Origin of the sequence: Mesorhizobium sp. WSM4308 (assembly GCF_002294905.1) — a bacterium.
In the GTDB taxonomy this organism is placed as follows: Bacteria; Pseudomonadota; Alphaproteobacteria; order Rhizobiales; family Rhizobiaceae; genus Mesorhizobium.
The window spans coordinates 1-54882 of record NZ_NSFW01000010.1; the positions used below are offsets into that span (position 1 = coordinate 1).

61 protein-coding genes (1 of these 61 only partly in view) are annotated in these 54882 nt (G+C 63.1%); 30 read left to right on the forward strand and 31 right to left on the reverse strand.

Annotation, left to right across the window (positions count from 1 at the left end; genetic code table 11):
• Nucleotides 1–68: 68 nt before the first annotated feature.
• Nucleotides 69–977: a DMT family transporter gene (locus tag CK227_RS19145; RefSeq protein WP_095770687.1), complete on the reverse strand. Its 909-nt coding sequence runs from the start codon at nt 975–977 to the stop codon at nt 69–71.
• Between the two features lie 60 nt (nt 978–1037).
• Nucleotides 1038–1925, reverse strand: coding sequence for a DMT family transporter (locus tag CK227_RS19150; RefSeq protein WP_095770686.1), 888 nt, complete (start codon nt 1923–1925; stop codon nt 1038–1040).
• A gap of 226 nt (nt 1926–2151) precedes the next feature.
• Between CK227_RS19150 and CK227_RS19155 the strand changes: the two genes are divergently transcribed.
• Entirely contained in the window at nt 2152–2658 is a 507-nt protein-coding gene (locus tag CK227_RS19155) for an OsmC family protein (protein WP_095770931.1), read from the forward strand.
• 49 nt (nt 2659–2707) lie between these two features.
• Here the strand turns inward: CK227_RS19155 and CK227_RS19160 are convergent, their stop codons facing one another.
• The 15 genes from CK227_RS19160 to rpsF all read right to left on the reverse strand — a co-directional run bounded on the left by CK227_RS19160 (nt 2708) and on the right by rpsF (nt 15012).
• Nucleotides 2708–2926, reverse strand: a complete 219-nt coding sequence (locus tag CK227_RS19160) for a hypothetical protein (protein ID WP_015318519.1) — start codon at nt 2924–2926, stop codon at nt 2708–2710.
• A gap of 172 nt (nt 2927–3098) precedes the next feature.
• A complete protein-coding gene (locus tag CK227_RS19165) occupies nt 3099–3740 on the reverse strand; it encodes a hypothetical protein (protein ID WP_095770685.1) in 642 nt (213 codons plus the stop codon).
• 112 nt (nt 3741–3852) lie between these two features.
• Nucleotides 3853–4593 (reverse strand): SDR family NAD(P)-dependent oxidoreductase, encoded by a 741-nt coding sequence (locus CK227_RS19170; protein ID WP_010915156.1) that lies wholly within the window; start codon nt 4591–4593, stop codon nt 3853–3855.
• Nucleotides 4594–4617: 24 nt separating this feature from the next.
• Entirely contained in the window at nt 4618–6087 is a 1470-nt protein-coding gene (purF, locus tag CK227_RS19175) for an amidophosphoribosyltransferase (protein ID WP_019857255.1), read from the reverse strand.
• A gap of 103 nt (nt 6088–6190) precedes the next feature.
• On the reverse strand, nt 6191–6850 hold the full coding sequence (locus CK227_RS19180; protein ID WP_095770684.1) for a CvpA family protein: 660 nt from the start codon (nt 6848–6850) through the stop codon (nt 6191–6193).
• Between the two features lie 47 nt (nt 6851–6897).
• A complete protein-coding gene (radA, locus tag CK227_RS19185; protein ID WP_095770683.1) occupies nt 6898–8301 on the reverse strand; it encodes a DNA repair protein RadA in 1404 nt (467 codons plus the stop codon).
• A gap of 66 nt (nt 8302–8367) precedes the next feature.
• Nucleotides 8368–9858 (reverse strand): replicative DNA helicase, encoded by a 1491-nt coding sequence (locus tag CK227_RS19190; RefSeq protein WP_019857258.1) that lies wholly within the window; start codon nt 9856–9858, stop codon nt 8368–8370.
• Between the two features lie 23 nt (nt 9859–9881).
• Nucleotides 9882–10247: a hypothetical protein gene (locus CK227_RS37335; protein ID WP_245318000.1), complete on the reverse strand. Its 366-nt coding sequence runs from the start codon at nt 10245–10247 to the stop codon at nt 9882–9884.
• A gap of 100 nt (nt 10248–10347) precedes the next feature.
• Entirely contained in the window at nt 10348–10473 is a 126-nt protein-coding gene (locus tag CK227_RS19200) for a DUF1428 family protein (protein ID WP_245317998.1), read from the reverse strand.
• A gap of 142 nt (nt 10474–10615) precedes the next feature.
• Nucleotides 10616–11587, reverse strand: coding sequence for a small ribosomal subunit Rsm22 family protein (locus CK227_RS19205; protein WP_095770682.1), 972 nt, complete (start codon nt 11585–11587; stop codon nt 10616–10618).
• A gap of 2 nt (nt 11588–11589) precedes the next feature.
• Nucleotides 11590–11913, reverse strand: a complete 324-nt coding sequence (locus tag CK227_RS19210) for a YnfA family protein (protein WP_095770681.1) — start codon at nt 11911–11913, stop codon at nt 11590–11592.
• Nucleotides 11914–11993: 80 nt separating this feature from the next.
• Entirely contained in the window at nt 11994–13286 is a 1293-nt protein-coding gene (locus CK227_RS19215; RefSeq protein WP_095770680.1) for a cyclopropane-fatty-acyl-phospholipid synthase family protein, read from the reverse strand.
• A gap of 175 nt (nt 13287–13461) precedes the next feature.
• Nucleotides 13462–14046 carry a 50S ribosomal protein L9 gene (rplI, locus tag CK227_RS19220; RefSeq protein WP_010915167.1) on the reverse strand — a complete coding sequence of 195 codons (585 nt, stop codon included), beginning with the start codon at nt 14044–14046 and terminating at the stop codon, nt 13462–13464.
• 217 nt (nt 14047–14263) lie between these two features.
• The gene (gene rpsR, locus CK227_RS19225) at nt 14264–14512 is read right to left on the reverse strand and encodes a 30S ribosomal protein S18 (protein ID WP_006203718.1); all 249 of its coding nucleotides are present in this window, start codon (nt 14510–14512) and stop codon (nt 14264–14266) included.
• The gene (gene rpsF, locus CK227_RS19230; protein WP_010915168.1) at nt 14512–15012 is read right to left on the reverse strand and encodes a 30S ribosomal protein S6; all 501 of its coding nucleotides are present in this window, start codon (nt 15010–15012) and stop codon (nt 14512–14514) included. The genes rpsR and rpsF overlap by 1 nt, the downstream gene beginning before the upstream one ends.
• Nucleotides 15013–15475: 463 nt before the next feature.
• On the opposite strand from rpsF, the gene CK227_RS19235 reads away from it, so the two are divergent.
• Complete coding sequence (locus tag CK227_RS19235; protein ID WP_095770679.1) at nt 15476–17122, forward strand: pilus assembly protein; 1647 nt, start codon at nt 15476–15478, stop codon at nt 17120–17122.
• Nucleotides 17123–17167: 45 nt separating this feature from the next.
• On the opposite strand, the gene CK227_RS19240 is transcribed toward CK227_RS19235, so the two are convergent.
• Nucleotides 17168–19096, reverse strand: coding sequence for an LTA synthase family protein (locus CK227_RS19240; protein ID WP_245317996.1), 1929 nt, complete (start codon nt 19094–19096; stop codon nt 17168–17170).
• A 278-nt stretch (nt 19097–19374) separates the two neighbouring features.
• Between CK227_RS19240 and fabD the strand changes: the two genes are divergently transcribed.
• The 7 genes from fabD (at nt 19375) to gmk (ending at nt 25974) form a co-directional block, all read left to right on the forward strand.
• The gene (gene fabD, locus CK227_RS19245; RefSeq protein ID WP_095788284.1) at nt 19375–20322 is read left to right on the forward strand and encodes an ACP S-malonyltransferase; all 948 of its coding nucleotides are present in this window, start codon (nt 19375–19377) and stop codon (nt 20320–20322) included.
• A gap of 59 nt (nt 20323–20381) precedes the next feature.
• On the forward strand, nt 20382–21119 hold the full coding sequence (fabG, locus tag CK227_RS19250; protein ID WP_095770676.1) for a 3-oxoacyl-[acyl-carrier-protein] reductase: 738 nt from the start codon (nt 20382–20384) through the stop codon (nt 21117–21119).
• 199 nt (nt 21120–21318) lie between these two features.
• Complete coding sequence (locus CK227_RS19255; protein WP_006203723.1) at nt 21319–21555, forward strand: acyl carrier protein; 237 nt, start codon at nt 21319–21321, stop codon at nt 21553–21555.
• A 34-nt stretch (nt 21556–21589) separates the two neighbouring features.
• Nucleotides 21590–22852, forward strand: coding sequence for a beta-ketoacyl-ACP synthase II (gene fabF / locus CK227_RS19260; protein WP_095770675.1), 1263 nt, complete (start codon nt 21590–21592; stop codon nt 22850–22852).
• A 102-nt stretch (nt 22853–22954) separates the two neighbouring features.
• Nucleotides 22955–24250, forward strand: coding sequence for an endolytic transglycosylase MltG (mltG, locus tag CK227_RS19265; RefSeq protein ID WP_095770674.1), 1296 nt, complete (start codon nt 22955–22957; stop codon nt 24248–24250).
• Nucleotides 24251–24405: 155 nt separating this feature from the next.
• On the forward strand, nt 24406–25296 hold the full coding sequence (locus CK227_RS19270; protein WP_095770673.1) for a YicC/YloC family endoribonuclease: 891 nt from the start codon (nt 24406–24408) through the stop codon (nt 25294–25296).
• A 21-nt stretch (nt 25297–25317) separates the two neighbouring features.
• A complete protein-coding gene (gmk, locus tag CK227_RS19275) occupies nt 25318–25974 on the forward strand; it encodes a guanylate kinase (protein WP_027053294.1) in 657 nt (218 codons plus the stop codon).
• Nucleotides 25975–25980: 6 nt separating this feature from the next.
• Here the strand turns inward: gmk and CK227_RS19280 are convergent, their stop codons facing one another.
• The 7 genes from CK227_RS19280 to lptF form a co-directional block, all read right to left on the reverse strand.
• Nucleotides 25981–26274 carry a DUF1330 domain-containing protein gene (locus tag CK227_RS19280; RefSeq protein WP_095770672.1) on the reverse strand — a complete coding sequence of 98 codons (294 nt, stop codon included), beginning with the start codon at nt 26272–26274 and terminating at the stop codon, nt 25981–25983.
• Between the two features lie 67 nt (nt 26275–26341).
• A complete protein-coding gene (gene rsmA, locus CK227_RS19285) occupies nt 26342–27181 on the reverse strand; it encodes a 16S rRNA (adenine(1518)-N(6)/adenine(1519)-N(6))-dimethyltransferase RsmA (RefSeq protein ID WP_095770671.1) in 840 nt (279 codons plus the stop codon).
• Nucleotides 27182–27206: 25 nt separating this feature from the next.
• Nucleotides 27207–28223: a 4-hydroxythreonine-4-phosphate dehydrogenase PdxA gene (gene pdxA / locus CK227_RS19290; protein ID WP_179296326.1), complete on the reverse strand. Its 1017-nt coding sequence runs from the start codon at nt 28221–28223 to the stop codon at nt 27207–27209.
• A gap of 13 nt (nt 28224–28236) precedes the next feature.
• Nucleotides 28237–29169 (reverse strand): peptidylprolyl isomerase, encoded by a 933-nt coding sequence (locus CK227_RS19295; protein WP_179296325.1) that lies wholly within the window; start codon nt 29167–29169, stop codon nt 28237–28239.
• Between the two features lie 89 nt (nt 29170–29258).
• Nucleotides 29259–31703 carry an LPS-assembly protein LptD gene (locus tag CK227_RS19300; RefSeq protein WP_179296324.1) on the reverse strand — a complete coding sequence of 815 codons (2445 nt, stop codon included), beginning with the start codon at nt 31701–31703 and terminating at the stop codon, nt 29259–29261.
• Nucleotides 31703–32788 (reverse strand): LPS export ABC transporter permease LptG, encoded by a 1086-nt coding sequence (lptG, locus tag CK227_RS19305; protein WP_179295932.1) that lies wholly within the window; start codon nt 32786–32788, stop codon nt 31703–31705. The genes CK227_RS19300 and lptG overlap by 1 nt, the downstream gene beginning before the upstream one ends.
• On the reverse strand, nt 32785–33987 hold the full coding sequence (lptF, locus tag CK227_RS19310; protein WP_095770668.1) for an LPS export ABC transporter permease LptF: 1203 nt from the start codon (nt 33985–33987) through the stop codon (nt 32785–32787). Before lptF ends, lptG begins: the two co-directional genes overlap by 4 nt.
• Before the next feature lie 354 nt (nt 33988–34341).
• Between lptF and CK227_RS19315 the strand changes: the two genes are divergently transcribed.
• The gene (locus tag CK227_RS19315; protein WP_095770928.1) at nt 34342–35853 is read left to right on the forward strand and encodes a leucyl aminopeptidase; all 1512 of its coding nucleotides are present in this window, start codon (nt 34342–34344) and stop codon (nt 35851–35853) included.
• 9 nt (nt 35854–35862) lie between these two features.
• Nucleotides 35863–36312: a DNA polymerase III subunit chi gene (locus CK227_RS19320; RefSeq protein WP_095770667.1), complete on the forward strand. Its 450-nt coding sequence runs from the start codon at nt 35863–35865 to the stop codon at nt 36310–36312.
• A gap of 293 nt (nt 36313–36605) precedes the next feature.
• Here CK227_RS19320 and CK227_RS19325 read toward each other — a convergent pair whose 3' ends face one another.
• Nucleotides 36606–37076 (reverse strand): carboxymuconolactone decarboxylase family protein, encoded by a 471-nt coding sequence (locus CK227_RS19325; protein ID WP_095770666.1) that lies wholly within the window; start codon nt 37074–37076, stop codon nt 36606–36608.
• Nucleotides 37077–37188: 112 nt separating this feature from the next.
• Between CK227_RS19325 and CK227_RS19330 the strand changes: the two genes are divergently transcribed.
• The 3 genes from CK227_RS19330 (at nt 37189) to CK227_RS19340 (ending at nt 39375) form a co-directional block, all read left to right on the forward strand.
• Complete coding sequence (locus CK227_RS19330; protein ID WP_245317994.1) at nt 37189–37839, forward strand: TetR/AcrR family transcriptional regulator; 651 nt, start codon at nt 37189–37191, stop codon at nt 37837–37839.
• 19 nt (nt 37840–37858) lie between these two features.
• On the forward strand, nt 37859–38464 hold the full coding sequence (locus tag CK227_RS19335) for a hypothetical protein (RefSeq protein ID WP_095770664.1): 606 nt from the start codon (nt 37859–37861) through the stop codon (nt 38462–38464).
• A gap of 62 nt (nt 38465–38526) precedes the next feature.
• Nucleotides 38527–39375: a 23S rRNA (adenine(2030)-N(6))-methyltransferase RlmJ gene (locus CK227_RS19340; RefSeq protein WP_095770663.1), complete on the forward strand. Its 849-nt coding sequence runs from the start codon at nt 38527–38529 to the stop codon at nt 39373–39375.
• A gap of 35 nt (nt 39376–39410) precedes the next feature.
• Here the strand turns inward: CK227_RS19340 and CK227_RS19345 are convergent, their stop codons facing one another.
• Nucleotides 39411–40259, reverse strand: coding sequence for an AraC family transcriptional regulator (locus CK227_RS19345; RefSeq protein WP_245317992.1), 849 nt, complete (start codon nt 40257–40259; stop codon nt 39411–39413).
• 129 nt (nt 40260–40388) lie between these two features.
• On the opposite strand from CK227_RS19345, the gene CK227_RS19350 reads away from it, so the two are divergent.
• From CK227_RS19350 to CK227_RS19375, 6 genes are all read left to right on the forward strand, one after another.
• The gene (locus CK227_RS19350) at nt 40389–40811 is read left to right on the forward strand and encodes a VOC family protein (protein ID WP_095770662.1); all 423 of its coding nucleotides are present in this window, start codon (nt 40389–40391) and stop codon (nt 40809–40811) included.
• A 30-nt stretch (nt 40812–40841) separates the two neighbouring features.
• On the forward strand, nt 40842–41204 hold the full coding sequence (locus tag CK227_RS19355; RefSeq protein WP_095770661.1) for a DoxX family protein: 363 nt from the start codon (nt 40842–40844) through the stop codon (nt 41202–41204).
• An 89-nt stretch (nt 41205–41293) separates the two neighbouring features.
• Nucleotides 41294–41746: a hypothetical protein gene (locus CK227_RS19360; protein WP_095770660.1), complete on the forward strand. Its 453-nt coding sequence runs from the start codon at nt 41294–41296 to the stop codon at nt 41744–41746.
• 130 nt (nt 41747–41876) lie between these two features.
• Entirely contained in the window at nt 41877–42458 is a 582-nt protein-coding gene (locus CK227_RS19365; RefSeq protein WP_095770659.1) for a TetR/AcrR family transcriptional regulator, read from the forward strand.
• On the forward strand, nt 42455–43291 hold the full coding sequence (locus tag CK227_RS19370; protein ID WP_095770658.1) for a DMT family transporter: 837 nt from the start codon (nt 42455–42457) through the stop codon (nt 43289–43291). The genes CK227_RS19365 and CK227_RS19370 overlap by 4 nt, the downstream gene beginning before the upstream one ends.
• Before the next feature lie 88 nt (nt 43292–43379).
• A complete protein-coding gene (locus CK227_RS19375; protein WP_095770657.1) occupies nt 43380–43994 on the forward strand; it encodes a LysE family translocator in 615 nt (204 codons plus the stop codon).
• A 107-nt stretch (nt 43995–44101) separates the two neighbouring features.
• Here the strand turns inward: CK227_RS19375 and CK227_RS19380 are convergent, their stop codons facing one another.
• Nucleotides 44102–44413, reverse strand: coding sequence for a transcriptional regulator (locus CK227_RS19380; RefSeq protein WP_095770656.1), 312 nt, complete (start codon nt 44411–44413; stop codon nt 44102–44104).
• A 643-nt stretch (nt 44414–45056) separates the two neighbouring features.
• Between CK227_RS19380 and CK227_RS19385 the strand changes: the two genes are divergently transcribed.
• Together CK227_RS19385 and CK227_RS19390 are read left to right on the forward strand one after the other, a co-directional pair.
• Nucleotides 45057–45443 carry a hypothetical protein gene (locus tag CK227_RS19385; RefSeq protein ID WP_179296323.1) on the forward strand — a complete coding sequence of 129 codons (387 nt, stop codon included), beginning with the start codon at nt 45057–45059 and terminating at the stop codon, nt 45441–45443.
• Between the two features lie 415 nt (nt 45444–45858).
• On the forward strand, nt 45859–46455 hold the full coding sequence (locus tag CK227_RS19390) for a glutathione S-transferase (RefSeq protein WP_095770926.1): 597 nt from the start codon (nt 45859–45861) through the stop codon (nt 46453–46455).
• Nucleotides 46456–46517: 62 nt separating this feature from the next.
• Here CK227_RS19390 and CK227_RS19395 read toward each other — a convergent pair whose 3' ends face one another.
• A complete protein-coding gene (locus CK227_RS19395) occupies nt 46518–47174 on the reverse strand; it encodes an outer membrane protein (RefSeq protein ID WP_095770654.1) in 657 nt (218 codons plus the stop codon).
• A 413-nt stretch (nt 47175–47587) separates the two neighbouring features.
• Here CK227_RS19395 and CK227_RS19400 point away from each other — a divergent pair, with 413 nt between their 5' ends.
• The 7 genes from CK227_RS19400 to CK227_RS19430 all read left to right on the forward strand — a co-directional run bounded on the left by CK227_RS19400 (nt 47588) and on the right by CK227_RS19430 (nt 53146).
• Nucleotides 47588–48352, forward strand: coding sequence for an SDR family oxidoreductase (locus tag CK227_RS19400; RefSeq protein ID WP_095770653.1), 765 nt, complete (start codon nt 47588–47590; stop codon nt 48350–48352).
• A complete protein-coding gene (gene uvrC, locus CK227_RS19405; protein WP_095770652.1) occupies nt 48349–50415 on the forward strand; it encodes an excinuclease ABC subunit UvrC in 2067 nt (688 codons plus the stop codon). The genes CK227_RS19400 and uvrC overlap by 4 nt, the downstream gene beginning before the upstream one ends.
• 97 nt (nt 50416–50512) lie before the next feature.
• Nucleotides 50513–51109: a CDP-diacylglycerol--glycerol-3-phosphate 3-phosphatidyltransferase gene (gene pgsA / locus CK227_RS19410; protein WP_010915213.1), complete on the forward strand. Its 597-nt coding sequence runs from the start codon at nt 50513–50515 to the stop codon at nt 51107–51109.
• Nucleotide 51110: 1 nt separating this feature from the next.
• Complete coding sequence (gene moaD, locus CK227_RS19415) at nt 51111–51368, forward strand: molybdopterin converting factor subunit 1 (RefSeq protein WP_095770651.1); 258 nt, start codon at nt 51111–51113, stop codon at nt 51366–51368.
• 4 nt (nt 51369–51372) lie between these two features.
• Entirely contained in the window at nt 51373–51852 is a 480-nt protein-coding gene (locus tag CK227_RS19420; protein ID WP_095770650.1) for a molybdenum cofactor biosynthesis protein MoaE, read from the forward strand.
• A 95-nt stretch (nt 51853–51947) separates the two neighbouring features.
• Nucleotides 51948–52712, forward strand: a complete 765-nt coding sequence (locus CK227_RS19425) for a YbaY family lipoprotein (protein ID WP_095770649.1) — start codon at nt 51948–51950, stop codon at nt 52710–52712.
• 164 nt (nt 52713–52876) lie between these two features.
• Nucleotides 52877–53146: a hypothetical protein gene (locus tag CK227_RS19430; protein WP_095770648.1), complete on the forward strand. Its 270-nt coding sequence runs from the start codon at nt 52877–52879 to the stop codon at nt 53144–53146.
• Nucleotides 53147–53262: 116 nt separating this feature from the next.
• On the opposite strand, the gene ndk is transcribed toward CK227_RS19430, so the two are convergent.
• The gene (ndk, locus tag CK227_RS19435) at nt 53263–53685 is read right to left on the reverse strand and encodes a nucleoside-diphosphate kinase (protein ID WP_095770647.1); all 423 of its coding nucleotides are present in this window, start codon (nt 53683–53685) and stop codon (nt 53263–53265) included.
• 361 nt (nt 53686–54046) lie between these two features.
• On the opposite strand from ndk, the gene CK227_RS19440 reads away from it, so the two are divergent.
• The gene (locus tag CK227_RS19440) at nt 54047–54313 is read left to right on the forward strand and encodes a DUF2934 domain-containing protein (RefSeq protein ID WP_095770646.1); all 267 of its coding nucleotides are present in this window, start codon (nt 54047–54049) and stop codon (nt 54311–54313) included.
• An 82-nt stretch (nt 54314–54395) separates the two neighbouring features.
• Here the strand turns inward: CK227_RS19440 and CK227_RS19445 are convergent, their stop codons facing one another.
• Nucleotides 54396–54882: the 3' portion of a glutathione S-transferase family protein gene (locus CK227_RS19445; RefSeq protein ID WP_095770645.1), read on the reverse strand. 206 nt of this gene lie beyond the right edge of the window; the window shows 487 of its 693 coding nt (coding positions 207–693); the start codon falls outside the window, past its right edge — the gene reads right to left on this strand; the stop codon is at nt 54396–54398.

A 54882-nucleotide genomic window follows, 5' to 3' on the forward strand; every position in this document is an offset into this window, starting at 1 on the left:
CTCGGGGGGTGGCCCGTCGCACCAATAATGTCTGAGTCCGATGATGGTTCCGTGACTGCGTCACTTTTTTAAGAAATATTTGACGCTGCCTGCTGCGAGCGGGCTGTCAGCCAGTCGCGGCCTGCATGGGCGAACACCGCGCAGAGCACGATGGCGCCACCGACCATACTGGCGAGAGGCGGTATCTCGGCCAGGAAAAGAAAGGCAAACAGGATCGCGAACGGCACTTCCGCCGAGCCGAGCAAGCCGGATTCGGGCGCCGGGATGAGCCGTGCGCCTTCCGTCCAGAGGATCGACGACAATGCGAAGGATGCTCCGAAGGTGACGAGCAGAACGGCGTCCCTTGCCGAAACCGCCAGGGGATCGGTGACGAACCAGCCGAATATGAACAGCAGGAAGGCTGAAACCGCGCCGGCCCACACAACGGGCGTGTCACGGAAGGCGCGCACCATGATCATGTAGAGCGCGCTGCCGGCCGTCATCAGCAGCGCCAGGCCATCGCCGAACAGATTGCCGGTGCCGAAGCCCGACCAGACCATGATGGCCACGCCGCACAACGATACGGCGGCCGCAAGCATCGTTTGCAGGCGGAAAGGCTCGCGCACCAGCACCCAGGCCAGCAGGGCAGCAATGAAGGGCGACGTCGCATAGATGACCGCGACATTGGCGACATAGGTGAATTTGAACGCCGAGATGAAGGCGATACTGGCCAGCGCTCCTTCCACTGCCAGCAGCCAGCCGCGCCAGCCAAGCCGCAGCGTGCCGCGGTTGCCCGAGCGGTGACGGCGCCACAGCACATAGAGGCTGATCAGAATCGAGCCGACAAAGCCGCGCCAGCAGGTGATGGTCAGCGGATCGGCGTGGATCGACTTGGTCAAGACGCCGGTCAGGCCGAACACCGCGGCAGATGACGACACCAATATGATGCCAAGTGTACGTTCGGAGGCTTCGGGTTTGGCAGCTGCGACGTCAGTCATGCCGACAACCTACCCCGTCCGGTCCTGACATCGTAGGGTCAGCAGTGAGTGTCATCCCCATCACAGCCGCTTGCGGAAATGCTCGCCGCCGACGATCAGCAGCCCGGCGGCGATGATCAGGGAGGCACCCAGAAACACTTCGCGGCGCGGCACGTCGCCCCAGATCGCGAAGCCGAGCGCGAACGCCCATAACAGCGAACTATATTCGAGAGGCGCGAGGATCGATGCCGGCGTGCGCTTCATGCCTTCGAAGAGGAGATATTGCGCCAGACCGCCAAGCGCGCCGACGCTGGCGAGAAGCAGCAACTGGGCCAGATCAGGCGTATGCCACCACAACAGCGCCGGCACCGTCGAAAACACCAGGAAATAGAAATTGTTGAGGAGAAGCTGGATCATAGAGCGCTCGGCAAGCGCGGTCTTGCGCAGGAGCACGATGGCGATGGCCCACAATAGGGCGGCCGCCAGCACCAGCAGCACCGGCACGGACAGGCCGAGATGGGTCGGGTCGCAAGCGACGAAGACGCCGGCAAAACCGATCAAAACCGCCAGCCAGCGCGACATCGGCACCTTTTCCCCGAGCAGGAACACCGAAAACACGGTGACGATGATCGGCGCTGCGTAGTAGACGGTGGTCAGCTCGGCGAGTTGCAGGCTGCGCGCGGCGTTGTAGTAACAGAGCCAGGCGGCTAGCGTGAACGCGCTGCGCACCAGCATCGGCCGCACGATCTGCGAGCGCACCGTGTCGGCAAACAGCTGTGGCCCGCCGATCGCCGCGCAGGCGCCTAGAATGGTGATGCTGCGGAAGAACATGATCTGCCAGACCGTCATTCCGGTAACCAGCAGCTTGATCGAGGCGTCCTGCGTCGAAAATAGGAGATAGGCAGCACCGGTCAGCAGGATTCCGGCGAGAACCCTTTCGCGTGTTTCGAGAATGGCGACATCGGCCATAAGGCGCGGACCAAAGGTGCGGGAAGCGACAGGAATAGCTTGAGGAACTCTGCGAAATCAGGCCTCGGCTCCCAGCTATACGGGTGAAAGCCGACACAGCGCTACGCCAGCCCTGAGCTTGCATTGGGGCAGGGATTGCTTGCTTCCAGGACGCGATCGGCACTTATATCTGATATCTGACGAAGCCATGCTGCTCGCTGGCCGCAAAGCGAAAGAGGCAACGAAAATGGATGCAACCGCACTCAAGGCCATGCAGGCGCCGCTGAAGCAGGCTTACCGCGACGACGCCTCGCAGGCACTGATCACGCTGAGAGCGAAGGGCTCGATCGACGATCAGTCGGTGGCCTGCAAGGTCGAGACGGGCAGGGCGATCGCCATCGCCGGCCTGCATCCGGCAACCGGCGGCTCGGGGCTCGAACTCTGCTCCGGCGACATGCTGCTGGAAGCACTGGTGGCCTGCGCCGGGGTGACGTTGAAGGCAGTGGCGACGGCGCTCGAGTTCAAGCTCGGCGCCGCCACGGTGGAAGCCGAAGGCGATCTCGATTTTCGCGGCACGCTCGGTGTCGCCAAGGACGCGCCGGTCGGTTTTCGTGCCATCCGGCTCAATTTCGCTCTCGACACGGATGAACCGCAGGAGCGCATCGATGCACTGCTGAAGCTGACCGAGCGCTATTGCGTGGTGTTCCAGACCATCAGCCAGAAGCCGGAATTGACAGTGAGTGCCCGGCGCTGAAATCAGAAGGCCCGCGGCAAGCGGCCGCGGGCCCTATTGCATCAAATCCCTACTGCGCGGCCGGTTCCTCGGCATCGCCCTCGTCGGTGAAGGGCGAGGCGCTCGGCACGCACTGCACCGACCAGCCCGCCGGTGTCGGCTGCTTCTGATATTCGGTGATGGCGGCGGTGCACTGTTCGCGCTTGTCGAAGGTACTGGGCAGCACCACCATGCCGCCCTGTGGGCCGGCGATTACCAGATACCAGACCAATGCTGCGGTGGTAGCCATGGGAGTTTCCTTGTTCTGCCCAGTTTGGGCTCTCGCTGTTGTGGGAGTCGCTACGATCCTAACAACTCCGGGGAAATGACGAAAGGATGACCGCCGCGCAGCTTTTCCCCCTCAGATCACAGCCGTGTGATGATGTGGCGGATCTCTGAGTAGGGTTTGCGACCTACGCTGCTCAGTTGGTTGCAAAGCAGTAAAACAACCCGTCGCCGCCAGTACCCTTCAGGGCCTCCTGGCTGCAGCCGCCGCGTGAGGCATGCGAGGAATTCCACGACTTTGCCGCCGCCGAATCGTCGAGCCCGGTGCGGTCGTGGTGACCCATCATCGCCGCCCCTTCGGCGCCGCTCATCGTCCAGTCGCCGCAGGTCTGGTCGGCGATCCTGGTGCCGTCGGGCTTCGACCCGGTCAGCATGTCATGCCGGTTCGGCGTGTCGCCGCGGCCATTGACCACTTCGCCCTTTTCGTCGAGCGCCGTCTGTTTGGTGATGCCGTTGGCGTCGCTGTGCAACGAAGCGACATCGTCGGCGATCTTGACGCCCTCGGCGTTGAACCAAGGACCCTTGCCGATGCGGTCGCGGGCATCCTCGGCGCTGGTCGACAGATAGGCATGCCAGCTCTTGCCGGTGACGCCGGCGGCTTCGGCCAGCGAAGCACAATGCGCGTCGGCACCCTTCAGGCCGCCGAGATCGGTGCCCTTGCCGGAGCCGACACTGGTGATGAAGAAACTCATCTTGGCATCTTGCGAGACGGCCACACCTGATGTCGCGCCGAGAGCGGCCACAAAGGCAGTGGCGGCAACGAGAAGAAGTCTGCGCATATCGATCCTCCGGTTTCGAATGTCCTACGTTCGAAGAACGTAGCCGGAGGGTCTTTTAATCCCTGACATAGGCCACCAAGCGGTCCGGGAGCCGTCAAACCAAGGTGTGAATTTATTCGGGCTGCCTGTAAGCGACGAAGCGGTTGTGCTTGGCCTGGAAGATCAGCCCGGTCTCTTTCAGCTCCGGGCTGGCCAACGGCACGATGCGCTTGGCGATCTCTGAAGGATGCGGCAGCGTCTCCGGATCCTCGCCGGGCACGGCCTGGGCCCGCATGGCGGTGCGCGTGGCGCCCGGGTCGGCGGCATTGACGCGCAGCGGCAGGCTTTGCGTCTCATGCGCCCAGGAGCGCATCATGGTCTCGACCGCCGCCTTCGATGCCGCGTAGGGCGCCCAGAAGGCGCGCGCCGAATGCGCCGCGTTGGACGACAGGATGATGGCCCGGCCGGCATCGGAAAGCCTGAGCAGCGGGTCGACCGAGCGTATCAGCCGCCAGGTCGAGGTGACGTTGATGGTCATCACCTTTTCGAAGGTCTTGGCCTCGACATGGCCGATCGGCGAGATGACGCCGAGCACGCCGGCATTGGCGACGAGGATGTCGAGCTTGCCCCAGCGCTCATGGATGGCGCCGCCCAGCCGGTCGATGCCGGCCATGTCGGCGAGGTCGAGCGGCACCAGCGTCGCCTGGCCGCCGGCCGCCTTGATCTGGTCGTCGAGTTCCTCCAGCCCACCGACCGTGCGCGCAACCGCGATGACATGCGCACCGGCGGCGGCCAGTTCCCTGGCGATGAAATAGCCGATGCCGCGCGAGGCGCCGGTGACGACCGCGACGCGGCCGGTAAGGTCGAGGGTCATGCGAGAATTTCCGTAAGGTCTGGCCTACGCCCCACTGTTCGCCAGCAGCGACAGCGTGCGCACGTTGTCGTGGCCTTCGAAGTCGAGCAGGCGGGTCGGATACTGGCCGGTGAAGCAGGCGTCGCAGAACTGCGGTTGCTCATCGTTGCGGCTGGCCTCGCCGACGGCGCGGTAGAGGCCGTTGATGGAGAGGAAGCCGAGCGAATCGACACGGATGAATTCGGCCATCTCTTCCACCGACATGCGCGAAGCCAGGAGCTTCGATTTCTCCGGCGTGTCGACGCCGTAGAAGCAGGATGCGCTGGTCGGCGGCGAAGCGATGCGCATATGCACTTCCCGGGCGCCGGCGTCGCGCACCATCTGCACGATCTTCTGGCTGGTGGTGCCGCGCACGATCGAATCGTCGACCAGCACCACGCGCTTGCCCTCGATCATGCGGCGGTTGGCGTTGTGCTTCAGCTTGACGCCCATGTGGCGGATCGAATCACCGGGCTGGATGAAGGTACGGCCGACATAGTGGTTGCGGATGATGCCGAGCTCGAACGGAATACCGGCCGCCTGGCTGAAGCCGATCGCCGCCGGCGTGCCGGAATCCGGCACCGGCACGACGATGTCGGCCTCGACCGGGTTTTCCTGTGCTAGCTCGGCGCCGATGCGCTTGCGCACCTCGTAGACGTTGCGGCCTTCGACCGAAGAATCCGGCCGGGCGAAATAGACGTATTCGAAGATGCAGAAGCGGGTCTTCTGCGGCTCGAACGGGAACAGGCTTTCAATGCCCTTGGAGGTGACGACGACCATCTCGCCGGGTTTCAGGTCGCGCACGAAACGCGCGCCGATAATGTCGAGCGCGCAGGTCTCGGAAGCGAGGATCCAGGCGCCGTCGAGGTCGCCCAGCACCAGCGGGCGGATGCCGAGCGGATCGCGGCAGCCGATCATCTTCTTGGCCGTCATCGCCACCAGCGAGAAGGCGCCTTCGACCTGCCGTACGGCGTCGATGAAGCGCGAGTTGAGGTCGCGTTCCTTGCTGGTCGCAACCAGATGCAGAAGCGTCTCGGTGTCGGAGGTCGAGGAGAAGATCGCGCCCTGCTTCTGCAGCGCGCGCTGCACCGTCATGGCGTTGGTCAAATTGCCATTGTGGGCGACAGCGAAGCCGCCATCGGCCAACTCGGCGAAGAAGGGTTGGATGTTGCGCATGCCGGCGCCGCCTGTCGTGGCGTAGCGCGTATGGCCGATGGCGCGGTTACCTTGCAGGCTGTCGATGACGCGCTGTTTCGTGAAAGTGTCGCCGATCAGGCCGACATGGCGTTCGACATGGAACTGGCTGCCGTCATAGGAAACGATGCCTGCCGCTTCCTGGCCCCGATGCTGCAGCGCATGCAGGCCGAGAGTGACGATTGCCGCTGCGTCCTGCCGGCCGAAGATGCCGAACACACCGCATTCGTCGTGGAAATGGTCGTCGGCCTCGGCGGAAAGCACGTCGTCTGCGTCTGCCATCTTAAGCTCCGCTAAAATCGCCATATAATGCGGGTTCGCGTCGAAAGCAACGCGCGCCGTGCAGTCGTTCACACCATCGTCTGTTCAGGCGCCCTTTCGGGGGTCAGTTTGCCGGTGCTGCCGGTGCTGGCTTGGCTGCGTTGTCCGCGGGACCAGCGTCATTGTCGTCCGGGGCCGGCGCATTTGCATCGTCACCTGGTGCCGGCACATCCGCCGCTGGCGCATCCGGGGCGGCCGGAGTCTCGCCACCCGCTTTCGGGCTGAGCTTCTTGAGGATTGCGTTTTCGGTGTCGGCGGGCAGCAGGTTCTCGATCTTGGCGCCGATCGATTCCAGCAATGGCCGTGATTTGGCGTCGGTCACCCAGGCCGGGGCCTTGGCGCCGGCCAGCCAGTTGAAGAACAAAAGCGCCACCGCGACGACCAGGATGCCGCGCGCGGCGCCGTAGAGGAAACCGAGCGTGCGGTCGAGTGCGCCGATGCGCGAATCGATGATCCAGTCGGCGAGCTTCATGGTGATGACGGAGACGACGATCAGCGCGACGATGAAGACGACGCCGGCGGAGGCCGCCATGGCGATCTTCTCATTCTCGATGTAGGGCTTCAGATAGGGCAGGACCGGCTTGTAGAAGAAGAAAGCCGCCGCCGCTGCCGCCGCCCACGAGACGACCGATAGGACTTCGCGCGAAAAGCCGCGAACCATGGCGAGCATCGCCGAGACCAGGGTGAAGCCGACCAGGATTCCGTCAAGCAGCGTAATCGGCATGTCTTTCGCCCCGCTCCGATCTCTTTTTCACGGCTCGGCGAGCCGTGTCATTCTTCTTCGTCCACGCGGCTTCGACGTGAGCCGGCTATGCGCGCGACGAGGTCGGCAAGCTCGGTGGGCTGGAAAGCACCGGCCCCGATCCCTCCGGCAAGTTCCTCGCTGCCCAAGGGCAGAACCGCGCTACCAAAACCCAGCTTTTCGGCTTCCTTGAGGCGCTGCTGCGCATGCGCAACCGGCCTCACGGCACCCGACAGGCTGATTTCGCCGAAATAGACGCAATCGGCGGGAAGGGCAAGACCGGTGAGCGAGGAAACCAGTGCGGCGGCGACCGCCAGATCGGCCGCCGGCTCGCTGATGCGGTAGCCGCCGGCGACGTTGAGATAGACGTCGTGCTGGCCGAAGCGAACGCCGCAATGCGCCTCCAGCACCGCCAGCACCATCGACAGTCGCGCACCGTCCCAACCGACTACTGCCCGGCGCGGCGTGCCGAGCGAGGATTGTGCCACCAGCGCCTGGATCTCGACCAGAACCGGCCTTGTGCCTTCCATGCCGGCGAAAACGGCGGCACCCGGCGATTTGGCATGCCGCTCGCCGAGAAACAGCTCCGACGGGTTGGAGACTTCGCGCAGACCCTTGTCCGACATTTCGAAGACGCCGATCTCGTCGGTCGGCCCGAAGCGGTTCTTCACCGTGCGCAGGATGCGGTAATGGTGGCCGCCTTCGCCCTCGAAATAGAGCACACCGTCGACCATGTGCTCGACCACGCGCGGGCCAGCGATCTGGCCTTCCTTGGTGACATGGCCGACCAGCACGATCGCGGCACCCGTGGATTTCGCATAACGGATCATCGCCTGGGCGGCGGCGCGCACCTGGGTAACCGTGCCCGGCGCCGAATCGGCAAGGTCGGTCCACAGCGTCTGGATCGAATCGAGAATGACCAGGTCCGGCCGCTTGCCGTCGGCGATCGTGGCAAGGATGTCCTCGACATTGGTCTCGGCCGCCAGTTCCACCGGCGTGTCGGCGACGCCGAGCCGCTGCGCCCTCAGCCTGATCTGAGCGACGGCTTCTTCGCCCGAGACATAGACGATGCGGTGGCCTCGCGACGCCAGCGCAGCGGCAGCCTGGGTGAGCAGCGTCGACTTGCCGATGCCGGGATCGCCGCCGACCAGAAGTGCGGAGCCGCGCACGAAGCCGCCGCCGGTGGCACGATCCAACTCGCCAATACCTGAGATGATGCGCGGCGCGTCCTCGATGTCGCCGGAAAGGGTGGTCAGCACCACCGCGCGGCCCTTGCGGGCATTGCGCGTATTGGCGGGCCCCGAGCCGATGCCGCCGGAGGTTCCTTCCTCGACCAGCGTGTTCCATTCGCCGCAGGCATCGCATTTGCCGGCCCAGCGCTGATGCACCGATCCGCAATTCTGGCAGATGAACTGGACGCGCGATTTGGCCATCAGCTGTGGCCTGCCGTCGGATACGCGCACAAAGGTGCTGGAAGGGTCGAGGCCTGTCTCAAAAGGTCACTCAAACCTCTCCGCAATATGATGCTCTTCCGCAAGATCGGAGAAGCGGGTGAATTCGCCGTGGAAGGCGAGCGTCACCGAGCCTGTCGGGCCGTGGCGCTGCTTGGCGACGATCACCTCGGCCTTGCCGCGCATCTCGTTCATCTCGTTTTCCCACTTGACGTATTCCTCGGTGCCAAGCTTCGGCTCGCGGTTCTTGAGGTAATACTCCTCGCGGTAGACGAACATCACGACGTCCGCGTCCTGCTCGATCGAACCGGATTCACGCAAGTCGGAGAGCTGCGGGCGTTTGTCTTCGCGGCTTTCGACCTGACGCGACAGCTGCGACAGCGCGATGATTGGCACGGCCAGTTCCTTTGCCAGCGCCTTCAGGCCCGTGGTGATCTCGGTGATTTCCTGCACGCGGTTCTGCGAGGCCCTGGCGGATGAACCCTGCATCAGCTGGATATAGTCGATGACGATCAGGTCGAGGCCGCGCTGGCGCTTCAGGCGACGCGCGCGGGCAGACAGCTGCGCAATGGAAATACCACCGGTCTGGTCGATGAAAAGCGGGATCTTCTGCATGGTCTGCGAACAGGCGACCAGCTTTTCGAAGTCCATTTCGCTGATTTCGCCGCGACGGATCTTTGACGACGAGATTTCAGTCTGCTCGGAAATGATACGGGTCGCCAGCTGTTCGGACGACATTTCGAGCGAAAAGAAGCCGACCACGCCGCCATTGGCCGCCTTGAACGATCCGTCCGCCTGCTGCGCCGGCACATAGGCCTCGGCGATGTTGAAGGCGATGTTGGTGGCGAGCGACGTCTTGCCCATGCCCGGGCGTCCCGCAAGCACGATCAAATCGGACGATTGCAGGCCGCCCATGCGGCGATCGAGATCGCGCATGCCGGTGGCAAGACCCGACAGATGGCCGTCGCGCATATAGGCGGCATTGGCCATGTCGACGGCGGTCTTGACCGCGTCGGTGAAGCTCTCGAAGCCGCCATCGTAGCGGCCGGTTTCGGCCAGTTCGAACAGGCGGCGTTCGGCGTCCTCGATCTGCTCGGAAGGCGACATGTCGACCGGCGCATCATAAGCGATGTTGACCATGTCCTCGCCGACGGTGATCAGCGCGCGGCGCGTGGCAAGGTCGTAGATGGCGCGGCCATAGTCAGTGGCGTTGACGACGGTGACGGCTTCGACCGCCAGACGCACGATATATTGTGCCACCGTCATGTCGCCGACCTTCTCGTCGGCCGGCAGAAAGGTCTTCAAGGTGATCGGCGTCGCCACCTTGCCCATGCGGATGAGCTCGGCCGCGATCTCGAAGATCCTGCGATGCAGGGGTTCGTAGAAATGGCCCGGCTTCAGGAAGTCGGAGACGCGGTAGAAGGCATCGTTGTTGACGAGGATCGCGCCGAGCAGCGCCTGCTCGGCCTCGATATTGTTCGGTGCCTCGCGATAGAGCGGTTGCTCCGCCACGCCGAATTTCCGCGCTGCCTCTGCCATGATATCCCCGATTTCAAACCCGATCAGTCGCTAGCAGAGGCGATTGATGAGGCATAAACAAACTTTGACTTATCCCGCTTGTGCACACGATTCACAGCGTCGAAAAAATTTGTGCGCGCAGGGTACGAAATTCGATTGACGAATCGAGTGTCGAAGATACCGGCGCGGAAAGAACAAAACAAGAAAATTCCGATGCTTGTCCAACCGGAATCGCCGGACTGGAGCCGCCCAAGTCGCGACATGATGAATCGCTGTTCGGCCGGCTGGCGGGCGAGTTCGAGAGCCTGTCGATAGGAGGCTCTCGCTGCCTCTGTCAGGCCAAGCCGCCGCTGCATATCGGCCCGCGCCGCATGTGCCAGATGGTAGCCATCGAGGCTGCCTTGTGCCATCACGATCTTCGATCGCCGCCAGACCGGCTTGCGGCCCGTCGCGCATGCCAAGGGGCGGCGGCACGGTTCAGCGTGACCACCGGAGAGGGGGCGACGCGCCTCAGCACGTCGTAAACCGGGTCGTGCCGAATTCCTTCAGCACCGATGCCGCCTCGGTGACATGCCTGCGATAGGTTTCCTTGCTGGCGGCGGGCACGGCGGCGACAAATCCTGCGATATAGTTCACTGTCTTTCTCCTGTTGGGTAGTGCTGCTTGACGCTTTGGCTTCTCGGAAGCTCCGAGACCGCCAATGGTCGAACGGCCCAGCCTGGATTCGACATGGCTGCGAAATTTTTCTTGGGCGGCGTTGTCTGAATGCCGTGGCGCTCTATTCGGACGCCAGCCTGTCGCCCCAGTCCAGCCGCCGGGCCAGCTTGAAGTCCGCGCCGTCACGCTTGGTGAACAGTTGCTCCGTGGTCGTGCCGTCTTCCTGGCAAAGCTTGAGCAGAACCTTGCCCGAACCGGATTTCGGCGGTGCGATGATCCGCGCGGCGTGCGAGGCGGCCGGCTGGCGCGACGCGGCGACAAAGATGAATTTCTCGTCTTCCCACGGTACATCGGCGTCCTTGGCCAGCCGGTGCAAGCGCGAGCGGGCGACGCGACGGGAAAAGTGGCACCAGTCGGGCGGGGTAAGCGGGCAGGGCGCCTCGTGCGGACAAGGCGCCAGCAGATGTGCCCCGGCGGCGATCAACTGCGCGCGCACCGCCAGAATGCGCTGCCAGCCCGCCGGCGTGCCCGGCTCGACGATCAGCAATGTGTCTGTCGTCAACTGCCACAGCCGGTCGACCATTTTGGGCAACGATGCCGGCACGATCTCGTCCAGCACATAGGCGCAGGTCACGAGGTCCGCCGGCCGAAGGTCGGCAAGGTCCGTTGTGACGTCGCCGGCACGCCAGACGGTTCGGGTTGTGATGGCATCGGCGGCAAGCGTCTCGCCGACCTTGCGCACGGCCGCACTCGCCTCCAGCAAGACCGCCTGTTCGAGGTCGGGCCAGAGATCGTTGGTGGCCCAAAGCACCGTACCAGGGCCGGCGCCGGCATCGAGCAGGGTTTTCGGCTCGAAGTCCGGCCGGGTCGCGTTCAGTGCGTCGAGACTGGCGCGGACCGCGGCATAGGTCGCCGGCAGCCGCGTCGCCAGATAGGCTTTGACCGCCATGTCCTGCGCCATGTGCAGGCGGCCGTCGCGCAGTTCCGCACGGTAGCGCTCCGACAGGGTTTTCGCCGCTTGCTTCAGCTCAAGCAGAGGGATTTTTTCCAGGATGCGATCGACGGCTTGTCGAAGAGGGGCCGGCAGTTCCAACGCTATGCTCCTCGCGGTGCGAGCACGATGAGCGACGCGCCGGCTATGCAGAGTGCGGCGCCAGCAACATCCCAGCGGTCGGGCCGCACGCCTTCCACCAGCCACAGCCAGGCAAGCGAGGCAGCGATGTAGATGCCGCCATAAGCAGCATAGGCGCGGCCTGCGGCATTGGTGTCGACCAGCGCCAGAAGCCAGGCGAACAAAAGCAGCGAGACGAAGCCTGGCGCCAGCCACAAGGGCGATCTTTCCAGCCGCCACCAGGCCCATACCGAAAAGCAGCCGGCTATCTCGGCGAGCGCCGCGGCGGCATAGAGGAGGTAAGTCATGAAAAAGGCCTCGCGACGATCACAAGGCCTTTTTCAGGGCAGGGGCCGGGAATGGCAAGCGCCAATGGCGAACGGCGTGCCTACTCCGCAACCTTGCGGCGGCGGGCGGGCTTGACTGGCTTCTCGACGGGAGCCGCCTCGCGGCGGCCCAAGTCACGCATCTCCAAGGCCTTTTCGCATTTGGCCATGTAGTCGCGGGTCATCGGCAGCGTGTCGTTCTTCTTGGCGATCTGGAACTGGAAGATGACCAGGTCCTGCCAGCGGAAGGCGGCTTCCGAAGCGGCCAGATAGAATTCCCACATGCGGCAGAAGCGTTCGTCGTAGATGGCCTTGGCCTTGTCGCGGTTGGCGGCGAAGCGCTGGCCCCAGTGCTTCAGCGTGTCGGCATAGTGGAGGCGCAGGATTTCGATGTCGGTGACGACAAGGCCCGACTTCTCGATCGCCGGCATGACCTCCGAGAGCGCGGGGATATAGCCGCCGGGGAAGATGTATTTGCGGACGAAGGCGCTGGTCGCCCACGGAACACCCGACCGGCCGATCGTGTGCAGCAGCATGACGCCATCGGGCTTCAGCAGCGTTGCCGCCTTGTCGAAGAAGGTGCGGAAGTGGTTGACGCCGACATGTTCGAACATGCCGACCGAAACGATGCGGTCGAAGCGTTCGTTGAGTTCGCGATAATCCTTCAGCTCGAAATGGACGTGGCTTTCCAGGCCTTGCGCATGCGCCCGGTCGGTGGCTACGCCATGCTGTTCGGTCGACAGCGTCACGCCCTGGACGTCGACGTCGAACGCCTTGGCCAGATAGAGGCCGAGCCCGCCCCAGCCGGAGCCGATGTCGAGCACGGTCTGGCCGGCCTTCAGCCTGAGCTTGGCGGCGATATGGCGCTTCTTGGCGGCCTGCGCCTCTTCCAGCGTCATGTCAGGCTGTTCGAAATAGGCACAGGAATACTGCATGTCCTCATCGAGGAAGAGCCGGTAGAGATCGCCCGACAGATCGTAGTGGCGCTGCACGTTGCGGCGCGAACGCGAGGCGGTGTTGATCTGCTGCAGGCGGCGGAAGGCGTGGCGCAAGCCTTCGATGGCTTTCGACCAGGTCGCGTCGATGCCGCCGCTGCCCATGTTCTGGAAGGCGATGCGCATCAGCCCCAGCACGCCGCCTTCGAGGATGTCGAGTTCGCCCTCCATGTAGGATTCGGGCACCGCCAGCATCGGATCGAAGGTGATGGCGCGTTCGGCATGCCGGGTCTTGATATGCATGTGCACCGGCTCGCCGCTGCCGTCGCCGAAGATGACTGTCGAGCCTTTTGGCCCGGTTACCTTGAGATTGCCCGTGCGCACCAGGCGGTCGAGAACGCGCTTCAGCAGAATGTTCATAACCAAGTGTCCCCTCACGGTCAGACTGGCTGCCTTAATTCTGCAACAATATATGGGGGTTCGAAAAGTTCCTTTTGGCACAAAAATGCCCGGGCGAGAGGCCCGGGCATTGGTCCAGAACGGCTGGACTACGACAAAGTGATCGGAGCGCTGCTCCCTCGCTTGCCGTACGCGATCAGGCGTTGTCTTCGCCGCCGTCGAACTCGGCATTCGGATCGAAGAAGTTTTCCGGCCGTGCATTGTCGTTGATGTCGTCGCCATAGATGGCTTCGGCGGTGGTCAGCGTCTCGCCCTTGGCCTGGCGCTCGGCTTCGTCGGCCGTGCGGGCGATGTTGAGCGTGACGGTGACTTCGACTTCCGGATGCAGCGCGATCGCCACATTGGTGAGACCGATGGTCTTGATCGGCTGGTTGAGCAGGATCTGGTTGCGGTTGACCGAAAAACCTTCCGCCGTCAGCAGCTCGGCGATGTCGCGCGTCGACACCGAGCCGTAGAGCTGGCCGGTTTCACCGGCGGAGCGAACGGCGATGAAGCTCTTGCCGTCGAGCTTTTCGGCAACCTGGCTGGCTTCCGACTTGCGCTCGAGATTGCGGGCTTCGAGCTGGGCGCGCTGGCCTTCGAACTTCTTCTTGTTGGCTTCGTTGGCGCGCAGCGCCTTGCCCTGCGGCAGCAGGAAATTACGGGCAAAGCCGTCCTTGACCTTGACGGTATCGCCCATCTGGCCGAGGCGGGAAACGCGTTCGAGAAGAATGACTTCCATGGTTTTGTTCCTTTTGTTTGGGCGTCCCTCCATGAAGGCAGGCGCCGAATTCTCTGGAACAGGTCAGGAAGCTTGAGCGCCTTGAGCGCCGGTGTCGCTGTCCTGCCTGTCGCGGCAGTTAGAGGCCTTGACCTCAACTCGGGATTTGATGGCTGAACCGGTCATGCCCGTCATGGCCGGCGAAAGGAACGGGCGGCGAACCGCCCGTTCGGAAGAATTAGCGGACCACGTAGGGCAGCAGGCCGAGGAAGCGGGCGCGCTTGATCGCCTTGGCGAGCTCACGCTGCTTCTTCTGGCTGACGGCGGTGATGCGCGACGGCACGATCTTGCCGCGCTCGGAAATGTAGCGCTGCAGCAGACGCACGTCCTTGTAGTCGATCTTGGGCGCGTTGGCGCCGGAGAACGGGCAGGTCTTGCGGCGACGATGGAACGGGCGCCGGGTCGGGATCTGGTTGATGTCGACCATTATTCTGCACCCCCTTCAAAGCCTTCGCGCGGACGGCGCGGACCACGATCGCCACCGGCGTCGCCAAACGAACGCGGCGGACGATCGCCACGGTCGCCGCGATCACGGTCGCCGAACGAACGCGGGCCACGATCGCCACGGTCGCGGTCGCCGAAGCTGCCGCGCTCGGAGCGCTCTTCGCGCTTCTGCATCATGGCCGACGGACCTTCCTCGTGCGCCTCGACCTTGATGGTCAGGAAACGCAGGACGTCCTCGGACAGACCCATCTGGCGCTCCATTTCGTTGAGCGCTGCCGGCGGGCAGTTGAGGTCCATGAGCGTGTAGTAGGCCTTCCGGTTCTTGTTGACCCGGTAGGTGAGGGACTTCAGTCCCCAGTTCTCGACCCGGCCGACGGACCCGCCATTCGCGGAGATGACACCCTTGTACTGTTCGACAAGCGCATCGACCTGCTGCTGCGAGAGGTCCTGCCGGGCAAGAAACACATGTTCGTAAAGAGCCATTATGTCTTCGTGCCTTTCTTCGTTTCTCTCCCGGTTCCCGGCGGCAAAAGCCTCTGCAACTTCTCTGACCCGCCTGTCCCGGTTAAAGGGGCGGGGAAGAAAGGAGCATTACGAGACGGTCGAGAGCGGAGACACGGGAGGCGGAAGCACTTCTGGCTTCACACGAAGGCTTTGATAAAACCTCCGGCCCTCCGTTCAGCCCCCAGCTGGGACCGGCAGATTGGCGGCGTCTATATAGCAATCCACTGATAAGGCAAGGGCAAGCGGCGGTCCCGATGTCGCAGGGCGCCGGAAAATCAGGCGGCAGCGCCGGAATGGCGTGGTGATTCCGGCAACCGGCCCTTAACCACAGTGTCAGGTTGTGCAGGGTTGAGCCTCGCCGTCAACGGTCGATTCATCATGGAAGGCGCAAAAGCCCGGGCGATCCGCGCAGAACAAGCGGCAAGCATTTCCGGGGGTAAGGATGCTTCTCAACAGATTCTGGCGCTCGAAGAGCGGCAATTTCGCACTGCTGATGGGGCTCGGCCTGCCGGCCATCCTGTCGGCCGTGGCCTTCGCGGTCGACGTGTCCACCGTCATGCGAGCCAAGAGCAACCTGCAGAATGCTCTCGACGCCGCCAATCTTGCCTCCTCGCATCTCGGCGACCTCGACATTACCCGCACCGATGCCTTCGACCGCTATTTTCAGGCCAACATCGCCGGGCATGGCGAACTCGCCAACGCGCAGGCGACGCTGACCGTCGACAGGGGCGTCAACTTCATCAAGACCAAGGCGGCTGCGTCGGCCGACGTCAATTTGAACTTCGGTTTCCTGTTCGGCCGGAACAGACACATCGCCGTCGATGCCTCGGCGGTCGAATCGAACAATCAGCTCGAAGTCGTGCTGGTTCTGGACAATACCGGCTCGATGGCCGGTGCCCGCATGACGGCGTTGAGGACGGCAACGAAGTCCCTGCTGGACACACTCGAGGCGACGAAATCGCCGACGCGCCAGATTCGCGCCTCCCTGGTTCCGTTCGTCACGGCCGTCAACGTCAATGGCGATGAATTCGACCCGTCCTGGATCGACATGGACGGCAAGTCTTCCACCAATGGCGTCAATTTCCCCGTCATCGACGGCAAGCGTCCCAATCATATGGCGCTTTTCAAGCAGCTCAAGGACACCGGATGGACCGCGGCCGGATGGAACGGCACCGGATGGAAGGGCTGTGTCGAGGCGCGGCCGGGCGCTTATAACATTTCCGATACCCCACCTGACCCGGACAAGCCCGACACGCTGTTCGTTCCGTATTTTGCGCCGGACGATCCGGAAGGTGCCCAAAAGCTGTCTAGCTCCTATGGCAATGCGGCCAAATATTACAACAATTCCTATCTCGACGACGCCAGCGACAACACCAAGGTCGCCAAGCTGAAAGGCAACCGCCTCGGTATCGATCTCAGCAGTCTGGCCGACCCTGTGCCACCGGCCGACAAGGCTGCCAAGGAAAAGGTGGCTAAATATGTTGTGCCGACCAACGAGCTCATCACCGAGACGGGTTCCCCCATCACCGTCGGCCCGAACCGCGCTTGCCCGACACCCATCGTCCCCCTGACCGACGATTTCGACAAGCTGCGCAAGGCAGCAAGCGAGATGACCGAGTGGAACGGTTCGGGCACCAATGTCTCCGAAGGCCTGTCGTGGGGCATGCGGGTGCTGTCGCCCGCCGCGCCCTACACCGATGGAGCGCCGTGGAAGACGCGCGGCATCAGCAAGATCGTGCTGTTGCTCACCGACGGCGAGAACGTTGTCTATGGCGCCAGCGAACAGCCGACAAAGTCCGACTACACATCCTATGGCTATCTGGCGGGTGGCCGTTTCGGATCGGACGATCAGACCGCCGCGGCGCGCAATGTCGACGGCTGGACCAAAAGCGTTTGCACGCAACTGAAGAACGAGGACGTGCAAATCTACACCATGGTGCTGCAATCCGACACCGCCGCCAACCGCGCGCTTTACAGTGCCTGTGCATCCGACCCGAGCGGCTACTATGCCGTCAACGACCCGGCCAAGCTGCCGGACGTTTTCCAACAGATCGCCAACAAGTTCTCAAGGCTGCAACTGACGAATTGAGTGTTCGCCCCGCCAGGTCCAGGCTGAATCCGATGGGTCGGCTGATCAACTCGTGTGGACGACGACCTTGTCGACCGTCTCGGGGAAGAAGGCGGGCGCCGCGTGGCGCTTGCCGAACATCATGTCGTACTGGATGAGCCGGAAATCGCGGATCGCCGGGTCGATCTCCTTCTGGCGCGACCAGTCGGGCGTGGCCTCGCCGGCCGGGGTCAGAAGCAGGTTGCGGTCGACGACGCGGTAGCGCTCCCGCATCTCGCCCAGGAAGCCGGTGTAGTAAGGATGGCTGATGCCGGCAGCGGTCAGGATATGATAGGGCAGGAAAGCGGGGCTGACCGCACCCAGGTTCTCGACCGGACCGGAGCGGTTCGACCAGATGATCAGCGGCGTCTGATGATGTTCAAGGGCGGCTTCCGGCGTCGGTTCCTTGCGCGGCGCGACATTGTCCTTCAGGAAGCCGGTTTCGACATAGACCGGTCCCAGCGGCGGCAGATGGTCGCCGAAGAAGGCGATCACGGTGGGGCGGGAGCGTTTCTTCGCCCATTCGACAAGGCGTTCAAGGCCGCGGTCGGCGTCGGCTGAGCCCTCGGCGTAGCTGAGCAGCGACTCGCGCGCCCACTGGCTGATCGGTGCCTGCACTACGTGTGTCGGATTGTAATAGCGGTTCGGCTCGTAGGGACCGTGGTTTTGCAGGCTGACGGCAAAGAAGAACACCGGGTCGTCGCTGGCGTCGGCCTCGCTGATGATCTCATCGGTCATCGCCGCGTCGGATGCCAGCGGCCCGCGCTTTTCCATGGGCGGCAGCGTCTCTTCGGATTTGAAATCGTTGAAGCCGAAATCGGCATAGACCGCGCCACGGTTCCAGAACCAGTTGGTGCCGGGATGGATGGCGCGCGCCCGGTAGCCCTGGCTCTTCAGGAAGGTTGCGAGCGAAGGCGTCGGCGTGCGCACATATTGCTGATAGGGGATGCTGCCGGCTGGCAGGAATGCGTTGGAAAAGCCGGTCAGCGCCTCGAACTCGATGTTGGCGGTCATGCCGCCGAATTCGGGCGAGAACATCGAGCCCGAGCGCAGCGCCCGCACATTGGGGATCGGGTCGGGCGTGATGCTGACGCCGGGCAGCTTCGTCGGATCCCAGAAGGATTCACTCATGACGATGATGATGTCGGGCTTCTCGGCCGGCACCGAGACGGTCACATCCGAGCGGTCGATCGCCGCGATCGCCTTGTCCGTGTAGCCCGGCGGAGCCGAGACATGCGCCATCGGCACGTTGAGCGCGAAGGCGAGCGCAAAGCCGTTGGAGGCATAGTTTTCCTTCTGGTCCCACATGATCGGGATGATCTGCAGCCGATCCCTGGTCCAGGAGAAGGTGGCATAGTCCATGATCGAGACGAAGAAGGCGAGCATCGGCACCGCCAGCGTCAGCCGGGCAAGGCGGCCCTTGTGGCTGAGCGCTGGAACCTTGCGGCGCCACAGCCGCCAGCCATAGACGAGCAGCGACAGGCCGGCGATGATGACGACGACCATGGCGAGCGCGGTCATCGGTCGGTCACGTACCAGAAGCGGCAGCAGCGCGAAGATCTGGCGAGCGTAGAGAAAGTCAGTCGGGTAGAGCGGATCGCCGAGATAATGCGATTTCTGATGGCCGACAAAGGCTAGCGCCAGCGTCAAGGGCGCGACGATCATCAGGCTCTGATGGCTGCGTCCCAGAACGGCGTCGAGACCGATGAGGATCAGCGCGAACACGACGATGGTGGTCCAGCCCGGCTTGAGCGGCTGCAGGAAAAAGGAAACGGTGCCGGCAACGTCACCGCGCACGATCAATTCGATCGCGAACACCAGGATGGCGGAGATCGCGAGGCTTATCAGCCCGTAACGGACGACCGGCCATCTCCGGCCGGGCAGATAGCCGGTGGACGGATCGTCTTCCAGGAATTGAGGCGCAGCTTTGCTGGCGCGTTTTGAACTCTTTGCCACTTTAACTTCCCACCCGGCGACAACCCAAGTCACGCGATTGTCATATAATTGTCACGCAAAGCTAGCGCCTGTGGCGGAAATAAGAAGAGCCAGCGAACGATTCGTGAGCGGTTTTCATCAGGAGTGATCGCCAAAAAGCCCTTTCGGAACAGGCACTCGGCCTACGGTTCGCAACTGGGGCCGGGTTGAACCGGGCTTGACTTGGCGGCCCGCCTTGCGCCACAGGCAGGGAAAATTCGTGTTATCGGCAAGTAAAACCAGTCTTCGGGAGCCCACGCATGGCCGTCGCATTCACCTTTCCGGGACAAGGCAGCCAGGCTGTCGGCATGGGCAAGGATCTCGCCGACACCTTTCCCGAGGCACGCAGGGTTTTCCAGGAAGTCGATGACGCGCTCGGCGAAAACCTGTCGAAGCTGATCTGGGAAGGTCCGGAAGAGACCTTGACGTTGACCGCCAACGCGCAGCCGGCGCTGATGGCGGTTTCGCTGGCGGCGACCAGGGCGCTGGAAGCGCGCGGTTTCTCGCTGAAGGACAAGGTCGCCTATGTCGCCGGCCATTCGCTGGGCGAATATTCGGCCCTTGCCGCCGCCGGTTTCGTTTCCGTCGCCGATGCGGCCCGGTTGCTGCGCATTCGCGGCAACGCCATGCAGGCAGCGGTACCGGCCGGCGAAGGCGCCATGGCGGCCATCATCGGACTGGAGCAGGCGGATGTCGAAGCGGCTTGCACCGAGGCCGCGCAAGGCTCCGGCCATGTCTGCCAGATCGCCAACGACAATGGCGGCGGCCAGCTGGTCATTTCCGGCGCCAAGGCCGCGGTCGAGCTGGCGGCGAAACTGTGCACCGAAAAGGGCGCCAAGCGGGCGCTGATGCTGCAGGTCTCGGCACCCTTCCATTCGGCGCTGATGGCGCCGGCGGCCAATGTCATGCGCGACGCGCTCGCCGGTGTGACGAAGCATGCGCCGGCGGTGCCAGTAGTGTCCAACGTCACGGTGACCCCGACCAGCGACCCCGACGAGGTCGCCCGGCGCCTGGTCGAGCAGATCACCGGCCGCGTGCGCTGGCGCGAAACGGTCGAATGGTTCGGCGCCAATGGCGTCACGACGCTTTACGAGATCGGCGCCGGCAAGGTGCTGTCGGGCCTGGCACGGCGCATCAACCGCGACATCGCGACATCGGCCGTCGGCACGCCGGCCGATGTCGAGGCCGCGTTGGCCGCATTCGCATAATCCACTGGCGATTTGACCCCACCCGTGTGAAGGGTGTTTTCTCAGATCAGGAGACGAAAATGTTCGAACTGACCGGCCGCAAGGCACTCGTCACCGGCGCATCGGGAGGCATCGGCGAGGCGATTGCCCGCGTGCTGCATGCGCAAGGCGCCATTGTCGGCCTGCACGGCACCCGCATCGAGAAACTGGAAACTTTGGCGGGCGAACTCGGCGATCGGGTCAAGCTGTTCCCGGCCAATCTGTCGAACCGCGACGAAGTCAAGGCGCTCGGCCAGAAGGCGGAGGCCGAACTCGAAGGCGTCGACATACTGGTCAACAATGCCGGCATCACCAAGGACGGCCTGTTCGTGCGCATGTCGGACGCCGATTGGGACTCCGTGCTCGAGGTCAACCTGACCGCCGTTTTCCGGCTGACCCGCGAACTCACCCATCCGATGATGCGCCGCCGCCATGGCCGCATCATCAACATCACCTCCGTGGTCGGCGTGACCGGCAATCCCGGCCAGGCCAATTATTGCGCCTCAAAGGCCGGCATGATCGGCTTCTCCAAATCGCTGGCGCAGGAGATCGCCACCCGCAACATCACCGTCAACTGCGTCGCCCCGGGCTTCATCGAATCGGCGATGACCGACAAGCTCAACGACAAGCAGAAGGAGGCGATCATGGCGGCGATTCCGACGCGCCGCATGGGCACGGGTGCTGAAGTGGCGTCCGCCGTCGCCTACCTCGCCTCCAACGAAGCCGGCTACGTCACCGGCCAGACCATCCATGTCAATGGCGGTATGGCCATGATTTGACGGATATGGCGGGCCTGTGAAAAGAGACCATTTCACCTTGGACCTCAGCCATTTTTCGTGTAATGCGGCCCGCAACCCGGCGGTTCGGGCAAAAACCGGTTCGTAGCCGTTGCGTTTCCGGCAGGACCATCTTTCAGCTTGATTAGCGGCATTCTGCCCGCTAACGAAGACAGACAAACAAAAGACGAGGATGCCCCAAATGAGTGACACCGCAGAGCGCGTCAAGAAGATCGTCATCGAGCACCTTGGCGTCGATGCCGACAAAGTGACGGAGCAGGCGAGCTTCATCGATGATCTGGGCGCTGACAGCCTCGACACGGTCGAACTCGTCATGGCGTTCGAAGAAGAGTTCGGCGTGGAAATTCCCGACGACGCGGCCGAGACCATCCTGACCGTCGGCGATGCCGTGAAGTACATCGACAAGGCGTCGGCCTGAAGCTTTCCGCAGTCATCACCGGGGAGGACCTGCGATGAGGCGTGTCGTCGTCACGGGCCTTGGGTTGTTGTCGCCATTCGGCATGGGCTTCGAGCACAGCTGGAAGGAACTTCTGACCGGCCGCAGCGCGGCCAAGCGCATCACCGAGTTCGAGGTGGACGATCTTGCCTGCAAGATCGCCCACGTCATTCCGCGTGGTGACGGCAGCAATGCCACCTTCAATCCCGAGGCCGTGCTCGAGCCGAAGGAATTGCGCAAGATCGGCGACTTCATCCTGTATGGGATTGCCGCCGCCGACGAAGCGCTGAAGGATTCCGGCTGGGAGCCCAAGACACACGAAGAACAATGCGCCACAGGCGTGCTCATCGGTTCTGGCATTGGCGGCATCGAGGGCATTGCCGAGAACGCGATAATCCTCAAGGAGCGCGGTCCGCGCCGCATCAGCCCCTTCTTCATCCCCGGCCAGATCATCAATCTCGTCTCCGGCCAGGTTTCGATCCGGCACGGGCTGAAAGGCCCGAACCATGCCGTGGTCACGGCCTGCTCGACCGGCGCGCACGCCATTGGCGATGCGGCCCGCCTGATCATGTGGGGCGATGCCGATGTCATGCTCGCCGGCGGCGCCGAGGCGCCGGTGACAAGGCTGTCGATCGCCGGTTTCGCCGCCTGCCGGGCGCTGTCGACCGAGCGAAATGACACGCCGCAAACGGCGTCGCGTCCCTATGACCGTGACCGCGACGGCTTCGTCATGGGCGAGGGCGCCGGTGTTGTGGTGCTGGAGGAACTCGAGCACGCCAAGGCGCGGGGCGCCAAGATTTATGCCGAGGTGACCGGCTACGGCCTTACCGGAGACGCCTATCACATCACCGCACCGGCCGAGGACGGCGATGGCGCTTTCCGTTGCATGACCGCGGCGTTGAACCGGGCCAGGCTTGCGCCCGCCGATGTCGACTACATCAACGCGCATGGCACCTCGACCATGGCCGATACGATCGAACTCGGCGCTGTCGAGCGGCTTGTCGGCAATGCCGCGTCGAAGATTTCGATGTCGTCGACCAAGTCGTCGATCGGCCATCTCCTGGGCGCGGCTGGTGCTGCCGAAGCGATCTTTTCGATCCTTGCGATCAGGGACAATGTCGCGCCGGCGACCATCAATCTCGACAAGCCGGAGCGCGAAACCGCGATCGACTTGGTGCCGAACAAGCCTCGCTCCCGCCAGATCGACGTGGCGCTCTCCAATTCCTTCGGCTTCGGCGGCACAAACGCTTCGCTTGTGTTCCAGCGCTACAATGGCTGATCGTCCGGCTGCCGGGCGATGCCTCGGCATGTCGTCAATTTTGCCATATTCGCCCCTACTCTGCCGCGGGGGATTCGTTGAGAGATCAAACGGTAGGGCGAGATGAACACAAATCCGGCGGGCAATGGAGAAGTCGGGCAACGGCCGGCGAACGATACCGGACCGATCGTGCCGAAGACAGCCAGCGAAGCCTTGCGGCCGGAAGCCGGAACGCCGCCGCCGAAGCGCTCGCGCGCTTCGCGCAGCCAGGTCGTCGTGTTCATGAACTTCGTCATCTCCCTGGTGATGCTGATGGTTCTGGCCGCGGGCGCGGCACTTTACTTCGGCAAGCAGGAGTTCACTGAACCCGGTCCCTCGGCCAATGGCGACACCTTCCTGGTCAAGCCGAACACCGGCGTCCAGGACATCGCCGACCAGCTCGAGCGCCGTGGACTGATCAGCGACGCCCGCGTCTTCCGCCTTGGCGTGCGTGCTTTCGGCAACGATTCCGCGCTCAAGGCCGGCGAATACGAGATCAAGCCCCGGGCATCCATGCGCGACATCATGGAGCTTTTGAAAAGCGGCAAGTCGGTGATGTACTCGCTGACCGTTCCGGAAGGGCTGACGGTTGAGCAGGCTCTGCAGCGTATCGCCGATGAACCCGCCTTGAGCGGCGACATGCCGGCGACAACGCCTCCCGAGGGCAGCCTTGCCACCGACACGCTGCGCTTCACGCGCGGTGCGACGCGCCAGCAGATGATCGACAAGCTGGTGGCCGACCAGAAGAAGCTGGTCGACGAGGTCTGGCAGCGGCGCGCGCCGGACCTGCCACTGGCCAATATCGAGGACTTCGTCACGCTGGCCTCGATCGTCGAGAAGGAAACCGGCAAGGGTGACGAGCGTTCGCGCGTCGCCGCCGTCTTCCTCAACCGCCTGGCCAAGGGCATGCGGCTGCAATCCGACCCGACCATCATCTATGGTCTGTTCGGCGGCAAGGGAAAGCCCGCGGACCGCCCGATCTACCAGTCGGACACCCAGAAGCAGACGCCCTACAATACCTATATGATCAACGGCCTGCCGCCGACGCCCATTGCCAATCCGGGCCGCGCAGCGCTTGAGGCCGTGGCCAATCCATCGAAGACCGACGATCTCTATTTCGTCGCCGACGGCACGGGCGGTCACGTCTTTGCGGCGACGCTCGACGAACACAATGAGAACGTCGCTCGTTATCGTGCGTTGCAGAAGAAGCAGGCCGATGACGCGGCCAAGGCCGCCGCTGCCGCTGGTGCAAACGGCAATGCCGACAAGCCTGCTGCCGACAACCCTGCTGCCGACAAGCCTGCTGCCGACAAGCCTGCCGACGGCAGCACCGGTGGCGACAATGGCGACGCCGGCGGCGATGCGGGCGATGCCCAGTAGGCGAAGAAAGGCGTTGCCTGGAAGGCGACAGCCTGACATTTGAAGGAACGCCACGCGTCCGATTTCGACGCACCTACGGCGTGGTTATTTTCAAGCAGCACTTGCCCTGTCCGGAAACTGGTTTCGGGGTGATGCGCCAGGGATGTGCAGGCGACATGAATTTGCAGAGCATGACCGGATTTGCGCGTGCCGTCGCCGAGCACGACGGCACCTCGATCGCCTGGGAAGTCAAATCCGTCAACGGCAAGAGCGTCGAGGTGCGGCTGCGGCTGCCGCAAGGTTTCGAGCGTCTGGAGCCGGCGGTCAGGCAAACGCTGCAGAAGCGTTTCGCCCGCGGCAATTTCCAGGCGACGCTGACCATCGGCCGCGCCGCCGGCGCGCAGGCGCAACCCGTCGTCAACGAGGCGTTTCTGAAGGACCTTGCGGGTCTCGCCAAGCGGCTGCAGGAACAGTTCGGCGTTGCTCCCGCGACCGCTGACGGCCTGCTGTCGCTGCGTGGCGTGCTCGACATTCCCGAAACCGTGGAAACCGAAGAGGCGCGCGCTGTGCTCGACACCGCCATCATGGCCGCGCTCGACGTGGCGCTGAAAGGGCTCGAACAGGCACGGCAAAGCGAGGGTGCGGCCCTGGCTTTGCTGCTGTCCGCCCACATCGACGCCATCGAGGCACTGACGCTGCGCGCGGAGGCGGATCCGTCCCGCGAGACGGCGGCGATCCGTGAACGCATAGCCGAGCAGGTCAGGCTTCTGATGGACGCGTCCGCCAATCTGGATGCGAGCCGCCTGCACATGGAGGCGGCATTCCTCGCCACCAAGGCTGATATTCGCGAAGAGATCGATCGGCTGAAAACGCATGTCGCATCTGGCCGGGCGCTGCTTGAGGGCGGCGGTGCCGTCGGCCGGAAGCTCGATTTTCTGGCACAGGAATTTAACCGCGAATCGAATACGCTGTGTTCGAAGTCGAATGCCGCGGCCGTCACCGCGATCGGACTGGAGCTGAAGGCGGTGGTCGACCAGTTTCGTGAACAGGTCCAGAATCTGGAGTAGCCGATGGTCGCCAAGGAACCGATGGTTCCCAGGGATTTGGGATCCCGCATCCGCCGCCGGGGGCTGATGCTCGTCCTGTCGTCGCCATCCGGTGCCGGCAAGTCGACGATCGCGCGCAACCTCCTGGAAAGCGATTCCAGCCTCGAATTGTCGGTCTCGGTCACCACCAGGCCGCGCCGCGGCTCGGAGATCGAGGGTGTTCACTACCATTTCCGCACGATGCGCGAGTTCGAACGGTTGCGTGATTCAGATGCGCTGCTCGAGTGGGCGGAGGTGCACGGCAATTGCTATGCGACACCGCGCGAACCCGCGGAACTGGCGCTGGCGCAGGGCCGCGACATGCTGTTCGACATCGACTGGCAAGGCGCCCAGCAGTTGAAGGAGAAGATGCGTGCCGACATCGTCTCGATCTTCATCCTGCCGCCGTCGATGAAGGAATTGAAGGCCCGCCTGAAGCGCCGCGCCGAGGATCAGGAAGCGGTGATCGAGACGCGGCTGAAGAATGCCCGCAACGAGATCGAGCACTGGAAGGAATATGATTTCGTCATCGTCAATGACGATCTCGACCGCGCCTTCGCCGAGGTGCGCGGCATCGTCGTCGCCGAACGATTGCGGCGCGACCGCCGGCCGGGTCTCTTCGATTTCGTCTCGGGGCTGCTGGACGAGAAAACCGTCTGATTGGCTTCAGTGTGTCATGCCGTCGACCAGGATCAGATGGCGGCTGAGCGCGGCGTCGCGCACATCCAGCGCTGCAGCATACTCAGCGGATGCATACCAGCGCCGTGCCTGCTCAATGTCAGGAAATTCGACAACGATCAGCGGTGTGGGATGCCACTCGCCCTCCAGCGTATCCACCTGGCCGCCGCGTACGAGATAGCGCCCGCCATAGTGGGCAATGGAAGCCGCGGCACGCGAGCGGTATGTCTGGAATGCCTCGTGGTCGCGGATGGTGACATCGGAAATGATATAGGCAGGCATCTGGCTTCTCCGGCATGCTCGCCAGCCTATCTATGCCTGCATCGTCGCGATTCCAGAGCTGCCGGCGCTAAGCCGCATTGGTCAGCCGCACAAATTCCTCGACACTGAGGGTTTCGGCGCGGCGGGTCGGATCGATGCCCGCACGCTCCAGCAGGGCCTCGCCGCCGAGGCTTTTCACACTCTGCCGCAGCATCTTGCGGCGTTGGCCGAAGGCGGCTTCGGTGACACGGCCGAGTTTCTTGACGTCAGCCGGCAGGGGCGTCGGGCGCGGCTCCAGATGCACCACAGAAGAGGTGACCTTGGGCGGCGGCGTGAAGGCCTGGGGAGGCACGTCGAAGGCGATCCTGGCCTTCGTGCGCCAGCCGGCCAGCACCCCAAGCCGGCCATAGGCGTCGCTGCCGGGCTCGGCGACGATGCGCTGGGCAACCTCACGCTGGAACATCAGCGTCATCGAGGCGTAGAAGGGCGGCCAGTCCACGACCGTCAGCCACCGGACGAGCAGTTCCGTGCCGATGTTGTACGGCAGATTGGCCACGATGCGCACCTGACCGCTGGCTCCGGCGACCGCGGAGGCGAGGGCGGCGAAGTCGGTTTTCAGCGCATCGCCGGAAACCACCTCCAGCCGGCCGGGATAGTGAGCGGAGACTTCGGCCAATGCCGCCAGGCAGCGCTCGTCGCGCTCGATGGCGACGACCCGGAGGGCGCCGTTGGAAAGCAGCGCTCTTGTCAGGCCGCCAGGTCCCGGCCCAACCTCGATCACCGCGGTGTTCGTCAGGTCGCCCGCGCTGCGTGCGATCTTGCCGGTCAAATTGAGGTCGAGCAGGAAGTTCTGGCCAAGCGCCTTTTTCGCCTGCAGCCCATGGCGCTCGATGACATCGCGCAGCGGCGGCAGCCCGTCGATGCTCATGCGTTCGGACCCCAAACGGAATCGCTCATGCCGCCGCGGCCTTTTTGTCGGTGTCGGCGAGCGTTCTGGCGAGCTTCAATGCGGCGATCAGGCTGTCCGGTCGTGCAGTGCCCCTGCCGGCGATATCAAAGGCGGTGCCATGGTCCGGCGACGTGCGGATGAAGGGCAGGCCGAGCGTGACGTTGACGGCATCGTCGAAGGCCAGCGTCTTGGCCGGGATCAACGCCTGGTCGTGATACATGCAAAGCGCTGCATCGTAGCCTGCCCGCGCCCGCGCATGGAACAGCGTGTCGGCCGCCAGGGGGCCGAAAGCATCGATGCCCTCGGCGCGCAGGATGTCGACTGCCGGCCGCACGATATGTTCGTCCTCCAGACCCATCGAACCGCCTTCGCCGGCATGCGGATTGAGGCCGGCAATGGCCAGCCTCGGCCTGGCGATGCCGAAGCGGCCGGCGAGGTCGGCCGCGGTGATGCGCGCGGTCGCGACGATCAGTTCGGTGGTCAGGGTCTTCGGCACCTCCGCCAGGGCGATGTGGATGGTGACGGGAACCGTGCGCAGGTCCGGGCCGGCCAGCATCATGACGGGCATTGCCTCGACGCCACTGTGCCGTGTCGCCAGATGCGCCAGATATTCGGTGTGGCCGGGAAAGCGGAAACCGGCATCGTAGAGCGGCTTCTTGGCGATCGGGCAGGTGACCACGGCGGCGGCGTCACCGGCAAGGCAGGCGGCGACCGCGCGATCGATTGCCTCGACGGTTCCGGCCGCGTTGGCCGGATCCGGCCGGCCGGGGCTGTCGATGAACTGGGCTGCCAGTGGAACGATCGGCAAGGTGCGGGCGAAAGCCTGCGCCGCCTGTGCCGGTGTCGTCTCGACGATCGGCAACGACACGCCCAGCCGGCTTGCCCGTGAGGCGATCAGCGCCGGATCGGCCAAAAGATAAAAGGCGGGCAGGCCGACCGCCTCGCGCGCCAGGAAGGCGGCGATGGCAATTTCGGGGCCGATGCCGGACGGATCGCCGACGCTCAGCGCCAGCGCGGTCATCGCGCTCTTCACGTCAGCGCTTGACGATGCGGGCTTTCGCCTTCAGCTCGTCGACATATTTCTTGCTGAGATCGTCGGCGGCCTTGTCGTTCGAGCCTTCGCTCTGGAACACCATCTGGGCCGTCTTGTCGTCGGACACTTCGCGCGACGAGCAGATGCCGATGAACTCGACGCCGCGCTCGGTCTCGCGCGTGGTGGTTGCTCCACCGACCTTGGTCGCCTTAATCTGCTCGGCCCAGTCCGGCGGCAATTGCGGCGCCAGCACCCGGCCCAGATCGCGAACGGTGACGTCGATCAGGCCCTTGGCGAATTCGCGCGTCGTGTTGCAGCCGTTGAAGCGGGCGCGCATGGCATCGGCCTCGCGCTTGCGCTTGGCCAGCGTCGCGCTGCGTTCGGATGCCGGGACGACGAAGATGACCTGCTGCAGCATGTACTCGGTGGCGCTCGGTTTGGCACCGCCCTTGTCGAGCATGCGCCTGACCGCATCCTGCTCGGTCACGCTGCCGCCTTCACCGGAACGGTAACGCGCGCTCAAAGCCTGGTTCCAGGCCATCTGGGCGCGGATGAATTCCTTGAAATGATCCTTGCCGACGCCGGATTTTTCCATCACGCCATCAAGCTGGCCGAGCTGCATCTTGTTGTTGGTGGCAAAGCGCTGATAGGCCGCCTCGACCTGAGCGTCGCTGATGCGTATGCCAAGCCGCCTGGCTTCGGCAAGGCGCAGCGTCTGGTCGATCATTTCCTGGGCGGCATCGCCTTTCTTGCGCTGCAGCTTCAGGAAGGCGGCGCGGTGCGCGATATCGCCTGACGTGACTGGTACGTCGTTGACGACGTATTTGATCTCGCTGGCGAAAGCCGGCGGCGTCATGATCGTCATCGACACGGATGTCGCCGCCACAAGCAGCGCGAACCCTGCTGAAAAGAGGTATTTCCTCATCATTAGCATCCCAATTCTATCCCGGTTCCGCCCATTTCGTCCTCTTCCGGGTGCGCGAATCCGTGCCAGCCCTATGCGGCGAAACGATGTCTCGCCGGCTACTGGATGGAGTCGATCGCGGTGGTCGACGAGCCGAAGTCGCCGAGCGTGCGGAACGACAGGTTGAAGCCGATACTCTGCGTCACTTCCCTGGTGTTCAGGTCGCGCGACTGCGAGTACGTCATCAGATAGGTGAAGCAGGAATCGTTGTAGGCGAAGCCGACCCCATCCTTGACCAGCAGGCTTTGCTGCAGATCATAGGTCCCTGTCCCGAACACGCGCCAGTTTTCGGCAAGATGCGTGGACGCACCGAGCGTCACCTCATGCCGATCGGTCGTGAAACCGTAGAGCGGCTGGGCCTGGATGAAAGCGTACTTGGCGCTGAGCGACACCGGCAGGCCTGAATAGGCTGCCTTTACCTCGGCGCGGCGAACCTCGAAAGTCTGTTCGTCGAAGCGGCCGCTGACGGAAGCCGCGAACCCGTTCGGGCTGCTGATGCCAAACAGGCCGACATAGTCGGACTTGGTGTCCTCAAGGCCCGAATAGGCGCCGACATTGACCAGATCCGGCGCGGCGAAGGAGTTCTCGCCGCCGATCTGGTAGGATTGGCCGAAAATGGCATTGGTGCCCCAGCCGTTGATATAGGAGCCGGAGTAGCGGAAGCCGACATTGGCGCGCGAGCCGCCTTCGATGCGGTCATAACCGGAGAATTTGTCGCGTTCGAACAGGGTGGTCGCGTCGAACACCATGCTCTGGGCGTCTTCATTCGGAATGGCGAGGCCGCCGACATATTGTTCGTTCGGACGCAGGAACAGCTGCGCCATCGGCTCGACGACGTGGCTGGAGCCGCTGGCCATGGAAAACAGCAGTGGCCAACGCATCTCGAGCCCGGCGGTTGCCATGTAGCGGGCGAACGACGAACGCATATCGTCGTTGGCATTTATCAGCGGATTGTCCGCCATATGGTTGACCGCGGCGAGCGAACCCGATGACGCATTGAGATAGTCGACGTCGCCCTGCAGCGCCAGCAGCGGTGTCAGCACCAGCCCGTCGTCGGTCACGAAAGTCCGCTTCCATTCGGCCTCGGTGGTGAGGCGGCCGGATTCGCCTTCGATGCCGCGCACGCGCTGCACGGGCGTGCCGGCGTTGTAAGGAACGTTGAAAGTCTCGTCGAGATCATCGCGGCGGATGACTCGCGTATTGACATTGAGCGACAGTTGGCCGCCGGCGACCGACATGTCAGGAATATACGCGTAGTCGAGCGACGGCAGCACCCAGGGCTGCTGGCCGCTTCGCGCGGCCGCATTGTCGTTCGGCGTGTCTTCCTGCACATCGAAGTGCATGGCGCGCACGTCAAAATAGTTACGGCCGTTGAGACCAGTCAAATAAACCGACGACTGGTGGACGGCGGCGTTGTATTTGTTGATGTTGTAGGTGTTGGAGAAATTCTTGTCGGTCTGCAGCAGCACGTCCCAGCCGAAATTCCAGCGTTCGTTGATGGCGAACTGCCCCTGCGTGCCCATCATGCCGCGGAACTTGTTCGGATCGCCTGCCGCTCCCGAATCGACGTTGTGGCCACCGGAGGTCGGGAAAGCGGTGGTATCAAGGAAGGCGTCCGGATCGCGCTGCTGAATTCCGGCGATCTTCAAACTGTATTGGCCATTGTTGAAGCGCTGGCGCCACTCGGCCTCGCCGAGGAAACCCTGCTTGGTATAACCGCTTCCCGACACCGTCAGGTCATATGTCGGCGAAAGCGCGAAATAATAGGGAACCTTGACGCTGTATCCCAGATGGCTGTTGTAGCTGATGCCCGGGATCAGGAAGCCGCTCTTGCGCTTCACCGTCGGGTCGGCGATCTCGAAAGCCGGCAGGTAGGCGAGCGGAAAGCCGAAGAATTCGAAATTCGCATTCTCGAAGCGAACCGTCTTCTTCTCGCCATTCCAGATGATCTTCCTGGCTTTCACGCGCCAGGTCGGAGCCTTGTCTGGCTTGTCTTCGCACGGTTCGCAGGCGGTATAGACGCCATTGTGGAAGGTGGTCAGCACGCCGCCCATGCGCTCGGCGCTTTCAGCGGCGAAATAGGCCTTGTCGATGGTTTCGACGCGCAGCGCGTTGACGAAACCGTCGGCGAAATCGTCGGTGATATCGATATGCTGCGAATTGATCTTGGTGCCGTCGCTGTTGACGATTTCAACATTGCCGGTGGCAACCATCCGCTTGGTGTTGCGGTCGTATATGACCTTCTGGGCGACGAGGCGGTTGCCGCCATAGTCGATCTGCACACCACCGACGGCGGTCACCGTCTGGTTGTCGTTGTTGTAGACCAGCGTGTCGGCCGCCAGCAACATCTGCGAGCCGGACGGAACATTGGTCGCCATCTTGCCGACTTCCTGCGCGAACGCGGGCAACGGCACGGCGCAGGCAAGCAGGCACGCCAAGGCGCTCGCCGCATAAAGGCGCGCCAAATGGGCCTGCCTGCTGCTGGGCAAGAACGCCTCCCTCACTAGCCGTCTTCCTTGTATAGCAGGAAAGTCACCCCGAAGAACATAGCTACCACGACTGGCACCGAGGCGGCTATGGCAGTCGGCACGAACCCCGCCACGCCGAATGCCTTCACCAGCACCGAAACGACATAAAGCAGAAACCCGGCAACGACGCCACCCAGAATCATCGTTGCCGATTGTCCCATCCTCGCAAATCGCATTGAAACTGTTGCCGCAATCAGCGTCATGGCGACGAGGAGGAACGGCAACGCCACCAGCGAATCAAACTGCATGGCAAACGCATTTGCCTTGAGGCCGAAGGAACGGGCAACCTCGATTTTTCCGGGCAGATCGTAGAACGGGATGGTCTCCGGGCGCGCCAGCCGCTCCTGCACGAATTCAGGCTTCAGATTGGTCGGCACACGATCGCTTGCAGCGGGCTGGATGATGCCGTTCCTGAAGGTCTTCACATCCTGCAGTTCCCAATATCCGTCCCGCAGGTAAGCGCGCGCGGCGTCCTTGCGCTCGACGATGTTGCCTTGCTGGTCGAGGACGAAAAAGACGGCGTCGGCCATCTCCATGCCTTGGTCGAGGATGGCCCGTGCGCCGATGATGGTGTCGCCGGTGCTGGTCTTCTGACGAATCCAGGGGGCGGCGTCGGCCGAAACCGTATTTGATTTGCCGGAGCGCAACTGGGTTTCGATCTGTTCGGACAAGGAGAAGGCGTGCGCGGCAAGCGGGTTGATGAGCCCGACCGACACAAGACCGAACAGCAACGCGCCGATGCAGCATGGCAAAAGGAATTGCCAGGCGGAAACACCGGCGGACCGCGCGATGACCAGTTCGTAGCGGCGGTTGAGCGAAACCAGTGTCGCCATCGCCGAGAACAGGCCGACAAACGGCACGGTCTGCAGCATGATCATCGGCATGCGAAGGCCTGAAATGGCCACCGCCGTTCCGTAGGTGAAGCCGGGCAGGCCGGTGGTGCGGCCGGACAGCTCGGTGAAATCGATCAGGAACACCAGCGCCAGCAGGCCCAGGAAGAACCAGATCGTGATCGTCACGTAGCGGAAGAAGAAATAACGACCCAGCGTCCAGCCCATCAGCCGATCCCCTGACCTGAGGTGCCGCGCCTGGACCAGCGCAGTTTGAGGGCGTTCCAGCCGTCGCCGACGCGGCTGGCCAGATTTGTCATCCAGTCCGCCCAGGCCACCGGCAGTTCCATGGTCCGGTTGGAGACGATGAACCAGATCGCCACCGCGGAAGCCACTATGGGCACGCCATAGACCATGTAGGCATATTCCGGCACTTCATCGGCTTTGCTCGCGGCAAAGAAACCCAGCCAGCGCACGAAGAGGGATATGGTGATGGCCGTGATCAAAGGATTGACGCGTGCCTCGCGATGCGAGCGCGCGTCCCCGGCGACCGCCAGCGCGATCAGCGCGAACACCATGGAATACAGCCATTCCGAAAATCGTTGGTCGATCTCGGCCCGGTATTGCTGAGGGGTCTGCTGGAAATTCTTGTCGTTGGGACTTGGATTGAGCAGATACTGGGTGGTCTGGTCCTTCGGCATCAGCGTCACTTCGGAGGCCGCCGCCATGAAGGCCGACATGTCGAAAGCGTAGGAGGTGAATCGGATGACACTGAGGTCGCCGGTCAGCGTTTTGCGGTGGATGACGCCGTCATTCATCATCAGCACCTTTTCGCCGCCCCGTTCGACGACGCTGCCGGTCTTGGCATAATAGACGAGATTGACGCCTTCCTCGCGCGAATCGGCGACGAAGATACCGCCCAGCCGATTGTCCGGAAGCCGCTCGCCGATCTGCAGGAACAGCCCGTCCTCGATCTTGCGGAATGTGCCCTCCTGGATGATCAGCGACAACAGATCGGCGCGCGATTGCGCCACCAAAGCGCGGTTCTTCTGCCGTGCGTAAGGGTCTATGCCGTTGTCGACCGCAAAGGAAAATACGCTCGCCGCGAGGGCCAGAAGCATGATTGGCCGCACGATCGTCCAGCGCGATGCGCCGGCGGCGTTGACGACGGCGAGTTCGGAATCCGAATTCATGACACTGAGTGTCTGTGCGACCGCCACCACCAGCGCGAAAGGCACGACGATCGGAACGATCGAGGGAAGAATGAGCGCGGCGACCTCGAAGAAGGTCAGCGACGACTGGCCGCTGTCGGTAACCAGGTCGATCTTGGCCAGCACCTGCGTGGTCCACACGATGGCCAGCGTCCAGACCAGCGCTGCCAGAAAGACCACGAAAGTGCGGCGCATGATGTAGCGTTCAACGACCTTCATGAAGGCTTTACTCGATTTTCTCGAACGGCATCATGCCACCACGCTAAGGGTAGCTGCACGGCGACGCCCGCACAACTGGCTCCGATGGGCTCGATCAGGCAGGCGATCCGGTTCCCGTCCCACGTCGCTGCCGCGATGGATCGGAGTGTCGGAGGGAATGGATAAGAAAGGACGAACATCGATGGTTAACAACAGGTTGCGGCATGAAGCGGGGCCGTGCCGCGACGAATCGCCATCGATTCCAACTGTCATATGGGTAGCCATTTTGGCAAAGTCTTGCCAAATGCCGGAAAACGACCAAATGTCGCGGATCGCTTCAAACGCTTCGCGCGCCATCCCCGAAAGCAGGACATGATGAACCCGAGACCATCAATCGCCTTTGCGAAATTCGCCGCGCCGCAGACGGCGGCGAACAGGAAGGGCACGGTCTTCGTGCTGTCGGCGGATGACGGCGGCCTGAGCGATGCGGCCAGGGCTTACGATCCCGGCAAGACACTGGAACGGGCCTTCCCGGTGGCCGAATTCACCGGCAAGTTCGCCGGCGTCGTCGAGATACTGGCGCCGGAAGGAGCGTCGCTCGACAGGTTGGTCGCGATCGGCGCGGGCAAGGCGGCGGGGCTCGATGAATATGCCTGGCTGAAACTTGGTGGCATCGTTGCGGCGTCGCTGCGCAAGGCAACCGACGTTGCCGTGGTGCTCGACCTGGTCGGCGCTTCGATTGATGGCAAGGACGCCGCCAACCTTGCGGCGGGCATCCTCCTGCGCAGCTATTCCTTCGACAAATACAAGACCAGTAAGGACAAGGATGACGCGAAGGCCGATCCGAAGAAGCCGGTCAAGATAACCATCCACACCGCCGACCCGGCAGGCGCCAAGAAGGCCTTCGCCGATGCCGGGGCGGTGATCGACGGCGTGCTTCTGGCGCGCGACCTTGTCAACGAACCGGCAAATATACTGGGACCGGTCGAGTTCGCGGCCCGCGCCAAGGAACTGGAGACGCTCGGCGTCAAGGTCGAGATCCTGACCGAGAAGGAGATGAAGAAGCTCGGCATGGGCTCGCTGCTCGGTGTCGCGCAAGGCTCGCCCCGCGGCGCGCGCATGGCCGTCATGCAGTGGAACGGCGGCAAACCCAAGGACAGTCCGATCGCCTTCGTCGGCAAGGGCGTCACTTTCGACACCGGCGGCAATTCGATGAAGCCGGCTTCGGGCATGGAGGACATGAAGGGCGATATGGGTGGCGCTGCCGCCGTGACCGGCCTCATGCATGCGCTGGCCGCGCGCAAGGCAAAGGCCAATGTCGTCGGCATTATCGGCCTGGTCGAAAACGCCGTCGATGGCCATGCCCAGCGTCCCGGCGACATCGTCACCTCGATGTCGGGCCAGACCATCGAGGTGCTCAACACAGACGCCGAGGGGCGTCTCGTGCTGGCCGACGCGCTGTGGTACTGCAACGACCGCTTCCAGCCGGAATTCATGGTCAATCTGGCGACGCTGACCGGCGCCATCATGGTCGCGCTCGGCTTGCACTATGCCGGCCTGTTCTCCAACAATGACGAATTGGCGCAGAGGCTTGCGGCGGCAGGGCAGGCGACGCAGGAGCGGCTGTGGCGCATGCCGCTCGGCGCCGAATACGACAAGCTGATCGATTCCAAGAACGCCGACATGAAGAACATTGGCGGCCGCTATGGCGGCGCCATCATCGCAGCGCAATTCCTGCAGCGTTTCGTCAAGGACACGCCCTGGGCGCATCTCGACATTGCCGGCACCGCCATGGGCTCGCCGTCGAACGAGATCAACCAGTCCTGGGGCTCGGGCTTCGGCGTGCGGCTGCTCGACCGGCTGGTGCGCGATCACTATGAGAGCTGACCCGGATCCATGGCCGACGTGCTGTTCTACCATCTGACCGAATCGACCCTGGAGGAGGCGCTGCCAGGCCTGCTCGAGCGCAGCGTCGATCGTGGCTGGCGCGCCGTGGTACAGACCGGCACCGAGGAACGGCGCGACGCGCTCGACCAGCATCTGTGGACCTTCCGCGATGATTCTTTCCTGGCGCACGCGACCGATCGCGAGGCTTATCCCGACGAGCAGCCTATTCTGTTGACCACCGGCGACGGCAATCCCAACGAGGCCAAGATAAGGTTCCTGGTCGACGGCGCCGTGCCGCCCGACCTTGGCGGGTATGAGCGCGCCGTGTTCCTGTTCGATGGCCATGACACCGCCCAGGTCGAGGCGGCGAGGGGGCATTGGAAGACGATGAAGGACGCGGGCCATGCCGTGACCTACTGGCAGCAGACTTCGGACCGCCGCTGGGAGCGCAAGGCTTGATGCTGCAGGGAACAAAGGCCCAAGCGCGCCGCATAAACCCGTATCGATGCGGCGCGCCTTCTGCGACCTGACGCTGCTCTCGTGCCTTGATTGGCCCCTCATTCGCATGGCGCGGACCAACGGTTATTTTTTCGGGAAAGGCGCCAGCGTCCATTCGATGCCGTAACATCGTATGCGCATAGCGGCACATCGGCACAACCGGTCTGGGGGCACTGCAAAACGGTCGCTTAATCCTTTGTCGATTGGGCATGGATCGACCTGGAAGCGGTCGACCGCTTCCAGGTCGAAATAGCCTACTGCCCGCCCATTTCCTTCTTGAATGTGTCGAAATCGACCTGCATGCCGTTGAAGATGGTGCTCCAATGGCGGGTTAGCGCGGCCATTGCCACGGCTTCCTGGATCTCCTCGTCGGTAGCGCCGGCGCGCTTGGCGTCCTGCGTATCCGACCAGATGCAATAGTTGCATGGAATCTGCGCCGCCACTGCAAGCGAGATCAGCGACTTGACCTTTGGCGGCAGTGCCGTCTTGTCGCTGAGCTCGATGGCCTTGACCTCGGCCCAGGCGCCGGGCAGACCGGCCTTCGGAAACTGCTTCACGAAACTCGGTACGCCGCCCATGGTCGACTGGATATCCTTGAGGGTAGCATCATAGTCGTCGGCATAGGCAGGTGCCGCGACCAGGGCCAGCGCACAGCCGGCGACAGCGAGCAGGCAGCCGTGGTGTATCGATGAAAGCACGGATGAAGGAATGCGATAGTTGGACATGACATTCTCCTCTGGTTTTTGTTAGCCTTACGATGTAAGGTGATGCGGAAAATGAACCTTACAGTGTAAGCTGTCAAGCGGCGCGATGGACACGTCAATCAAAAAAAAGCGAGTGCGCGGGCGCCTGTCGCGCGAAATGATCGAGGACGCGGCCTTCGAGGTGATCGAGAAGGAGGGACTCGCCGGCTTTTCGATGCGCAAGCTGGCGGCGGTACTCGGCTGCGAGGCGATGAGCATCTACCACCATTTTCCTTCGGTGGCGCATTTGCACGAAGCGCTGGTCGACCGGCTGGTCGGTGCTCTTGAAATGCCGGATGCCGACCTTCCGTGGCGGCAAAGAATGCGCATCGCCATCGAGGATTTTCGCCGTATCGGCCGCGACCATCCCGCCTATGCCACCTTTTTAGTTACCTACCGGATGAACTCGCCGGTCTGCCTTGCCTGGCTGAACGGCATTCTTGGTCTGTTCAGGGATGGCGGCTTCGACACCGAACTCAGCGCGCGGCTGTTTCGCGCCGTCGGCTACTATCTGATGGGTGCCGTGCTGGATGAGAATGCGGGCTATGCCAAAGGTCCGTCGGCGGTGAACACGGTCAGCGACGAGCAACTGGCCCGGGATTTTCCCGACGTCATGGCCGCCGGCCGCTTTTTCGGTACCGCCGAATTCGACAAGACATTCGAGCTTGGCCTCGACATGCTGCTGGACGAGATGGAACGCCTGCGCGACGGTGCCGGCGCTGGCCAGTTGTCCGGCAAGGCGTGAATACGAGGTGAGTGTCTGAATGCGCTTTCTGTTTGTCCTGATCCTGCTCGCCGGCACCGGCGTGGGCTTCATCTATCCCTGGGCGATGACCAATTTTTCCGGCCGCGAGATCGGCACCTGGCGGGTCTATGAGCAAGGCCGCTTCAAGCCGTTGAGCGTGTCGCTCTCAAGCCGCGACGCGCCGGTCCGCGTCCTGGTCGACCTCACCGCGCGGGCCGAACGCATCGTTTCGCAGCAGCGCACGGTGTTGACGCTGACCGCCGGCACCAATGGCCGCACGGTGCTTGCCTCGACGTTGCAGTTCAACCATGTCGACAATCCGCGCCAGGCCAGCCCGCAGCTGCCCGACAAGATCTTTCGCGACGACGCAGGCGTCATCGCAAGCGTCAATTCCGGTTCATACCTTTTCACCGTCGGTCCGGGCGACGCCGAGGACATACCGATGCGGGCCGTCGATCTCATCCTGCGCTCCGGTGTCGGCGAAACCGACCGGCGTGCGCGGCCGGTCGGCTTCGCCCTGATGGCGGCCGGCTTGATCGGCTTCCTGTTGTCCCTGCGTTCCGGCGGCGGCCGGCCGGGCAATCCGAACTCGCAACCACCGCCGCCGCGTTGGGGCAGGGGTTGACGGATGTCGCCCAAAAGTGTGCAGCGGTTTTGGGGTAACGACATGCGTAACGGCAACAGATCATGAACTACCGCCACGCCTACCACGCCGGAAATTTCGCCGATGTCGTCAAGCACGTCGTGCTTACGCTTTTGCTTGAATATCTCAAGCAGAAGGACAAGGCATTTCGCGTCGTCGACACCCATGCCGGCATTGGCCGCTACGATCTATCCTCGGTCGAGGCACAGAAGACCGGCGAGTGGCTGGGCGGCATCGGCAGGCTGATGGATGCCTCGTTCGATACCAGGGCGGCCGCGCTGCTGGCGCCCTATCTGGACGCGGTGCGGTCGCTCAATCCCGGGGACAGCGTGAAGAAATATCCGGGCTCGCCGCTGCTCGCACGCCATCTCCTGCGCAAGCAGGACCGGTTGTCGGCGATCGAACTGCACCCGAAGGACGCCGCTAGGCTGAAGGCGGAATTCGCCGGCGACTTCCAGGTGCGGGTGATGGAACTCGATGGCTGGCTGGCGCTCGGAGCGCATTTGCCGCCGAAGGAGAAGCGCGGCCTTGTGCTCATCGATCCGCCCTTCGAGGAGGAGGGCGAGTTCGGCCGCCTCGTGGATGGGCTCATAAGGGCACACAGGCGCTGGCCTGGCGGCATCTATGCGCTGTGGTATCCGATCAAGGACCGCAAGGCGGTGATTGCCTTCAGGAAGGCACTGAAGCAATCCGGCATCCCGAAAATCCTCGACATGGAATTCGAGATTAGGCCGGCCTCTTTGGAACCCAGCCTCGATGGCAGCGGCATGGTGGTGGTCAACCCGCCCTTTACGCTGGAAGGCGAATTGCGAACCGTGCTGCCGGCCCTGCACAAATTGCTTGCCGTGGAAAAGCCGGCGCACTGGTCGCTGGAATGGCTGGTTGGAGAGTAGGCTGCCTTGGCTTTCGACCTCGTCGGGCGGCGCTGCTATGTTTTCGAGGAGGCGTCCGCGTGCGTCGATGGCGTGACGCCGGACAATCGCCGGCTCTCGCGTATCAGATGAGCCTGATCCGAGTAGCCGGCTTCGACCGCCAGCACCGCGGTTGAAGCATCGCCGGACATTTGCCTCAGGCGCCGGTAGCGATGAAAGCGCAGGATGCGGTCGAGCGTCTTGGGGCCATAGCCGAAACTTTCCTCGAAACGGCGACGCAGCGTCCGCTCGCTCATATGCAAGGTGCGCAGCAGGAACGGCACCAGCGGCCTGTCGGCCGGCAGTCCCTGGTCGACAACGTCAAAGGCAAAACCCATGGCCGCATCGGGCGCACGGTGGTCTTGCGTGTATGCGCCGATCGCCTTCTCCAATTGTCCCACCATGCCGGCGAGATCGGGCATGGCGCGGACACCGCCTGCCAGATGGCGCGCCCGCGCCCCCCAGAGGTCAGTGAGGTCGAGGCGTTCTCCGACGATCTGGTTGGCCGGCACGCCCAGCCAACCGGCGGCCGCCCCCGGCCGGAATCTGAAGCCGACAATCGTCGCCCCTGACGGCAGTATCTCGATCTGCGGCTCCCGGTCGGGTCCCGCGATCCGGAATCTGCCGTCGATCCACTGCAGGTCGATCGTCGCATCCGGCGTTATCACGACCGGTGGAGCGTCACGGTCCCGCATGCGGTGGACCCAGACGGACGCGAAAGCGGCACCCAGCCGCCTGTCTGCGGGGCGTTCCTGGAAAGAGCCGGTGGTCTGGGCCAGTACCGCTTCCATCCCTTCAGCCTTCGTCAGCCTGCCCGGCCCTGGTCTTCTCGTCGGCTCGTCGTTCTGGTCCACGGTCTCAGCCATTTTGGCCGAAATCTTCAATGCGGGCCGCTCCCGCCATGGCAAACCAGCCTTTCGGTGCCATTCGCAACCACTTCGGCACCAAGGTCACCGATACCGTGCAAGTCCAGAATATAGAAAGGAGAAACCAAAATGAAAGCTCGCATCAGTGTCATCACGCTTGGTGTCGATAATCTGGAGGCGTCGCTCGAATTCTACCGAAACGGACTGGGGTTTCCGACCGAAGGCATCATCGGCAAGGAGTTCGAGCACGGCGCCGTCGCCTTCTTCGATTTGCAGAACGGCTTGAAGTTCGCGATCTTCGAGCGCTCCAACATCGCCCATGACGCCGGCGTCGCCCAAACCAGCCGCAGCCCGACCGAATTCACCATCGGTCACAATGTCCCGAGCAAGGCCGAGGTCGATGCCGTGATGGCGCAGGCCATCAACGCCGGCGCGCGCCCCGTCAAGCCCGCCCAGGACACATTCTGGGGTGGCTATGCCGGCTATTTCCAGGATCCGGATGACCATCTCTGGGAAGTCGTCTTCAACCCTGCCTTTCTTCCCGAGGACTGAACCCTGGCAGGCATCTGGCAGGAGGTTGGCATGTTCCCTCAAACGGTTCAGGTGCTGAGCACGCTTCTGATCGGCGGCGTGTTTGTATGGGCCGGCGTCGAACATTTCGTGAAGTTCAGGGCAATGGCCGAGTATCTGGCCGCCCGGCAATTTCCGGCCCCGGCCTTCCTGCTCGCCGCGGGTTCGGCGTTGGAGATCGTCGCCGGCTCCTTGCTTGCCATGGGCATTGCGGTGCCTTTCGCCGCCGGCGCGCTGGTCGTGTTTACGCTGGCGGCGAACATGTTCCTGCTGCGGTTCTGGGCCTGTGAGGGCCTGGAACGGCAGACGTCGCGATCCGCCTTTCTGGTCAATTTCGCCGTGATTGGCGGATTGCTGCTTGCGGCAACCGTCTAGTCTTGTTCTGGAAACCATTGTTTCGGCAACCGCTTGACCGCCGCCGAGCGAATCCGCACAGTGCGCGCAATCGACCTTGAGAGGCTGCCATGACTCGCTTCGCCAAATTCGCACTTGCCGCTCTGATTTCGCTCTGTACCCCGTTTGCCGCGCCTCTCGGTATCACCCAGGCGGCGCAGGCGGCCGACCTTGCCGTCTATTCCGACGACGATGGCGGCGTCTGCGGCCAGCCCTGGGTGCTGAGCAAGATCACCAGCCGCTTCTCCTACCAGGTGCATCACGTGCCGCACCTGCCGGATGTGCAGATCACCGATTTCCGGCGCATCCACCAGCATCGCTATCTGCCGGCCAATGATACCTGGCCGATCGGCCGCCGCTATTGCGGCGCCACCGTCAGTCTCTCCGACGGGCGCGACCGGACCATCTGGTACCTGATCGAGGAAGGCCAGGGCTTTGCCTCGATCGGCGACAATGTCGAATTCTGTGTCTCGGGCTTCGACCGCTGGATGGTCTATAACGGCCGCTGCCGCGTCCTGCGCTAGACGCAGCCTCCCTTCCCGATAGCTTTGACGCCTGCGGCTCGATCAGCCGCAGGCGTTTTGTCGTGTTGACAGAAGACGCGATCCATTGCATAGAGATGAGACAGACCTGTCTCATCATCAGGAAAGCACCATGGCGCCGCCAACGCCCTCCGACAAACGCCAGCATGTCATCGAAACCGCCTATGCGCTGTTCAAACGCGCCGGCTTCCATGCCACCGGCATCGACCGGATCATCGCCGAGGCCGATGTGGCCAAGATGACGATGTACCGGCATTTCCCAAGCAAGGACGAGCTGATCGTCGCGGTGCTCGACCATCGCGCCAGGCGTTTTGACGATCAGCTCGACCAGCTTGCCCAAAAGAGCATCACGCCAGAGCAGAAAATCGCAGAGATTTTCGACTGGCATGGGCGCTGGTTCCGCAGCCCGGATTTCCACGGCTGTCTGTTCGCGCATGCGCTGGCCGAGTTCGGCGATCCCGGGCATCCGGTGTTCGAGGCTGTCGCCAGGCAGAAGAATGGCCTTCGGCAGCGCATGCGATCGATCCTGTCGGAGGTGATGCCGCGCGGCCGGGCCGAGAACGTGGCGACGACGCTGTCGATGCTGATCGAAGGTGCCACCCTGATGGCGCAGATGGGTCAGGCGGATACCGCATTGCGTGAAGCCCGCAAGACGGCCCTGGACGTCGTCGCCGCCTCGCGCAGACCGCAATGAGCCCGCTGGTCATCGGGCTCGCGCTCTTCGCGGCGATCCTGCACGCAAGCTGGAACGCTTTCCTGCGAACCGGCGCCGACAGGTTGTGGACCGTCACCGTCATGAGCTTCTCCAGCACGGCGCTGGCCGTTCCGCTGGCCATCTTCAACGGTTTTCCAGCCACGTCGGCCTGGCTCTATGTCGCCCTCTCGGCCTGCCTGCAGGTCGGCTACAGCGTGTTCCTGGTGGCCGCCTACAGATATGGCGAATTGGGACAGGTCTATCCGATTGTTCGCGGCAGCGTGCCTCTGCTCGTCACCCTTGGTGGCTTCCTGCTCGCCGGCCAGCAACTCACCGTTCTGGAGACCGTCGGCGTTGCCCTGGTCGGCGGCGGCATCATGGGTCTGTCACTCGGGCGCGGAAGAGCCGCCACGACATCGATCCTCTACGCGCTGGCAACGGGAGCAATCATCGCCGCCTATGCGACGGTCGATGCGATCGGCGTTCGTGTGGCGGGCAATGTCGGCGCCTACACGGCCTGGGTGCTGCTGGCCTATGGTGCATTGCTGCCGGCGACCTTCGTTGCTTGCCGCGGCCGGCTTGCTGTCGACCCGCGGGCGCCTGAAACCTGGAAGGCACTGGGCGGCGGCCTGTTCGCGCTTGTCGCCTATGGCGTCGTGGTGGCGGCCTTCGCGCTCGGGCCGGCCGGCCCGATCACCGCGATCCGCGAGACCTGCGTCGTCTTCGCGGCCTTCATCGGCCGGCTGTTCCTTGGCGAGACGCTGACGCCCCGCCGGGTCGGCGCCTGCGCCATCGTGGCGCTCGGCGCCATCTGCCTCGGTTATCAATCGTGACGACAATCTGAACTTTCGGGCTATCGACGGCAGGCAAATCGGCTAACCTGGGCACCCGAGAGCAACACGTCACTTTCGGGAAACCTTCATGGACCTTGCCACCATCCTTGCCTTCGCGGCAGCCTTCTTCGTGTTCGCCGCCAGCCCTGGCCCCGACAACATGACCATCGTCGCCCGCACGATCTCCAGCGGCGCCGCGTCGGGCATCGCCTATGGCGCCGGCACGGTGGTCGGCATCCTTATCTTCCTGGTGCTCGCAGCCCTCGGCCTGTCGATCATTGCCGCCAAGATGGCAATCGTCATGACGGTGCTTCGCTACGGCGGAGCGGCCTATCTGATCTGGATGGGCATCAAGCTGTGGACGGCCGTGCCCGTCGTGCCGGAACTGCAGCCCGTCTCACGGCGGCGCGGGCTGCTGACGATCTTCGCCACGGGTGTCGCGCTCAATCTCGGCAATCCGAAAATGCCGCTGTTCTACGTGGCGCTGTTGCCCAACGTGGTCGGGGCTTCGCTCACACCAGCGCATCTTGGCATTCTGGTCGCGGTGATCCTGGCTGTCGAGATTGTGGTGATCGGCGGGCATGTTCTCCTCGCCGGCCGTGCCCGCAGTCTGCTGCGCACGCCCAGCATAGTGCGCCGGGTCAACCGCGCGGCAGGCGGCGTCATGATCGGCGCCGGCGTTGCCGTGATCACCACGCGCTAAAAGCAATTCCAGGAAAAGTGTGAAACGGCTTCCCGGGAAAAGCGCATGGCGCTTTCCCGGGGGAATTGCGTCAACGCAAAGTGTTAGAAGTCGCTCGGTCGCAGCGCCTATTTCCTGCGTTGCGTCACTTCGGCCTGATCGATGATCTTGCGGAGAAAAGCAATGTGGCCGCGAAAGGCCCGCCGCCCAATTGTCGTTGCCTTGACCCGGGTCTGCGGCCGTCGCCCGACGAAAAGCTTTTCGACATCGACATAGCCCGCTCTGGCCAGCGTATCGATGTGCGCTCCGAGATTTCCGTCGGTCGTTTCGATCATGGCCTTCAACTGGGTAAACTCCAGCGCCTCGCGCTTTTCCAACGTGTTCAGGATGGCCATGATCCTGAGCCGTATGCTCTGATGGATGATGTCGTCGGCGCTCACCGATAGGCTCTACTGCGGCAAGGCCCTGGACCGTCGCAACATAGCGCGGCGATTGCGGGCAACGGTCCTGTCTGTTGCCTTTGTGTGACCGAAATCAAATCGCCAGCTCCTGAATTTACGCAGAATACTCTGACTTGCAGAGTTGTCTGTCAATCAGCCGCTGGAGATGGAACTGCGCTTGACAAGGTGATCTTCAGATTGGTCGTCGCGTCGCGCTCGTGATCCGCATGGATCGCTCACTCGTAGAAGATGATTGCTTCGATGAGGTGGCAGGTCGTGATATTCCCGGACGAAGATCATGCGTGAAGCCGCTCGCTAATCTTCGCGGCTTCATGGCGGCTTCGCATCGAGAATGCCGGTGTGAAATTGCTGGCGATATAAGAAGATCAGCAGCGGATTTTTGCGATGATGAGTGCGATCGTGTGTCGATCTCAACCAAAATTTAAGCTGAGAAAATCATACCATTGCTTCGCTGGCTAGCGAGCCGCGAGTCAGATATGCATTGCGCGCCGGGGTCATTCACGGCCAACGGCATAACGTGAAGGGGCATGACATGGCTAAGCAGTCATCTAAAGCGCCGGCATCCAAGGCATCGGCAAAGAAAGCACCCGCAAAAGCAGTCGCGGCGAAGGCCGCAACAGCAGTGAAGAAAGCAGCGCCTGCGAAGGCGGCGGCCAAGCCCGCGGCAAAGGCAGCACCGGCCAAGAAGCCGGTGGCGGCCAAGGCTGCGGCAAAGCCGGCAGTGAAGAAGGCGGCGCCCGCCAAGGCAGCGGCAAAGCCCGCAGCGAAGGCAGCACCGGCGAAGAAGCCGGCGGCCAAGGCAGCAGCGAAGCCCGTGGCCAAGAAAGCAGCGCCCGCCAAGGCTGCGGCAAAGCCTGCCGCGAAGGCAGCGGCAAAGCCTGCCGCGAAGGCAGCGGCAAAGCCGGCCATGAAAGCAGCAGCGGCCGCGACCAAGCCCGCGGTAAAGAAAGCCGCCGCGCCGAAGGCCAAGGCAGCGCCTGCGAAGGCGAAGGCTCCGGCCAAGAAGTAGATGGATCGTTGGGGCGTCGCGTATCCCTTCGGGGTCCGCAAGGACGCTCTGACGCTCTGGATCGAAGCTGTCCGGCAGCGGGTTCAGCCTTGAGGGCTGAACATCGGGATGGGATCGAGGGGCAAGCAAAGCGAGGCGCCGGTTGGCTGCCTCGCTCGCTCCTTGGATCGTCTCCTTGCCGCGGTCGGCGAAGGCCTGGGTGCGATGCCTCGGGTTCGTGAGATGCGAATGCAGGTTGAATCCCGTCAACCTGCCGTCGTCGCTCGTGTTTCCAGCGTACCAGTCCGTAGGCTTGTCCGGGATGTCTGGAGCGGAAACCGCCACCGGTTTCTGGCCGCTGTTTTCTCGCGCTCTGGCGGTTGATCGCAAGCGCCTGTCCAGTCAACACTGGACGCCTGCAAACAGGAAACCGATCATGCCGAAGCTGCTCTACGCGTCCGCCTCTCCTTACAGTTCCAAGGTAAGGATGGCCGCGGCCTATGCCGGGATCGCGATCGATCTGGTGCCGGTCAAGACCGAGGACAAGCCGGCCGAACTGATCGGCGCCAATCCGCTTGGCAAGATCCCGGTGCTGGTGCTCGACGATGGCCGTTCCATTCACGACAGCCGCGCCATCACCCAGCACCTCAACCGGATTTCGAAGAACGCGTTGTTTCCGCGCAATCCCGACAAGCGGCTGGAGGCGGAAGTGCTGGAGGCACTGGCCGACGGCATCTGCGATTGCGCGCTGTCGATGGTCTATGAACGCCGCACCCGGCCCGAAGAGATGGTCTATCAGCCCTGGCTCGACCGGCAGTGGGCGAAGATCGCCGCCGCGCTCGATCTGCTCAATGCCAACCCGCCGAAACTACCGAAGAAGATCACGGCCGGTCAGATGGCGTTGCGCGCTTGCCTCGGCTATCTCGCGCTGCGTTTCGCCGGCAAGTGGGAAAAAGGCCGTGGCCGGCTGACTCGCTGGGCAGCACGTTTCGACGAAAAATTTCCGGAGCTGAAGTCGGCGGTTCCGGCCTGAGCGGCCGACAATAAAAAAGCCGGGCGCGAGGCCCGGCTTTTTCGTGTCGTGGCTTGAACGACTTAGAACTTCATACCGAGGCCGAAGGTGACGCGGTTGTCGGTGGCCTTGACCTTGCCGATACCATCGAAGCTCTTGCTGCCGAAGTCGGTGTAGCGGTACTCGACACGGCCGAAGACGTTGTCGGTCAGCTTGATGTCGGTGCCGACGCCGGCGGTCCAGCCGATCATGGTGGCGGTGTCGCTGGCAGGAATGACCGAGTCTTCCACCTTCAGGCTTCTGCCGGCGAGACCGCCGGTGCCATAGAGCAGGATTTCCGGGGTCACGGCGTAGCCAAGACGGGCACGCAGCGATCCTTCGAAGCCGCCCTTTGAGTTGATGCCGTTGTCGTCACCCTTGACGCCGTTGTAGCCGAGTTCGGCTTCACCGCCGTACACGAAGTTCTCCTGCTGCCACTGATAGCCGCCGAAGACGCTGCCGACGAAACCCTTGGTGTCGGTCGAAACGTCGAAATCCTTCTCCTTGGTACGGCCGCTGAAGCCGTAGCCAACGTTAAGACCGACATAGGGGCCGGCCCAGGATGCGACAGGCAGTTCGGCGACCGGTGCGGGTGCCGGGGGCTCTTCCTGGACGACGTCTGCGGCATAGGCAGTACCACCGAGGGCGAAGAGCCCGAGCGCAACGGCCAGCGGCCGTGCGAATTTGAGATTGGCTTGCATTGTTCTTTACTCCTTAAGCCACAGGACACAGGCTTGTTTCTCACGATCGCCATCAACCCGTCCGGGGGGTGAAACGGATCTGGCGTTCGTCGGTTCCAAATGTCGTGTCAAAATGAGGCTGAAGCGAACCTGAACTTGGGTCATTACCCGGCGCGAATGAGGCGGAACCTTGACGTTGCATCTTCGCAACAGCGAAATGTCAGCAGCCATTTCATGCTGCGCTGCACACCGCTTGGTGCAAGGAGTCCAGCGTCCTATATTGCGTTCCGGCGCTCCCGACTCCAAGACGAGTCGGCATGCCGAACCGAGCGTTTCGCCACAATGCAGCCCCAAGTGCGAATGCCGTTTAACGCATGCCGAGCCATATTTCGTCGGCGCCGTGTTTTCGGGCCGAAATTGAGGATTGACAGCAGATGAGCAAAGCCATTGCCGCGGCCCTGGTGACCGGCGGGGCGAAACGGGTCGGCAAGGCAATTGTCGAAGACCTCGCCGGCCATGGCTTTGCCGTCGCCATCCACGCCAATAGCTCGCACGACGAGGCGGATGCCTTGGCCGCGGGGATCAATCGGTCTGGCGGCCGCGCCACCGTGGTTGGGGCGGATCTGACCGACATGAGCGCCGTCAGCGGCCTCGTCGGCCAGGCGCAGGCCGCGCTGGGTCCAATCTCGCTGCTGGTCAACAATGCGTCGCTTTTCGTCGGCGATTCCGTTGAGGATTTCGATTGGCAGGCCTGGGACCGCCACTTTGCCATCCACGTGAAAACGCCGGCGCTGTTGGCGCAGAATTTCGCTCGCGCCTTGCCTGAAGGGCGCGAGGGGCTGATCGTCAACATCATCGATCAGCGCGTCTGGCGGCCGACGCCACGCTACTTCTCCTACGCGTTGTCGAAGTCGGCTTTGTGGACCCAGACGCAGATGCTGGCGCAAGCGCTCGGCCCGCGCATTCGCGTCAACGCGATCGGGCCTGGCCCGACACTGAAGAATGTCCGCCAGGACGATACCGATTTTGACGCACAGCTCGCTGGCCTGATCCTGAAGCGCGGCCCGGAATTGCCGGAATTCGGCGCCACCATCCGCTATCTCTGGGATGCGCGCTCGGTCACCGGCCAGATGATCGCGCTCGACGGCGGCCAGCATCTTGCATGGCAGACGCCCGATGTGACAGGCATGACGGAATGAGTCCTTTGGATCACAAAAACAAGGCGCGTGGCGGCGCCGATGACCTGCCTCCCGAAATCGACCTCGAGGACGAGGCGCTCGAGGAGATCGTCGAACCGACAGGCCCGGATGTCGCCTTCACCGCCATCGACTGGACGCCGCATGCCGGCGATGCCGAAGGCATGGTCGGCGCCGAGGTGATCCAGACCTTGGTCAAGCGGCTGCCCAACGCGCCCGGCGTCTACCGCATGATGAACGCCGCGGGCGACGTGCTCTATGTCGGCAAGGCACGCAGCCTGAAGAAGCGCGTCACCAACTACGCGCAAGGCCGGTTCCACACCAACCGCATCGGCCGCATGGTGCGCGAGACGTCGACGATGGAATTCGTCGTCACCCGCACCGAGATCGAGGCGCTGCTGCTCGAAGCCAATCTTATCAAGCGCTTGCGGCCGCGATTCAACGTGCTGATGCGCGACGACAAGTCGTTTCCCTATATCCTTTTGACCGGCGACCATGTCTCGCCCGGCATCTACAAGCATCGTGGCGCGCGCTCGCGAAAAGGCGACTATTTCGGCCCGTTTGCTTCGGCCGGCGCCGTCGGCCGCACCATCAACTCGCTGCAGCGCGCCTTCCTGCTGCGCAGCTGCACCAACTCGTTCTACGAGAACCGCACCCGGCCGTGCCTGCTCTATCAGATCAAGCGCTGCGCCGGCCCTTGCACCGGCGAAATCTCGCATGAGGGCTATGCCGAACTGGTCGCCGAGGCGAAGGATTTCTTGTCCGGCCGCAGCCAGAAGGTGAAGACCGAGATTTCGGCCGCCATGCAGCAGGCATCTGAAGACCTCGATTTCGAACGTGCCGCCATCTATCGCGACCGGCTGGCCGCCCTGTCGCATGTGCAGAGCCATCAGGGCATCAACCCGGCGACCGTCGACGAGGCGGATGTCTTCGCCATCCATCAGGAAGGCGGGCAGGTCTGCATCCAGGTCTTCTTCTTCCGCACCGGCCAGAACTGGGGCAACCGCGCCTATTTCCCGAAAGCCGATCCTGCCCTGGAAGGATCGGAAGTATTGGGCTCGTTCCTGGCGCAGTTCTACGACGACAAGCCGACGCCGCGCGCCATCCTTCTGTCGCACGGCATCGAGGACCAGGAATTGCTGGCCGAGGCGCTCTCGACCCGCGCCGGCCGCAAGGTTGCGATCTCTGTGCCGCAGCGCGGCGAGAAGAAGGACCTGACCGACAATGCCTTGCAGAATGCGCGGGAGGCGTTGGGCCGCAGGCTGGCCGAAACCTCGACGCAAGGACGGCTGCTTGCCGGTTTCGCCGAGACCTTCGGCCTGGCCAAGCCGCCGGTGCGCATCGAGGTGTACGACAACTCGCACATCATGGGCACCAATGCCGTCGGCGCCATGGTTGTCGCGGGACCGGAAGGGTTTGTGAAAAACCAGTACCGGAAATTCAACATCCGCTCGACCGAGATCACCCCGGGCGACGATTTCGGCATGATGCGCGAGGTGATGGAGCGGCGCTTCTCGCGGCTGCTCAAGGAACATGGCGATGTCGCGCCCGACGACACGGCCTCGGCGCAAGCGGGCGATGATGTCGAAGACGACATCTCCGGCAGCTTCCCGGCCTGGCCCGACGTCATCCTGATCGACGGTGGCCAGGGCCAGATGACGGCGGTGCGCAAGATTCTCGCCGATCTCGGCATCGAGGACCGCGTCGTGGCCATCGGCATCGCCAAGGGCCAGGACCGCGATGCCGGCCGCGAGCGTTTTTTCGTCAAGGGCAGGGATTCCTTTTCACTGCCGGTGCGCGACCCCGTGCTCTATTTCGTCCAGCGGCTGCGCGACGAGGTCCATCGCTTTGCCATCGGCTCGCACCGGGCGCGGCGCAAGAAGGAGATGGTCAAAAGCCCGCTCGACGAGATCGCCGGCATCGGCCCCGGCCGCAAGCGCGCGCTGCTGCTTGCATTCGGCACCGCCAAGGCGGTCAGCCGTGCCGCGATCGAGGATCTGAGGAAAGTCGACGGTATTTCCGAACAGGTCGCCAAACTGGTCTACAATCATTTTCACGAAAGTTAAAAAATTCAGCACTTTCAGCTGGCCAGTCGAATCTGGCCTGTTGACCCCCTACATTCGCTTCTGATTTGAGTACGCAGGCAGAAAGAGTCCACCAGATATGGCCCAGCGCGCGTTCAACCTGCCCAACATGCTGACCTATGCCCGCATCATTGCGGTGCCGCTGGTGGTGCTGTGCTTTTTTCTCGAAGGCCATCTGAAATCGAGCGACTTCGCCCGCTGGTCGGCGCTGGTCATTTTCCTGCTGGCGTCCGTCACCGATTATTTCGACGGCTATTTTGCGCGCGCCTGGCAGCAGACCTCCAATATCGGCAAGATGCTCGACCCGATCGCCGACAAGCTGCTGGTCGCGACCTGCCTTTTGCTGCTTGCCGCCGACACCGATCGCCATGCCGGCATTGCCGGCTGGTCGCTGTGGGCGGCCATCATCATCCTGTGCCGCGAGATCCTGGTTTCTGGCCTGCGCGAATATCTGGCGGCGCTCAAGGTCTCGGTGCCCGTGACGCAGCTTGCCAAGTGGAAGACCACCATCCAGATGGTCGCTATCGCTTTCCTGCTGGCGGGACCGGCCGGTGACAAGATCTTCCCGCTGACGACGCAGACCGGCCTTGTGCTGCTGTGGATCGCGGCACTCGTCACACTCTACACCGGCTACGACTATTTCCGCGCCGGCCTCAAGCACATCATGGATGAGTGAAATGACGACCCGCCTCATCTATTTTGCCTGGGTACGCGAACGGATCGGCATGCCTGAAGAGCATGTCGAATTGCCCGCCGGCATCGAGACGGTCGCCGATCTCTTGCGCTGGCTGCAATCGCGCGGCGAGGGCTACGAACATGCGCTGCAATATCCCGACGTGATCCGCGTTGCCATCAACCAGGAACATGTCGACCACCGCGAAAAGATATCGGGCGCGCGCGAGATCGCGCTGTTCCCGCCGATGACCGGGGGCTGACACCGTGTCGGCCGTCCTGGCGCTGACCGTGCGCATCCAGCGCGAGGATTTCGACGTCGCCGCCGAGATCGCCGGACTGACGGCGGGCCGCACCGACATTGGCGCGGTGGTTTCTTTCTCCGGGCTCTGCCGCGATGAGCAGGGCGCGCTCACGGCACTGGAGCTCGAACATTATCCTGGCATGGCGGAGGCCGAGATCGGCCGTATCGCCGCCGAGGCGGTTGAGCGCTGGCCGCTGCAGGGCCTCACCGTCATCCACCGCCATGGCCGGATTCGTCCGGGCGAGAATATCGTGCTGGTGGTGGCCGCCTCTGCCCATCGCCAGGCCGCGTTCGAAGCGGCGAACTTTCTCATGGATTACCTCAAATCGCGCGCGCCCTTCTGGAAGAAGGAGCATCGCGCCGATGGTTCTGAAGGTGGCTGGGTCGAGGCCAAGGAAACCGACGCGCAAGCGGCAGAGCGCTGGAAGTCATCGTCCGAATAAATCCCGTCGCAGCCATGTATTGACCGCAATCCTTTGGCCAATTGCGTGAGGTTGATCAGCCCCGGGGATTGGCAGTCCGGGCAAGGGAGGCGGTCATGCTGGACAGGCTCGCGGAGTTCTTCGTCTTCGGTTTCGTGCCTCTGGTCGTCGGCATCCTGGCGGTGCCGGAATTGTCCGTGGCCGCTGAAAACGCGGTGAGGGGCGAGGTGATCTATCGCGAGCGCATCGCCCTGCCGCCCAGCGCCGTGCTTTCCGTCCAGCTCGCGGATGTTTCAGTAGCCGATGCACCGGCCAGGATCATCGGCGAGCAGACTATCAAGCCGGCCGGCCAGGTGCCGATCAGCTTCGAGATCAAACTCGATCCGTCGGTGATCCGGTCACAGATGACCTATGCGCTGCAGGCGCGGATCACCGTTGACGGCAAGTTGATGTTCATTTCCGATGTGCGCCATCGGCTGGACCCGCTGACCGACGCGCCGCAGACCATCATGCTGAAGTTGGTGGCGTCAGGCACCGAGCCGGCGGCTTCCATCTTTGGCCAGCTCTGGGTGGTCGACTATGTCGATGGCATTGGCGCCATCACCGCGCCGCAGGCGACGTTCAGGATCAGCGAGGCCGGCAAGGCCGGCGGCAGCGGCCCCTGCAACACCTATTTCGCCACCGCGAAAGTCGATGGCCAGGCGATCGCCATCAGCGACGTCGGCTCGACCTACAAGGCCTGCGCGCCGGAGGTGATGGCCGAGGAAAAGGCCTTGTTCGATGCCTTGGCCAAGGCGGCGTCATACAAGGTCGACGCCGGCAAGCTCGCCATATCGGACAAGGACGGCCACGAAATCCTGCGCTTCAGCGCCGCGAGTTAGCGCTTAATTCGATCGCCCGACACTTTCCGGAATAATTCGGGCAGGAGAAGCGTTTCTCTCCCAGACATGGCGGGTAGGCAAAAGGGATATTTTCGAATGTCCCTTCGTTGAAGCCGCCAGACCTGCTGCGGCTTGTTCTGGCCTTAACTCAAAGGAGTCCAGAGATGAAAACGCACGCGCTTATCCTTGCTGTCACAGGCGTATCGCTCCTTGCTCTCACCGGCCTTGCGAAGGCGGACGACCATCTGTTCAATGCCCTTCAGCATGGCCTCAGCGCCGATGGCCGACCCTTCCAGACCAACAAGGCCGGCCACAGCGGCGATCTGGCGCCTGGGCAGGGTAGTCCGTTTGCAGGTGCCGACACCCAGACACCGGCCACCGACACGGCGGCAGCGAACGCCCATGCGAACGTAAAAGATCGTCAGCCGAAGTGACCAGCACCGCCACTGCGATGCGCAGCGGCGTTGGCAGCGAGACCTGACCATTGCGTCAATGAAAAAGGCCGGCGAAATGCCGGCCTTTTTACGGGGTACAAGGTGCGACTGTCGGCTCAGCCGACGATCTCGGTGTCCGAGAACCAGTACTTGATCTCCTGCGCGGCGGTTTCCGGCGCGTCGGAGCCGTGCACCGAATTTTCGCCGATCGACAGCGCGTGCACTTTGCGGATGGTGCCTTCGTCGGCGTTGGCCGGGTTGGTGGCGCCCATCACTTCGCGGTTCCTGGCAATGGCGTTCTCGCCTTCCAGCACCTGGACGATCGTCGGAGCCGACGACATGAACTCGACCAGTTCGCCGAAGAACGGACGGTCCTTGTGGACGGCGTAGAAACCTTCCGCCTCACGGCGGCTCATCCAGACGCGGCGCGAAGCGATGACGCGCAGGCCTGCATCTTCTAGCATCTTGGTGATGGCGCCGGTGAGGTTGCGCCGGGTTGCGTCCGGCTTGATCATGGAAAAGGTGCGTTCGAGCGCCATTGGTCGTCCTTGTCTGAGAATGGAATTGAGAGTGGCGGGCTCTATACAGGCCGCCCCGCCCATTGCCAAGGGGTGAGGAGCGGTCCCGAAGCGGACGGAAAGCCAATTGCCTGGCGTTCCGAGCGACGAATGGTGAAGCCCTGTCGGCCTTTGGGCGGATTGAAAGGTCCAGTGCATCTTTCAAGGGGTTTGAACGCCCGAAGGGCAGGGACCGCGAGCGAAGGACCGGAGCAGTGGGCGCTTCCATGTCAGGCCGGCAAGCCGCCAGGGCGAGATCAGACGGCTGCACAGCAACGCTTTGCTTGCTATAGTCACGCGTCGGCGCCGCGCTGAAGTCGGCCCGAATGGAGACAACACGACCATGGCAGACGATCGTCAGGACCGCATTCGCAACCGCGCACACCAGATCTGGCAGGAAGAGGGGCAACCGGCCGGTCACCACGAACGCCATTGGCACCAGGCGGCCGCCGACATCGATCGGGAGGATGCGGGTAAGCCGTCGGCAGCCACGAAGCCGGCCAAGAAGGCCCCTGTCGCCAGCAAGGCCAAAGCCGCTCCCAAGGAAGAAAAAGCTGCCGCGAAAGCCAGCAAGCCGAAGACCAGCAAGCCAAAGAAGGCGGCCAAGTAGGCCGGCTATCCCGCCGCTGATTTCCGCCACGGATTGATGGCGCGTCCAACCTGCCTCGCGGGAGGGCCAGCGCTTGCGGCCGTCAGGCCGCCGCGGCAACCTTTCGTCCCAGCCCGCCATGCAGGTCGAGGCAACGCGCGAACCATTGCGTCACGACATCGCTGTCTTCAAGCAGCTGGTAGGGCGTGGCGATGCGCGCCCATTGCAGCGCGCCGAAGACGATGTAGTCCGCAAACAGCGGCGAGGCGCCGCCGATGAAAGGCTGGTAGCCCAGCATCGAGCGCAGCGGCTCGAGCGAAGCCCGAAACGCCGCCAGGCCGGCATCGCGCGCCGCGACGACATCTTCCAGCTGCTTGCCGAAGCGCTGCTCCCGGCTCTGCCGGAAATACACGGCGTTCTCTTCGTCCTGCATGGCATGGAGATCGACGAGCGCCGCAGTGGTGACGTAGGGATGGATGGTCAATTGCGACCAGCGCTCGATGAAGCGCGCCATCGCCTTGCCGCCTTCGCCGCCAAACAGCGTCGGCAGATCCGGATAGGCTTCCTCCAGATAGAGCGCGATGGCGAAG

Excerpts from the sequence above, each read along its gene's own strand:
- CK227_RS19320 (WP_095770667.1), top strand. The coding sequence starts at position 35,863 with ATGGCCGACGTGCTGTTCTACCATCTGACCGAATCGACCCTGGAGGAG.
- fabF (WP_095770675.1), top strand. The coding sequence starts at position 21,590 with ATGAGGCGTGTCGTCGTCACGGGCCTTGGGTTGTTGTCGCCATTCGGC.
- CK227_RS19425 (WP_095770649.1), top strand. The coding sequence starts at position 51,948 with ATGCTGGACAGGCTCGCGGAGTTCTTCGTCTTCGGTTTCGTGCCTCTG.
- CK227_RS19280 (WP_095770672.1), bottom strand. The coding sequence starts at position 26,274 with ATGCCTGCCTATATCATTTCCGATGTCACCATCCGCGACCACGAGGCA.
- gmk (WP_027053294.1), top strand. The coding sequence starts at position 25,318 with ATGGTTCCCAGGGATTTGGGATCCCGCATCCGCCGCCGGGGGCTGATG.
- CK227_RS19315 (WP_095770928.1), top strand. The coding sequence starts at position 34,342 with ATGAACCCGAGACCATCAATCGCCTTTGCGAAATTCGCCGCGCCGCAG.
- CK227_RS19375 (WP_095770657.1), top strand. The coding sequence starts at position 43,380 with ATGGACCTTGCCACCATCCTTGCCTTCGCGGCAGCCTTCTTCGTGTTC.
- CK227_RS19170 (WP_010915156.1), bottom strand. The coding sequence starts at position 4,593 with ATGACCCTCGACCTTACCGGCCGCGTCGCGGTCGTCACCGGCGCCTCG.
- CK227_RS19145 (WP_095770687.1), bottom strand. The coding sequence starts at position 977 with ATGACTGACGTCGCAGCTGCCAAACCCGAAGCCTCCGAACGTACACTT.
- moaD (WP_095770651.1), top strand. The coding sequence starts at position 51,111 with ATGACGACCCGCCTCATCTATTTTGCCTGGGTACGCGAACGGATCGGC.
- fabD (WP_095788284.1), top strand. The coding sequence starts at position 19,375 with ATGGCCGTCGCATTCACCTTTCCGGGACAAGGCAGCCAGGCTGTCGGC.
- rplI (WP_010915167.1), bottom strand. The coding sequence starts at position 14,046 with ATGGAAGTCATTCTTCTCGAACGCGTTTCCCGCCTCGGCCAGATGGGC.
- radA (WP_095770683.1), bottom strand. The coding sequence starts at position 8,301 with ATGGCCAAATCGCGCGTCCAGTTCATCTGCCAGAATTGCGGATCGGTG.
- CK227_RS19210 (WP_095770681.1), bottom strand. The coding sequence starts at position 11,913 with ATGACTTACCTCCTCTATGCCGCCGCGGCGCTCGCCGAGATAGCCGGC.
- CK227_RS19390 (WP_095770926.1), top strand. The coding sequence starts at position 45,859 with ATGCCGAAGCTGCTCTACGCGTCCGCCTCTCCTTACAGTTCCAAGGTA.
- CK227_RS19365 (WP_095770659.1), top strand. The coding sequence starts at position 41,877 with ATGGCGCCGCCAACGCCCTCCGACAAACGCCAGCATGTCATCGAAACC.
- purF (WP_019857255.1), bottom strand. The coding sequence starts at position 6,087 with ATGGCAGACGCAGACGACGTGCTTTCCGCCGAGGCCGACGACCATTTC.
- CK227_RS37335 (WP_245318000.1), bottom strand. The coding sequence starts at position 10,247 with ATGGCACAAGGCAGCCTCGATGGCTACCATCTGGCACATGCGGCGCGG.
- CK227_RS19155 (WP_095770931.1), top strand. The coding sequence starts at position 2,152 with ATGGATGCAACCGCACTCAAGGCCATGCAGGCGCCGCTGAAGCAGGCT.
- CK227_RS19215 (WP_095770680.1), bottom strand. The coding sequence starts at position 13,286 with ATGAACATTCTGCTGAAGCGCGTTCTCGACCGCCTGGTGCGCACGGGC.
- CK227_RS19430 (WP_095770648.1), top strand. The coding sequence starts at position 52,877 with ATGAAAACGCACGCGCTTATCCTTGCTGTCACAGGCGTATCGCTCCTT.
- CK227_RS19160 (WP_015318519.1), bottom strand. The coding sequence starts at position 2,926 with ATGGCTACCACCGCAGCATTGGTCTGGTATCTGGTAATCGCCGGCCCA.
- CK227_RS19370 (WP_095770658.1), top strand. The coding sequence starts at position 42,455 with ATGAGCCCGCTGGTCATCGGGCTCGCGCTCTTCGCGGCGATCCTGCAC.
- mltG (WP_095770674.1), top strand. The coding sequence starts at position 22,955 with ATGAACACAAATCCGGCGGGCAATGGAGAAGTCGGGCAACGGCCGGCG.
- CK227_RS19190 (WP_019857258.1), bottom strand. The coding sequence starts at position 9,858 with ATGGCAGAGGCAGCGCGGAAATTCGGCGTGGCGGAGCAACCGCTCTAT.
- CK227_RS19350 (WP_095770662.1), top strand. The coding sequence starts at position 40,389 with ATGAAAGCTCGCATCAGTGTCATCACGCTTGGTGTCGATAATCTGGAG.
- CK227_RS19355 (WP_095770661.1), top strand. The coding sequence starts at position 40,842 with ATGTTCCCTCAAACGGTTCAGGTGCTGAGCACGCTTCTGATCGGCGGC.
- ndk (WP_095770647.1), bottom strand. The coding sequence starts at position 53,685 with ATGGCGCTCGAACGCACCTTTTCCATGATCAAGCCGGACGCAACCCGG.
- CK227_RS19335 (WP_095770664.1), top strand. The coding sequence starts at position 37,859 with ATGCGCTTTCTGTTTGTCCTGATCCTGCTCGCCGGCACCGGCGTGGGC.
- fabG (WP_095770676.1), top strand. The coding sequence starts at position 20,382 with ATGTTCGAACTGACCGGCCGCAAGGCACTCGTCACCGGCGCATCGGGA.
- rpsF (WP_010915168.1), bottom strand. The coding sequence starts at position 15,012 with ATGGCTCTTTACGAACATGTGTTTCTTGCCCGGCAGGACCTCTCGCAG.
- CK227_RS19345 (WP_245317992.1), bottom strand. The coding sequence starts at position 40,259 with ATGGCTGAGACCGTGGACCAGAACGACGAGCCGACGAGAAGACCAGGG.
- CK227_RS19340 (WP_095770663.1), top strand. The coding sequence starts at position 38,527 with ATGAACTACCGCCACGCCTACCACGCCGGAAATTTCGCCGATGTCGTC.
- pgsA (WP_010915213.1), top strand. The coding sequence starts at position 50,513 with ATGGCCCAGCGCGCGTTCAACCTGCCCAACATGCTGACCTATGCCCGC.
- CK227_RS19255 (WP_006203723.1), top strand. The coding sequence starts at position 21,319 with ATGAGTGACACCGCAGAGCGCGTCAAGAAGATCGTCATCGAGCACCTT.
- rsmA (WP_095770671.1), bottom strand. The coding sequence starts at position 27,181 with ATGAGCATCGACGGGCTGCCGCCGCTGCGCGATGTCATCGAGCGCCAT.
- CK227_RS19150 (WP_095770686.1), bottom strand. The coding sequence starts at position 1,925 with ATGGCCGATGTCGCCATTCTCGAAACACGCGAAAGGGTTCTCGCCGGA.
- CK227_RS19325 (WP_095770666.1), bottom strand. The coding sequence starts at position 37,076 with ATGTCCAACTATCGCATTCCTTCATCCGTGCTTTCATCGATACACCAC.
- CK227_RS19235 (WP_095770679.1), top strand. The coding sequence starts at position 15,476 with ATGCTTCTCAACAGATTCTGGCGCTCGAAGAGCGGCAATTTCGCACTG.
- CK227_RS19440 (WP_095770646.1), top strand. The coding sequence starts at position 54,047 with ATGGCAGACGATCGTCAGGACCGCATTCGCAACCGCGCACACCAGATC.
- CK227_RS19360 (WP_095770660.1), top strand. The coding sequence starts at position 41,294 with ATGACTCGCTTCGCCAAATTCGCACTTGCCGCTCTGATTTCGCTCTGT.
- rpsR (WP_006203718.1), bottom strand. The coding sequence starts at position 14,512 with ATGGTCGACATCAACCAGATCCCGACCCGGCGCCCGTTCCATCGTCGC.
- CK227_RS19180 (WP_095770684.1), bottom strand. The coding sequence starts at position 6,850 with ATGCCGATTACGCTGCTTGACGGAATCCTGGTCGGCTTCACCCTGGTC.
- uvrC (WP_095770652.1), top strand. The coding sequence starts at position 48,349 with ATGAGTCCTTTGGATCACAAAAACAAGGCGCGTGGCGGCGCCGATGAC.
- CK227_RS19165 (WP_095770685.1), bottom strand. The coding sequence starts at position 3,740 with ATGCGCAGACTTCTTCTCGTTGCCGCCACTGCCTTTGTGGCCGCTCTC.
- lptF (WP_095770668.1), bottom strand. The coding sequence starts at position 33,987 with ATGAAGGTCGTTGAACGCTACATCATGCGCCGCACTTTCGTGGTCTTT.
- CK227_RS19395 (WP_095770654.1), bottom strand. The coding sequence starts at position 47,174 with ATGCAAGCCAATCTCAAATTCGCACGGCCGCTGGCCGTTGCGCTCGGG.
- pdxA (WP_179296326.1), bottom strand. The coding sequence starts at position 28,223 with ATGACCGCGCTGGCGCTGAGCGTCGGCGATCCGTCCGGCATCGGCCCC.
- CK227_RS19295 (WP_179296325.1), bottom strand. The coding sequence starts at position 29,169 with ATGCTAATGATGAGGAAATACCTCTTTTCAGCAGGGTTCGCGCTGCTT.
- CK227_RS19270 (WP_095770673.1), top strand. The coding sequence starts at position 24,406 with ATGAATTTGCAGAGCATGACCGGATTTGCGCGTGCCGTCGCCGAGCAC.
- CK227_RS19400 (WP_095770653.1), top strand. The coding sequence starts at position 47,588 with ATGAGCAAAGCCATTGCCGCGGCCCTGGTGACCGGCGGGGCGAAACGG.